Consider the following 55,449-nt stretch of genomic DNA (forward strand, 5'->3'; position numbering starts at 1 on the left):
TTGCAGAATCTAATATGTGGATGGTTGTTTCGCTTCGCTCACAAATTCTGCGAATTGCCACGAGAATTCGCATTCGCTCATTCTCTCGCAATGACGGAGCGGGTGTGTGAATCGTAAATAAATTCGTCATTGCGAGAAGTCGCGCGTTTAAGGGCGACTTCGTGGCAATCCAAAATAAACTCGTCATTGCGAGGCGTTTGAGCGAAACGAAGCAAAATGAAGTGCAACGAAGCGTCTGTGCGAAGCACCGACCCACACTTGTAAATCCACTAAATGTGGCTTTTGAAACTTATGCAAATCGCGGACTTTGGCAGAATCTAAATGTAAAATTTATCGATTCAACTTTGGGTTGTTTATTTTTATTTGTTTTTTAGATTTGCGTGATTTGGATGGTTGCTTCACTGCGTTCGCAAAACGAAGTTTCTTTTAGTAAATCCTGTGGATTGCCACGAGAATTCGCATTCGCTCATTCTCTCGCAATGACGAAGTGGAGGCAGATTCTGCGATTTTCGCGCATTTTGCAGAATCTAATTTATGGATTGCCACGAGAATTCGCATTCGCTCATTCTCTCGCAATGACGAAATGGCGCACTAGATTCTGCGAATCGCAGAATCTAAACGAAAAATTTTACATAAATCGCAGAATCTGCCCTAAATCCCGCACGCAAATCGCAGAATCTAAAACACAACGCGCGAATTTTCACACCTTAATATCCAAAATCCCATCATCGCCGTAAATATTTTTATGCTGTTTTTTTTGCGCGTGAGATTGCGCGTTTTGCGCGCTAGATTCTGCGCTATTTGCGTCACCACCGCCTTTTCCGTCTTTATTTATCGCTTTGCTTTCCTCTGTTTTTCGCACTTCTAAATTCTCTTGGATTTTTTGCGAAAATTCTTGGATATTTATTAGATTCTGCGCGTTTTGGGCGTTTTGCTGCGATGCTTGCAACTGCGCATTTGATAGGGTATTTTGATTTATGTGAGCGATATTTCCTATTTGCGAAATCGCCATTTTCGCCTCCGTTTTCAGCGTGAGCGTGGAAAAATTGCTATACACCACGCTTGCGCCATCTTTGATTTTCACAAATTTGCGTTTAGTATAATCGACCAAAAAATTCCCGCCTTGCAATTTCGCAAATCCTAGTAGAATCTCCCCCGCCTTGCGCAAAATCTCGTCTTTTAACTGCGTATTTTTACCGCTATGAATAATCAAATGCGAACTAGGAATGTTACGAATATGCATCCACACATCATCCGCCCTTGCGTCGCGCAAAAGGGCGATATTTTCCCTCTCATTTTTGCCGATGGAGATTTTATGCTGAGCGATGAAAAAACTTTCATATTTCTGCGGTTTTGCCCTGCTGTGCTTTGCTTGGCGTGGTTGCTTGTGCGTGATGATTTTTATATCGCTAAGATTTTTTGCGGATTTTATGATGGCGATTTTTGCCTCCAAAAAGGCGATATTTTCAGTTAGATTCTGCGATTGGAGGGCGATATTTTGCGCTTTTGCCTTTAACTTTTTTGATTTTGTGAAAAATTCATTTATTAGATTTTTATGTAAGTTTATGTCATTATCTACGAAAAATATAAGTTTTTTGCCTTCATAGTCTTTTAGCGAAATGCTATTATTGGTAATTTCTGCATTTGGATTTATCGCTAATAGTTCGCCGATTTTGGCGTAATCTTTTGCCCTTTTTTCTAACTCGTTTTTGGGTGGGAGATTGTCCTTTAAAAATATAAGTTTTTTGATTTTTTGAGCGAGATTCTGCGTTGCCGTTTTTTTGGCATTTTCTAAATTTTCATTATTTTTTTGCTGTTTTAAAAACTCTAAAATATCCCCATCAAATGCCCTCCGCACGACGCTTTCTTGCTGTGGGAGCGGTTGCAAAAAGACGCCATTTTGCACCACTCGCGCATTTTGTGTGATTTTTCGTAACGCCTCTAAAACGACTTCATTTTCATTTAAAATTATCGCGTTTGTGTATTTCCCCGTGAATTCCATCTGCAAGGTGCTTTCAAGCACTTTGTATTGCAGATTTTTAGCGCATTTTAGGCGCAAAATGCGATTATTCCCATCCACTTTGCACGCCAAAATCCGCGCTTTGATTAGATATTTTTTCAGCGCGAAATCAAATGGCGCATTGTAAATTTTTGCGCTAGATTCTGCGCGCTCATCGCAAAAAATGCAACTTTTCCCCTTGCTTAAATCCACATAAAAGTTCGCAGAATCTAGCGTAAGTTTTATCACATTATCGCCCACGCGCCCGCAATAATTTATCACCCTAAATCGCGCGAAAAACTCCGCCACCTGCTCCAAAATCGCGATATTCATTTCAAATGCGCTAATTTCTCTTTGGCGAAGTTTAGTGCCTTTTGCGTGATGTTTGCGCCACTTATCATCCGCGCGATTTCATTTATCCTGCCATTTTTATCAAGCAAAGTCGCGCTTGATAGGGCATTATCTTTTGAAATCAAATAGTGATTTGACGCAAAGCAGGGCATATGCGATTGATGAGAGATTGCAAAAATCTGATATTTTTTTGACAAAGTGCCTAAAATCTCCGCCACACCTTCGCTTTCACTCCCGCTTAAATTCGCATCGATTTCATCTAAAATCAAAATTCCACATTGCTTTGTAAAGTCGATATCAACGCACATAATCGCAAGTTTAAGGCGGTTAAACTCCCCGCTACTCAAAGTCGCAATCGCAGAATCATTCAAAAAAATCTCAACTTTATCCACTCCATCTTTGCAAATTTCTTTGTCTAAAATCGTAACTTTTGGCGCATTTAATTTTAACTTTTCGCAAAAAAATGTAAGTTTTTTGCAAAACTTTGGCAGTGTATTTTGGCGGATTTCGCTAATTTGCCTTGCCTTTTTTAGCGCAGAATCTGCCAAATTCGCCACTTCTTTTTGCAAGACATTTTTATTAAAAGAGAGATTATTATATCGCTCCAAGTCCGCTTTTTTCGCGCCAAGCGCATTTAGCGCAGAATCTATGCTTCCATATTTTCGCACCAATTGCGAGAGTGCCTCCAAGCGATTTAATACCCCCTCGATATCTTTTTCATCAATGCCCTCCAAACGCTCCGCCTCCGCATTTATCTCGCCCTCAATCTCGCGCAAAATCTCGCCATAAATTTCCTTATTTTTTTCCACCAAATCAAGCAGCGAAATAACCTTGCTAAATCCCTCAATCGCGGGTTTTGCGGCATTTATTTTCTCTAAAATCTTATCTTTTTTGGAGAGCGATTTTTTCAACTCCAAAAGTTCCTCATATTCGCCAATTTTGGGATTTACGCGCTCGATTTGAGAAATCTCATACGCCACAAATTCCTTCAACTCCGCAATGTGCGCTTCCTCCGCCTCTAACTTTGCTAATTCATCCCTTTTTTGATTTAACGCCACAAACTCCGCGCGAAAGGCACTTAAAAGGTTGTGATAGTCCTTTTGCTCTACCAAATTATCCAAAATCAAAAGCAGATTCTGCGATTCCAATTCATTTACCGAATGGGCGGTGATATAGCGCACAAAGGGGGCAAAAATCTCTTTTAATCGCTTTTTTGAAATGCTTTGTGAGTTTAAAAAATATTTCGTCTTATCTTTTTTGATAATCTTTAAAACAATCGCACAATCCGCCAAAAAATCCTCCGGCAGGGGGATGGATTTTGTGCTAGATTCTGCGAATGTCGCCTCAATCACACTCGCATTGCACTCTTTTAGTCCAAAAAGCGAGAGAATGCCCTCAATTAGGACACTTTTCCCGCTTCCGCTAATCCCGCTAAAAATATTAAAATTCGCACTTGGATTTAGGCAAACCTCGCTAAAAGAGAGCAAATCTTTGATATAAAGTCGCTCAATCATCCTAATCTCCCCATCCAAACTTCTCTCGCAAAATCGCAAAATAATCTCTATTTTTGCCATAAATCAAATGCGAGTTTTTCTGCAAAACTTTCACGCGAAAACTCGCACCACGCGGGAAATCAAAGACTTCCTGCCCATCGATTATGATTTTTGCACTGCCTTCAATGATGGAAAATTCTAGCGCAAACTCATCGCTTAAAACAAGCGGTTTTTGCGTGAGCGAATGCGCGCAAATGGGCGTCAGCAGGATATTTCGATTATAAGGATAGACGATTGAACCGCCCGCGCTGATATTATACGCACTTGAACCTGTGGGAGTGCCGATAATCAGCCCATCGCAGCGATATGTGTTGAAATATCGCCCATCAATGTGCGCTTTTATGCAAATCATCCCGCTTATATTTTGCTTGGTGATGAGAAATTCATTCACACAGCGGAGGATTTTTGTGCTTTGTGCGCTTTGTGGGTTTGGCGCAGAATCTGTGATTTGTTCCCCCTCCCTTGCGGAGGGGGCTAGGGGGTGGGTATTTTGTGTATTAGATTCTTTGTTTTTGTGCGAATCGCAGAATCTAGCGCGTTTATTTTCCGTCATTGCGAGATTCTGCGTAGCAAAATCGTGGCAATTCGCAGAATTTGCGAGCGAAGCGAAGCAACCATCCATATTATTATTTTTTTGGATTGCTTCGGCACTTCGTGCCTCGCAATGACGAAGTAAAACAGATTCTACGATTTTTTTGTCATTCTGAGCGAGTGTAACGAGCGAAGAATCTATTTTTAGATTCTGCGATTCTGCGTTTTTCGTGCGATTCGCAGAATCTGTCAATGACGCAGTGTGCGGAGTTTCCAAAATTTCCAAATTTTCCAAATTTTCCACATTTTCCAAAATCTCCCCGCCAAGCATTAAATGCGCCCTTAAATCACACTCGCCATTTTTTAGATTCTGCAAAAACGCGCTTAATTCATCGATTTTTATCGAAGTCAAAAATCCAAGTCGCCCCATATTCACGCCAAAAATGGGCTTATCAAACCAAAAGGACTTCCGCATTAGCGAAATGAGCGTCCCATCTCCGCCGATACTCGCCAAAATATCGCACTTCTCGCACATTTCATCAAAGTCAAAGGCAACCTCCGCGCTAATCATCTCCGCGCTATTTTTCTCCAAAATCACATCAATGCCAAACGCCCCCGCCACCGCCACAAACTCATCGTAGGCACTTTTCAAAGATGGCGTCTTTGGACGCAAAAGGACGCCGATTTTGCGTAGATTTTTAAAATCGCTCATTTATTTTTGCAAATAATACGCCTTCACTTGAAATCCGCGCTGATTTGACAACTGCATACTTGGACCTTCAAACGCCGCGACATTGCTAAATGCGTTCATAATGGTGATTATGCCCTCTCTCGCGCGAAAAGACGCTAGACCCTCTTGCTTTAACTCCGCGCTTGGACCTGCGTAGGGATTATTATCGACAATACCGCTTACCTCAATTGCGATGAGTTCGGCGTTGTTGTCAATTAGCCTCTGCACCGCGCTTATCACCTCGCCCTTGCAGCTTTTAGGCATAGTCCATCCGCCATTTCTAAAATTCACACACGCAAAAATATCCACATCATTTGGCTTTATGCTGTATTTCAAACTCGCAATGCTTGTCTTAATAGAATCAGCAGAAATCGCAGAATCCACCGCAAAATCCGCAGATTCTGCGCCAAATCCCACATTTGCAGAATCTATCGCAGAATCCGGCAAAATTTGCTCTTCATTCTTCGCCTCTATCGCCTCTTGCGCGACTTGTGGCAGTGCCTCAATCTCTGCGTTATCATAAACCTCTGTATCTTTGTAAAAGAAAAAGTAAGTCACCGCCGCCAAAATTATCACCGTTGCAATCACCGCAATTAGCGCGAGTGTCGCCTTTTTGTTGCCTTCTTCGTATTCCATCTTTCGCTCCTTTTTTAAAATATGAGATTTTAGCACAAAATCCGCAGATTCTGCGCTAATTTTCTAAATCGCCATTTTGAGCTCGCCTTAAATCGCCATTTTAGCTCGCAAGCTCAAAACTGCGCTTAATTATATCAAACGCCTCTTTTACCTCGATAAATCGCGCATTATACGCGCTAATTGTCGCGCTATCCTTGTTGAAAACTTTATCGGGATGGTAGCGTTTGATTTGCTCTAAATATTTTGCGCGGATTTCAAAAAAGCTCATCTTTTCCCCCACGCCAAGCACTTTGTAAGCATTTCGCAGAATCTGCTCGGACTTTGTCAAATACGAAGGCGACTTCCCGCCCTTAAAGCTCTCATAGTCAAACTCCAAGCGGACATTGTGGATGATTTTACTCTCAATAATCTCCATTATCGACTTCCAAAACGCGCTATTTTGCATATCCAAATAAATATGACACAAATCGCTACTCACCACCAAATGCGACAAAAACGCGCCAATATACCGCTTTGCCGTGTGATTTGGCTTATCCAAAATTAGCACGGCGCGATTTGCACTCAAAATGTGAAATGAGACTTTTACCCGCTCCACAAGGGCATTTGCGCTAATTATTTTAATGCGAATAGGCAAAAAGCTCACCGCCAAAATCGGCTCTAAATCCGCGCCGATTTCATCGCCACTGCCCTGCGTTGCGAGATGATACGCCCAATTTATAAAATAATCTTTTTTAAGTCGCACACCATCATCCAAAATCAAAATCGAACTTGACAAATGATAATGCTTTTGGAAGTGCTTTTTTGCGTAGTTTAGGACTTTTGGTAGGTTTGGATTGTATTCCTCGATACTTATTTGCACAAATTTATTTAACGCCTCAACTCTCAAAATCCGCTCCGTTTTTTACGGATTTTCAAGCAATTTTAGTTCCACCTTTGTTTTGCTTAAAATATCGTGCAAAAATCGCCTATCTTTGCGAATAAACGGCACAAAAACGCCAAAAATCAGTCCAAAACTCACGCAAAAAATAACATTGCGAATAAGCGCAGTGGCAAGTCCAATCTCCGCGCCATTTTCCTTTCGCAGGGCGATTTGCGCGTATTTGTAACCCAAACTCTGCCCGTTTCGCGCAAAAAACAGCGATAAAATCAAAATATATAACGCCACACAGGCAAAAATCGTCCATTGACTTTCCCAAAGTGCCTCTTTTGAGCCAAGAACGCCATAAGTCGCCACATACAAAATAGGCATATAAATCATAAAAATATCCGTGATAAATGCCTTTATACGCGCGATTAGAAGCGTTTTTTTAAAAAAATCTTTAATCATTTATTTTCCTAAAATTTGCAGAATCTAATGCGATTTTTCGCAGAATCTACGATTATATTGTCATTCTCGCGCGAAGTGCAAAGCACGAAGCGAAGAATCTCTTTTTAGATTCTGCGAAATTTGTGAGATTCTGCGACTCGCACGAAATTCGCAGAATCTTTTCATAAAATCTCGCATTTCGCAAAATCTCACTCCACTTCGTCATTGCGAGGCAGTTTGAGCGAAGCGAAAACAACGAAGCAATCTATTTTTTGATTCATAGATTGCCACGCTCGCTTCGCTCGCTCGCAATGACGAAATGGATTCCCTTGCGGAGGATTCTGCGTTTTTCCCCTTCCCTTGCAGAGGATTCTGCGTTTTTTCTCCCCCTCCCATTCATTCATTTGCGGAGGATTTTGTGTTTTTTCTCCCCCTCCCTTGCGGAGGGGGATTAAGGGGGTGGGTATTTTGTGAATTAGATTCTGCATTTTTGATTTTGCCATTACTCGCGCGAAGCGAAATTCGCAGAATCTCGCACGAAATTCGCAGAATCTTTTCATAAAATCTCGCATTTCGCAGAATCTCGTGTGATTTTTTCGCAGAATCTTTTCGTAAATTCCCCCACCAAACTCGCCTAATTCCCACGACTGCCCGGTTTCACCGCCACACTTCCATTTTTACACATCGGACAGCTCTCCGCATCAAACATCTCAAATTCAAAATTTTCAAGCGTAAAAAAAGGCAGATTCTGCGGTAGTTTGCACTCTTTTTTTGGCGCAAAATCGCTATCCACACTTTTGCAAAATCCACGATTTGCCACACTTGCAAACGCCACGACTTCCCCGCCAAGCGCGCTAATACAGCTTCCCGCCTCCATTGCACTCCCCCCTGTGGTGATTATATCCTCGCAAATCAGCACTCTCTCGCGGCGCTTCACGCTAAATCCGCGCCGCAGCGTCATTTCTCCATTCACTCGCTCAGTGAAAATAAAGCGCGTATTTAACGCCCTTGCGAGTTCATATCCCGCCAAAATCCCGCCGATTGCGGGCGAGCAAACGCACTCAATTTTTATATTGCTTTTTTTGATAGATTCTGCGAGTTTAGTTAGCAAAATCTCCGCAATTTGCGGATTTTCAAGCACTTTTGCCGACTGCAAATAAAACTTTGAATGCTTCCCACTTGATAGCAAAAAATGCCCCTCTAACAGCGCGTTTGCGCCCACATAATAATCTCTAATCGCCTTCATTTAATCCCCCTGTCATTTTTTGATAAATAATCTCTTTTGCGCTATCGATGCCAAGCGCGCAATCCACGCAAAATGGCGCACTTGCGTAGTAGTCGATTCGCCCAAAAGGCTTTGGTATGCGAAATCTATCCCACGAATCTAACTCCCAAAATCGCCTTGCGCGCACTTGTAGGACGATTAAGGGCGAGCCTGTTTTTTGCGCAATCGCAGGTGCGCCGTCAGCAATGCTATGATATGGACCGCGCGGACCATCGGGCATTATGGCGATATCCTTGCCCTCTTTTAGTCGCGCTATGCTTTGGATAATCGCCCGCCTACCGCCCTTTGTGCTTGACCCGCGAATATTTTGCATACCAAAAAGCGCGCAAATCCGCACGATGAGCTCTGCGTCAAAATGCTCGCTTGCCAAAATGAAAATGTTTGATTTTTGCCGAATCTTGCGATAGAGAAATGGCAACATCAAAAGTTCGCCGTGCCACGCGATAAAAATGGCGTTTTGCGCTGTGATTTTTTCATCGATAGCAAAGCGATTGCGCGAAGTAAGATAGATAAACCACATCGCAAACCACGCAAGGCGCGGGGCAAAAAGCAAAATGATTTTGCGTTTTTGCTCTTTGTTTAGATTTAGCAATTTTGGCAATTTGAAATTTGGCAATTTTGGCAATTTGAAATTTGGCAAATTTGGCTTTTTGATTTCGCGCCTCCGCTTTTAAAATTGCGTAATTGTAGCAAAATTTAGGCAAAGATTCTGCGAAATTTGTGAGATTTTGCGCTTAAAACTTTATTAGATTCTGCGAATCGCAAATCGCAGAATCTTTATTTTGTCATTCTCGCACAAAGCACAAAGCACAAAGCACAAAGCACAAAGCACAAAGCACAAAGCGAAGCAACTATATGACAATTTGAGGCACAGACTTTAAAATTCGCGACTGCTCTGTCAATCTCCCAAAAATCTTGCAAAAAGAATAATTTTTATTTTATTGCGCTGTAATTTAGATATAATTCGCGATTTTTATGGAGTGAGAAAATGCTAGATTCTGCGAATGATTTCATACAGATTTTTGGGGCGCGAGAAAATAACCTAAAAAATATCAATTTAGAGATTCCTAAAAATAAATTAGTCGTATTTACGGGGTTATCAGGCTCTGGCAAAAGCACACTTGCCTTTGATACGCTCTATGCAGAGGGGCAACGGCGATATTTGGAGAGCCTATCAAGCTACGCAAGGCAGTTTTTGGATAAAGTCGGCAAACCTGATGTCGATAAAATCGATGGGCTAACTCCCGCCATTGCAATCGACCAAAAGACGACTTCTAAAAATCCGCGCTCCACAGTGGGGACGATTACGGAGATTTATGATTATTTGCGATTGCTTTATGCAAGGATAGGGATTCAGCACTGCCATAAATGTGGCAAAAAGATTTCGCAGATGAGTAGTAGCGATATTATAAATCAAATTTTATCTTTGCCAAATGGTAGCAAAATCTCTATCCTTGCGCCCATTGTCAAAGAAAAAAAGGGGACATTTAGCGACACGCTTGAATCTTTGCGCCAAAAAGGATTCGTGCGGGTGATGATTGATGGCGTGATTGCGCGACTCGATGAAAATATCCTATCCACAAATGCCCTTGCAAAAACCAAAAAGCATACCATAAAAATCGTTCTTGATAGGGTTACGATAAGTGATGAAAACAAATCGCGCGTGGCAAGTGCGATTGAGCGCGGGTTAAAAGAGTCATTTGGCGAAATCGAAGTATTGGAGGGCGAAAAACTCACGCATTATAGTGAGCATTTTGCGTGCTTTGATTGTAAGATTAGCTTTGAAGTTTTAGAGCCACTCAGTTTTAGCTTTAACTCTCCAAAAGGCGCGTGTCCTAGCTGTAATGGGCTTGGAATGAATTACCGAATCGATAGAAAAAAAATCATAAATGACGCGCTTCCGTTAAACAAAGGCGGGATTAAAGTCATATTTGGATTTAACAAAAGCTACTACACGGAGCTATTTTATGCCTTTTGCAAAGCGGAAAAAATCGAGCCTAGCGAATCTTTTGAAAATCTCTCCGCGCAAAAACAAAATTTGATTCTCTATGGTAGCCCAAAGGAATTGCAATTTGATTGGGGCAAAAGCAAAATCAAAAGTTCGTGGGACGGAATCCTAAAAATCGCCTACAATATGTATAAAAATGACAGCGATTTAGGCGAATATATGAGCGAAAAAGTGTGCGATTTGTGCGGTGGGAAGCGACTAAAATTAGAAACTTTAAGCGTAAAAGTCGCAAATAAGGGCATTGGCGAAATCGTAGAAATGCCGATTGAGGAAGCCTACCGCCTTTTTAACGATGAGGCAAATTTCGCGTATTTAAGCGTGGAGCAGAGATTCATAGCGCAAAGCATTTTAAAAGAAATCCGCGAACGGCTTTATTTTCTCTATGATGTGGGGTTAGGATATTTGAGTTTGGGGCGTGATAGTCGCACTATTAGCGGGGGCGAAAATCAGCGCATACGAATCGCATCACAAATCGGCAGTGGGCTTACAGGTGTGCTGTATGTGCTTGATGAGCCTAGTATCGGGCTTCACGAGAGGGACACACTGCGCCTAATCAAAACGCTTCGCTCTTTGCAACAAAAAGGCAACACGCTTGTGGTAGTCGAGCACGATAGAGAGACGATTAAAAATGCGGATTTTATCGTGGATATTGGCGAGGGCGCGGGTAAAAATGGTGGAAAAGTCATATTTAGCGGAAATATGGACGAGCTAAAAAGCGCAAACACGCTAACCGCGCAATATATCTATGGCAAAAAGCAAATAGAGCATTTTTATGGGCGCAAACAAAGCAAATGGCTTGAAATCGACAATATCAATATAAATAATGTCAAAAATTTGAGCCTAAAAATACCGCTATTAAACTTTGTGTGTGTTACGGGTGTAAGTGGCAGTGGCAAAAGTAGCATTGTGCTTCAAACGCTTTTGCCTATCGCACAAGAGATTCTAAACCGCGCTACAAAAATCAACCGCGTTGATGGCGTGGAGATTCGCGGGTTAGAAGAGCTTGATAAAGTCATATATTTAGACCAAAGCCCGATTGGACGCACACCACGAAGCAATCCAGCGACATATACGGGCGTGATGGATGACATTCGCTTGCTTTTTTCGCAGACAAAAGAAGCAAAAGTGCGAGGCTATGGCGTGGGGCGATTTAGCTTTAATGTAAAAGGTGGGCGTTGCGAAAAATGTCAAGGCGAGGGCGAGATACGAATCGAAATGCACTTTTTGCCCGACATAAATGTCAAATGCGATGTGTGCGGTGGCAAAAAGTATAATGAACAAACGCTAGAAATTCTCTACAACGGCAAAAATATCGCCGATGTGCTAAATCTTAGCGTAAGCGAGGCATTAGAATTTTTCAAAAAAATCCCGCGCATTACGCAAAAACTAAAAACAATAAATGCCATAGGGCTAGGCTATATCACACTAGGGCAAAATGCGCTCTCTTTAAGCGGAGGCGAAGCACAACGCATAAAAATCGCCAAAGAGCTTTGCAAAAAGGATACGGGCAAAACGCTCTATGTGCTTGATGAACCCACTACGGGACTGCATTTTGAGGATATAAACAATCTCATTTTAGTGCTCCACCACCTAGTGGAATTAGGCAATTCGATGATTGTCATCGAGCATAATTTAGATGTGATAAAAAACGCGGATTATATCATCGACATAGGACCTGAGGGAGGCGATAAGGGTGGAAAAGTCGTAGATTGCGGAAGTGTGGCATCTATTGTAAGGAATGCAAAAAAGAGTGGCAGCTACACGGGAAAATATTTGGCAAAAGAAGTTTAGATTCTGCGAAATTGTGATTAGATTCTGCGAATCGCAGAATCTAATAAAAAAACGCAGAATCTAATAATAAAAAAACGCAGAATCTCGCAAAATTTTCGCAGAATCTCGGCGACAAATCCGCAGAATCTTGATAAAAAAGCAAAATTTTCGCAGAATCTAATAATAAAAAACGCAGAATCTCGCGTATTTAAGGCATAAAATGAAATTTTCTATCCCGCCACAGATTATAGCTTTGGCACATCATTTTAACGCGCAACATTTCAAACTCTACCTTGTGGGCGGGAGTGTGCGAGACTTTATGCTAGGGCAAATGCCAAGCGACTTTGACTTTTGCACGGACGCGCTCCCGCACGAGACAAGGGCGATTTTGCAAGATTTTGGCAAAACACGCGCGATTTTTAGCGTGGGCGAGAAGTTTGGCACGATTGGCGCGATGATTTGTGGCACAAAAATCGAAATTACGACTTTTCGCAGTGAGCGCGACTATGCGGACAATCGCCACCCGAAATTTGTGCGCTTTGAGAGTGAGATTTTTGCGGATTTAAAAAGGCGGGATTTTACCATAAATGCGATGGCATTTGAGATTTTAAGCGGTAAAATAACTGATATTTTTGGCGGAGTGGCGGATTTAAGGGCGCAAAAGATTTGTGCGGTGGGCAATGCAAATAAGCGATTTAGCGAAGATGCCTTGCGAATTTTGCGTGCATTTAGCTTTGTGGCGAAGTTTGGATTTGAGATTGATAGTGCTACGATGGGCGCGATTATAGCGCAAAAATCACTATTAAAAAATATCTCAAAAGAGCGAATAAGCGCAGAAATTAGCAAAATTTTAAAAGGCAGATTCGCGCTAAAAGCACTTCAAAAAATGCAAGAAATTTTACCACTAAAAATCCCTAAAAATTTTCATAAAATCCCGGCAAATCGCAGAATCTACGCCATTTTTTTAATCTTTGATGAGATTTTTGATGAAATGCAAATCACAAAAAGGCAAAAAACCATAAAAGAGATTTTCATCGCGCTAGATTCAGCGCAAAGGTTTCGCAAGGTCCGCGATTTAAGGCGATTTTTGGCGGAGTTGCGAATGCGATTTGAAGTGAGCGATTTGCAAATCGCACTTTCGATATTGCCACAAAATGGACGATTCAAAAAGGCATTTCGCCCAAAAATATTGCGACAAAGTCTAAAAATCAACGGATTTGATTTGCAAAATTTAGGATTTACGCAAATGCAAATCGGCGCGGTAAAATCGCAACTTTTGCGCGAGATTTACAGCGGAGACTTGCCAAATACAAGGGCGATTTTGCTCTGCCGCGCGAGAGATTTGCGATTCGCAAAATCTCGGTAACAAATTCGCAAAATCTCGGTAACAAAAGCAAATTTTTCGCAGAATCTACCACAATTTTACTCATAATCATTTTGTGCGTTTTTCTTTACAACCTTTCGTTTTATTGTCCTTTTTGCCTTTGGTGCATCGCCAAATGTGTAAATATAGCGCATTTGCATACTAAATGCTTGGCGCATCTCTACATTCATTACACTCATTATCGGTCGAAATGGGACATGCACTCCAAGCTCTACGCCGTGATTATGACTAAAATTCCCACGCAGACCGAAATTCGCGCCAATGTCAAACAATGTGCTTGCAAGTCCGCCACCCAAATTACTTGACACAATTATGCTTTTTGCTCCCGCGCCAAGTCCTGCGAATGCGCCTACTTCAATGCTACTGCCTTTATAAAAGTTCCACAGCACATCCGCATTTGCCCTGACACCCATTAGCATAACATTGATGTCCACAGAAGTGCCACCGATAAAATTGCCACCGATGTTACCATTGCCAATATGATTAAAATCAAGATTGCCATAAACTCGCACGCCAAAATTTTCGCCAAAAAAATGCTTGTATCCAGCTATTATACCCCAATCAAAGGTGTGTTGCATAGTGGATACATCGGCGTTTATGTCCGCGTTTTTCATATTTATGCTATTTTTTATGCCACCGCCACCGATGCCTCCGCCGATAAAAAATGCGTTAGATTCTGCGTGTGCGAAACTTGCAAGGCAAAATATGGTAAGAATTGCGAGTTTGAGTTTATTTAGGGGCGATAGGGGGGGGGGATTTTAGAATTTTTGAAATTTGCATTTTCTGTCCTTTATTTTGAAAAATTAAAAGTGCGAATTATTACAAAAATTTTAAATTTTTACAAGAAATTTTCGCACTAAAAATTATATTAAATTTTGCGTTTTTGGCGTGAATCGTAAAATTTAAAAAGAGATTCTTTGCTCGTGCGAGAATAACAAGCGATTCGCCAAATCTACCGCAGATTCACTCATAATCATTTTACACTTTTTACGAAGTGTTTTAGTAAAATTTATAATTTTATGCTACAATTTTGCTTTTTTAAATTCAACCATAGGACAATAAAAAGGACGATAAAATGCCACAAAACTACAAATCCCCCCCCCCCAAGAGAGTTTTACGCGATTTAGCATAAATCCCGCGCATTTTAAGATTTTCGCACTCACAAGCACGATTTTTCTATCCGCAAAGAGATTCAATAAAAAGCTACTTAAAGTCGCGCTTTTATTTGGCATAGCGTGGATATTTATCGGCTGTGCGCCGAAGTTTTCAGAGAATTCACCCGTGTATTATGATGATGAGATGAAACTTGTGAAAATGAAACAAGGTGCTTGTGCTCTCCCATTTGGCGCAAAGCTAGATTTATCCAAGTTAAGCAAAGATGAAAGAGTGAAATATTTGGGTAGATTCAACCTAAATAATACCCCAGATTTTTGCTACAAGGGCAAAGTTTCGCACATCACGATGTATTTGGAGGAGATTAACTACAATATTTCTTGCACTTGCGCAAGGCAAAGAAAATCAAAGCAACCAATTAGGGGGTTGCTATGAAAATATTGTATTTTGTTTTGCTATTTATTGCGACTTTGCTTTTCAGTGCGTGTGCGCCTACGCCAATCGTGTATTCGCCAAAGCAAATAGATTCATTTGCGATTGCGCCAAGCGATAAAAACAAACTCTTTTCTGCGCCAAAAGATGGCTATGCAAGGCTGATAATATATAGAGATGACTACAACACTTTTTATTTGAATGATGTATTTATTAGCTATGAAACAAATCAAAATATAGTTTCTAAATATGTGGATAATTTTTATAATGGCAATTATGAAATCATCGGTGAGATGGGCGATAGGGCATTGTGTAGATTGGATAATGATTCAAGTTGCGTTGTGAATATTAGGGCTGGGGATAGTGTGATGCTTTATAATCGATATGATGCAACGATTCACGCGCATAGATTTATATTTGCTATGAATATTATCACGATTTTATTGCGCCCAATGTATCCTGTTATGTTTCATCCACGAGTCGCTACGCAAGGCACAATCTTTGCGCCTAAAAATCAGCATATTTATTGCCTTGCCATCGAGCAAAGGACTAACTTTGTTTTTAAAAATAGAAATACTTGCCTTAAAGAATATAAAGAAGTTTATAGTCCAAAGCATAGGGATGAGCAAAAAGAGTGGTTTGATGATTTGGTAGAAAAGGGTGATGAGCGCGCCTATGAAGAATAAAGGAGGATAAAATGAAGCGATTAGTTTTAATGATTTTAGTGCCGTTTGTTTTGATGGCGTATGATTTGCCCTATGATTATATCGATGATTCAGCACCTAAAATTACCAAAAAGAATGTAAAACGCATAGCGAGGAAAAAAGCAGAAATACGAAAAATGCAAAAAGAATCTGATGGTTTTTTCATAGGAATCGGCGGAACGCTAGGCAAACCATTTGAAGGCAACAATAGAGAAATCACTATCGCAACTGCCTATGGACTAAATAGCGTTGCACGACTTTATGGTAACTACACCGCCACAAAAATCGATGGTGGCGTTGAATCGCTGCTTGGATATAAGTGGTTTTATGGCGAGACTTTTGGGATGAGGTATCATTTTGGTTATAATGCGCGATTTTTGGAGCTTGTAACTTCGCATAATTTTACGCTAGTAAATTGGGATATACTTTTAAATTTTGTAAAAATCAAAAACTTTAAATTTGGCATAATTTTGGGATTTGGCTATGGATTGGTATATGAGCGAATCAACAATGAATACTGCCAATACTTCAAAGACTGCAATATATTGAGCGAAACAATACAGGGCAATTTTGGAGCGCGCTTTGTGCTGTTTGATAACTATGCGATTGAGATTTTGGCACAGCCTAGATATTCTGGCAAGATATTTGCAAATATGCGAGATGAAAACAGCTACAACTACGGCTACTACAACAATTACGGCTACAACTACGGCAATAATCAATACCAAAAACTCGGCGAATTTTTAAGCAATAAAATAAGCGAATTTGCAATGATAGGCACTTTGCGATTTGTATATGCATTTTAGATTTGTGTGGATTTGGATGGTTGCAATTTTGATTCGCAAAATCCACCCAAACGCTTCGCAAAACCTAACAGCATTTTTCAATCCACGCGCTGTATTCTTTGCTCGAATCTGCGTCAAAGCACACAAATTCGGGCAATTCATAAGGGTGGTGTGCTTTAAAAACGCGCAGAATCTTTTTGCGATTTTTGCGAAGCGTTTTTATGATTAGCAAAAATTCACGCTCGAATCTAACTTCACCTTGCCACAAATAGCGACTTTTTATGCGCTGTATTTGCACGCACGCCGCGAGCTTTTCGCGCACTAGCATTTCGCTTAACAAATCAGCACTTTTCTCATCCCCGCACGAAGTCATTATCACGCAAATTTTTGCCATTTTTGCCTCCATCGCATTAAATTAAAAGTGCAGATTCTACCCAAAGGGACATTTTTTTATCGCACTTTTTTGCAAAAAACTTTTAAAATCGCGCGTTTTTTATTATTATGATTCACATTTCAAATTACAAGGAGAAACTATGAAAAATTCAGTAACGCTAATTGACAACTCCACAGGCAAGGAGTTTGAGTTTGATTTAATAGAATGTTCGCGCGGACCAAAGGCGATTGACTTTGCGAAGCTCTTTGAGCGCACGGGCATATTTTCTTACGACCCCGGCTATGCTTCAACTGCCGGCTGCAAAAGCACGATAAGCTACATCGATGGCGCAAATGGCGTGCTTCTCTATCGCGGGATACCTATCCAAGATTTGGTGGATAAATATAAATTTGTGGATATTTGCAATCTTTTGATAAGCGACAAACTCCCGCAAAATGAGCGTGAATCAAATGAGATGGATTTAGAGCTGCGCCCCTTGCGATATTTGCACGAAGGGCTAAGCGATATTTTTAAATCATTCCCAGATTCTGCGCACCCTATGGCAAATCTCAGCTCCGCTGTGGGCGCGCTATCGACATTTTACAAAGATTATATGGAGATTAGCGATGATGAAGGATATGCGATGATGGCAAAGCGAATGATTGCCAAAATCACCACGCTAGTCGCCTTCTCATACCGCCACGCAATCGGCTATCCGTATATCTACCCCGATGTTTCGCGCTCTTATGTTGAGAACTTTTTGTATATGCTTCGTGCATTTCCTTGTGGCAAAATCGGCGTAAATATCGATGGCGAAGTGCAAATTGATGCGCTAGAAGTGGAGGCGTTAGATAAGATTTTTAGCCTCCACGCTGACCACGGGCAAAATGCCTCCACCACAACCGTGCGTAATGTCGCCTCCACAGGGGTGCATCCTTATGCGGCGATAAGTGCTGGGATAAATGCGCTTTGGGGACCATCGCACGGCGGGGCAAATGAAAAGGTGTTAGGGCAGCTCGCTGAAATTGGCGATGTGAAAAATGTCCCCAAATTTATCGAGCGCGTGAAAGACAAAAATGACCCTTTTAGGCTGATGGGCTTTGGACATCGCGTCTATAAGAGCTACGACCCGCGCGCAAAGGCAATCAAAGGGCTAAAAGATGAGCTAAACAAAAAGGGCATAAAGATGAACGCACAATTTAGCGAAATCGCCGAAAAGCTAGAAGAAGTCGCATTGCAAGATGAATACTTTATCGAGCGCAAACTTTACCCAAATGTGGATTTTTACAGCGGAATCATTTTAACCGCGCTAAAAATCCCTGTGAGCTTATTTACGCCCATTTTTGTCATCGGGCGAATGCCGGGCTGGTGTGCGCAAGTCATCGAGCATATCAAATCAGGTGCGCGAATCACCCGCCCAAGACAGGTTTATTTGGGGAAATGAAAATTTATAAATCGCAGAATCTAGCACGAAAATCACGCAGATTCTGCGAATTTCATTAGATTCTGCAACATACAAAATTTCACGCGAAAATCGCAGAATCTGCCCACAAATCCGCCCCAATCTACCTCCATCCTCGCAATTTGTGATATTCTACGCAGCCCATTTTTGCCCCAAGCACGCAGGATTTTTGTAGTAGCTCCAAAGCATAGGCGCGATTTTGCGCTACTTTTTTGCCATCTAGTCGCCCTAAAAAGTGCGCCACACCAAGCACATAGCAGCTTTGCGCGTCATTTTTAAAGCACCTATTACCCAAAAGCTGATAATTATCCAAAATATATGGTTTGAATCGCGCGGATTTTAGCGCGCACGCCTGCATTTTGCCAAGTTTGCACGCCTTATTTAAATACCAATCCGTCTTAAAATTATCTAGCGTGGATTCACCCGCATAGTAGCGAAATAGCCAAAAGCACGATTCACCCACGCCGTAGGCGCATTCTTGCTTTTTTAGCACTAAATTATCCACGCCAAGCGGTGCATTTAGCTTATTTAGCGACAAGCACCCCAAGTTATCGCCCAAAGAGCACGCCTTGTAAAACAAATCCCGTGCGATTTTTTGCGCTCCAAAACTCGCCGCGCGGTAGCCTTCATTCGTATAGTGCGCCCCTAGTGCGCGTTGCTCGGCACTTTGATTGAGTGGCTCTAAAATAAATATGTTTTGCGAAATATCGCTAGATTCTGCGTGTAGAGCGTATAAAAACGCCATCAAGATTAGCACTGACTTCATTTGCACTCCCTTTCATCGGTATCATACTCAAATATCGGCAAATCCATCTTGCGTCTAATCGCATATAATCGCATCGCCGTCCCCAAAATTAGCGTTATTAGCGTAGCGATAAGCTCGCCCACACCGCAAATTATGAGCGCATAAAATAGCAAAACAGAGATGATTGCGACACTCGCGTAAATCTCTTTTTGAAACACAAGCGGGATTTGATTGCAAAAAATATCACGCAAAATCCCGCCAAAAATGCCCGTAGTGCAGCCCGCAACGATTGCGATGATTAGTCCGTGTCCCATATTTAGGGCGATTTTCGCCCCGATGATACTATAAACGACTAGCCCTACGGCATCTAACGCCAAAAATACTCTCTCCAAAGTCGCCGCCTTGCGCTTGATGCGAGTGGTGATGATGGCGATAGCGCACAAAAGCACGATGTATTGCGGTCCTTTCACCCACGAGAGCGGATAATTATTTAGCATAATATCGCGAATCGTCCCGCCACCGATTGCTGTTACGAGTGCCACCACGCACACGCCAAATAAATCCATCTTGTGCCGTCCCGCAGCGAGTGCGCCTGTAACCGCCTCTACGCTTATGCCAAAAATCCACAGCACCCCAAGTAAGGACAAATCAAAAATATATGAGCCAAAAAACCCCAAATCAAGCGTGTAGTCCAAAATTTTTACCTTTTGCCTGTGATATTAAAAAATGCGAAATTATAGCAGAAAAGATTGCTTTAAGGGCAGATTCTGCGATTTTGTTGCCTTTCGCAGAATCCACCCGCGAGATTCTGCGAATTTTCGTGCGAGTTTATGCGAGATTCTGCGAATTTATCATTTGAGTTTGCGCCAAAGCACCGACAAAGCACTTACAAAAATATCAAAAAATAAATCACTTTTTTATTGACTTGCGTTTTTTTTTTTTTTTTTTTTTTTTTATTATTCGCGGAAATTTTTAAAAATAAGGAGTTAAAAAAATGACACAAAAATCAAGGGAAATCTTTGCAGACGGCACAAGATTGCGAGAAAAGTTAGGTATTTACTTGCAAACGCCCCAAAAAGTAGAGATTTACGCGCAAAGTGCCGAAGCGATGTTTGAAAAAGGCGGTAGAAATGGATTGGCGTTTGTTGCTACTTGGAGCTGGTGGGGATTTTTCTTGCATATTTTCTTTTGCGCGTATAGGAAGCAATATGCGATGGCGGTGGTTATGCTTATCGCTGGTCTTTTTTTGCTTTTTATCCCATTTCTTGGCAATGCTATCATCGCGCTATCTGTGAAATATTTCATCATCAAAGATTTTGAAAAAAAGTTAGATTTGGATAATGACGAAGCGTTAAAGACGGGCACAAATATGGGTTTTGCCGTGATAATTTTTGTAGGCATTCTTTTGATTATCACTTTTGCAAGAATCGCATCAGGTGGGTAAAAAATGAAAAAGATAGCGTTGATATTGTGTTTTATTGTGAGTGTGAGTTTTGGCAAAGATGATGCTTTGATGGAAGCTATGATAATTGGTGCATTTAATGTGGTTGCACTAATGGTGATTGCATATCTTGTATCGTGGATACTAAAAATATTTAAAAAGCAATAAAAATTGGCAATTATATTTGCCTTGCTAAAAGAAGCAAAAGTCATATAATTGATTTATGTGTGAATTTACTTGCAAGATTTGTGCTAACTTTTTGTCATTGCGAGGTGAAAAAATGGCGAAACAAGCGCAAATTTTTTGTCATTGCGAGAAGTCGCATTTTTGTGGCGGACTTCGTGGCAATCCATCTCATATTCGCAGAATCTAAATGTGGATTGCCACGAAAATGCTACGCATTTTCTCGCAATGACGGCGTGGGGGCGATTTGCTTTAAGGTTTGGATTGCCACGATTTTGCGTTGCAAAATCTCGCAATGACGAAATAAATTCCCTTACGGATGAGATTCACACAAACTTCCCCTTCCCTTGCGGAGGGGGATTAAGGGGGCGGGTATTTTTCGCATTAGATTCTGCGAATTTGTTTGATTCGCAGAATCTGCACTTAATTTGTCATTGCGAGAAGTTGCACTTTTGGGGCGGACTTCGTGGCAATCTAAAATTTTTGTCATTCTGAGCGAAGCGAAGAATCTCAAAAAAAAAAAAAAAAAAAACAATCAAAACAGAGATTCTTCGATTGCTTCGCAATCTCAGAATGACAAGTTAGCACAGATTCTGCGAATTTTATGTGATTTTATGTGATTTGCAGAGATTCTGCGATTTTATAAATTTTCTGCTAAAATTCGCATTTTTATCTCTCACAAAAAAAGGACATATTTTGAAAATCTTTGGGACTGATGGGATTCGCGGGGAGGCTGGGAGCGACATTACGCCATTCACCGCGCTAAAAGCGGGGCTTGCTGCGGGGATTTATTTTAAAAACTGCCCCAAAAATGATTTGCCAAAACACACAAACACGATTTTAATCGGCAAGGACACGCGCCGCAGTGGCTATATGATTGAAAATGGCTTGGTTAGCGCATTTACCGCGCTTGGGTTTAATGTCATTCAAGTAGGACCGATGCCAACCCCTGCGATTGCCTTTCTCACGGAGGATATGCGCTGTGATGCGGGGATAATGATAAGCGCGTCCCACAATCCCTACTATGACAACGGCATAAAGTTCTTTGATTTGCGCGGATACAAGCTAGATGAGCGCAAAGAAGAGCAAATCGAGCGCATTTACAATGATGAAAAGACGCTCACTTCGCACTTCAAAACCCGCGCAAATATCGGCGCTTCAAAGCGAATTGATGATGTCATCGGGCGATATATCGTGCATATCAAAAATAGCTTCCCCAAAAATCTCAACCTAAATGGCGTGAAAATTATCGTGGATTGCGCAAATGGCGCGGGTTACAAAGTCGCTCCCATTATTTTTAGCGAATTAGGTGCGGAGGTGATTGCCATAAACAACGCCCCAAACGGCTACAATATCAACGAATCTTGTGGCGCAATGCACCCTGAAATTTTGGCGCAAAAGGTTGTAGAAGTGGGCGCAGATGTGGGATTCGCCCTTGATGGAGATGCTGATAGGCTCATAGTCGTGGATAATAAAGGGCAGATTGTCAGCGGAGACAAAGTGCTAGGCGCGTTATCACTATATCTCAAACGCCAAAAGTGCCTACGCAACAATGGAATCGTAACTACGATAATGAGCAATGTCGCGCTGGAGCGGTTTTGCGCGAAACACAATATCGATATGATTCGCGCAAATGTCGGCGATAAATTCGTGCTAGAAGCGATGATAGCGCAGGGTTACAGCTTTGGCGGGGAGCAAAGTGGGCATATTATTTTTAGCGATTATGCCAAAACGGGCGATGGGATTTTGAGCGCGTTGCAAGTCCTAGCCCTTATGTTAAAGGCGAATCGCGCAAGTAGCGAGGTGCTAAATCCTTTTAGCCTCTATCCGCAGGTGCTAAAAAATATCGATATTTCGCACAAAAAAACGCCACTAGATTCGCTTGAATCGCGCTATAAAAAGCTGATTGTGGATGAGATTCGCCACATTATCCGCTACTCTGGCACGGAGAATAAACTGCGGATTTTATTAGAAGGCAAGGACAAAAAGTTGCTTGAATCCACGATGTGCGAATTAGAAGCGTTTTTTAAAAAAGAGATTTCTTGCGGGTAACGCGAATCTAATTTAGGCAAATCTTAAAAATGGAGCGCAATTTGGGGGCGAATCTTATATGAATCTAGGGGCGAATCTTACGAATCTAAAAGCACGAATCTTGCGTAGATTCACCAAAAAACACTTCGCATTTTTTGCGATGATGGTTTTGGCAATCGCACTTGACCAAGCAATCAAATTTTTGATTTTGGATTTTTACGCAAACGCGCCAAGTCCCCACGCCAAAGTCTTTCAAAGCGAATTTATCGACATAATTTTGGTTTTCAACAAAGGCGTGGCATTCTCATTTTTAAGCGCGGTGGGGGCGAATCTCAAATGGCTAATCCTAGCAATGCTACTTTTTATGCTAATTTTGGTGCTAAAAAGCGATGAATTATTCGCCCAAAACTTCGTAGCATTTGGGCTAATCATCGGCGCTGGATTTAGCAATTTGGTGGATAGATTCGTGCGCGATGGCGTGGTGGATTATATTTTTTGGCATTACAAATTCAACTTTGCGGTTTTCAACCTAGCCGATTCACTCATAAATGTCGCCATCGCGTGGGTGATTTTGAAGTATATTTTTTGGCGAAAATAAGCGTTGTAGCGGAAAAAAATTAGATTCTGCGAAATTTTCTGTGAGATTCTGCGAAAAATGGGTAGATTCTGCGATTTTTTTGTGAGATTCTGCGAATCGCAGAATCTAGTGCGAAAAACGCAGAATCTAGTATGTTTTTTCGTCATTGCGAGGAAGTGCGTAGCACTGACGAAGCAATCCACACGCGAGATTCTGCGAAATTAAAGCGATTTTGTAAAAATCGCAGAATCTAATACAAAAATCAAACGAGATTCTACGAAAATCGCAGAATCTTGGATTGCCACGACCTGCTTCGCAAGTCTCGCAATGACGGGATAGGAACGCAAATCTTGCAAAATATCGCAATGACGGATTATTTTTGAGATTTTTCGCTTCGTTCAAAATGACAAAAATAGTGATGATTTAAGCGCAAATCTATTTTGCCCTACCCTACAAACGCCTTATTTGCAATGTCTTTGCGCATTTTCGCGCCTTTGAAATTCACTTGTTTTGTCAAATTATAGGCATTTTTTTGCGCCTCTTTTAGCGAATCGCCTATCCCCACGCACACCAAAACACGCCCACCACTTGCCTTTAATGCACCATTTTCATCGCTAACCCCCGCAAATGAAATGTGATTGTCCGCATTTGAAGTGCAATTTGTGCCATTTTGTAGCGTGATAGTTTGCGCTACACTTGCGCTATACGGGTAGTTTTCACTTGCCACAACCACGCCCACGCAAGATTTATCCAAAATCTCCACTTTGAAATCGCCTAGTTTGCGATGCAGCGCCGCCTCCAAAATATCAAGCAACGGCGTTTTTAGCAATGGCAAAATCACCTCGCATTCAGGGTCGCCAAAGCGGACATTAAATTCTAGCACAAAAGGCTCACCGCCACTTACCATAATCCCGCAAAATAGCACCCCGCAAAACTCCGCACCCTCCGCCCTCATCGCCTCCAAAGTAGGCGTAATAATTCGCGCTTTGATTTTTTCTAGTAGCACCGAATCGCATTGTGGCGTGGGGCTATACGCGCCCATACCGCCCGTATTTGGTCCTAAATCATCGTCTAATAGTCGCTTGTGGTCTTGTGCTGTGGGCATTAGAATGAAATTTTTGCCATCGCAAATCGCAAACACGCTTAATTCAAAGCCATCTAAAAATTCTTCGATGACAATTCGCCTCCCCGCCTCGCCAAATCGCTCTCCGCTTATCATCGACTCCACAATCTGCTTTGCTTCGGGCTTTGAATCGGTGATAATCACGCCTTTTCCTGCGCACAAGCCATCTGCCTTTATTACGATTTTGCTAAAATTGCTTGATTCAATAAAGCCAAAAAGCTCGTCCTTATCGCTACTTGCAAGAAATTTTGCTGTGGGGATATGATATTTTTTAAGCAGATTTTTCATAAAGATTTTTGAGCCCTCTAACCTCGCAGCTGCCTTGCTAGGCGCAAAAACGCGGATTTTTGCTTCGCGCAATTCATCGCTTAATCCCTCAATCAAAGGTTGCTCTGGTCCTACCACCACAAGATTCACGCCCTTATTCACGCAAAAATCAACGATTTCTTTGTTGCCTTTTGCGTGGATATTTTCGCCCAAATTTGCTGTCGCGCCGTTGCCATTTGCAAAGTAGATTTGCCCCACGCGTGCGTCATTTTTCAAGCTCAATGCTATGCTATACTCGCGCCCACCGCTACCTACGATTAGAATTTTTTGTTTTGCGATTAAGATTTTCACAATTTTGCCCCTGTGTGGATTACCCAAGCAAAGCGAAATTTTGAATTTTTTGCCCCAAAAAGGATACAAAGAGTAAGATTCTAAGCATTTGTGTAGGCGGCAAATCCTACGCACGCACCGCACCATCAAGCAGAAACACCGACACATACAAACGACTACGCGAATCTAAATATATTTCACATTAGACTTAAAATTTAAAGAATCCCGCATTTACTTGGGCGAGCGAATTATAGCAAAAAACTTTCACTTTGCCTTAAAAAATGCGCATTTTTTATAGGGCGGATTTTGCGAATCGCAAATATTTTCGCGCTAGATTCTGCGAATTTCATATCATTTCACGCAAAAGCAATCCAAAAATGCAAAAAATATCCAAATTTACAAAGATTTAAGAATTTTTTAATTTGATAAAACCTAAAATTCGCAATTCTATTTTTGAAAAAAGGCAAAATTTTGAAAATAAATCTTAATTTGCGAATCTTTAAATCGATAAATCCGCTTAAAACTCTCTTGGGGGGGGGATTTGCTCTTTATCTAACTGATTTTTTACGCTATTTATTTCAAACTCACAAATTAAATCTTAAAAATCCACTTTATTTTGTCATTGCGAGTCCTTGCACTAGCAAGGCGAAGCAATCCAAAAATCCCCATATTAACTCAAAGGTGCGAAAATGGTAACTTAAAATATTTTTCGCGCTTTTTAGATTCGCGCATATTAAAGCAATCAAAATTCGTGGCGGTTAGGCAATGTTAGAAATAAGATTCGCCCCAAAAACGGCGAACATAATTTTAAATTAAGAAAGGAAAATACAATGACAAAGTTAGTAAAAATAGTTGTGCTAGGTTTTATAGCACTTGGAATTAGCGCGTGTGGTGGCATAAGCTGTAAGGACGGAGCGGTAAAAGATGAGGTTATCAAAAAAGTCAAAACGATGTATCCAAACTCCAATCCCAAGCTTACAAATATCGAAATGATAGATTCAGATAGTGAGGACAAAAGCGTTCAATGCAAAGCCGACATAGTAGGCGTAGATGAGGACAGGCTGTCTGTAAAATATGACGCGCATAATAGAGGCGATAAGGTGAGCGTTGGCACAAGGATACATTCTATGATAGGCGAGATTAGAAGTGATATTGTTAGTTTGCAAAGAAACATAGTTACGCAAGTATATGCAAATGGAATCGACACCACAAAACAAAAAGCACTAAATGGCAAAGAATGGAACGAGTGGATTATGGAAAGCAGTCTGGGCTCATTCGTAAGCGAGGAAACAAAAAAAGCATTTAATGAAAAATGGATGATTTTAGGTAATGGTGTGTCGCTCAAAATGTGTAGCAAGGGCGAAACACCATTGGTATCCATCAATAATGGATATATGTATATTAGCCCTAGCAAAGTCGCAGGTGAAGGCAAAATGGAGGCATTTTGCAAAGGTTTAAGCGAAAGCTATCGCAATGGCAAAAGCAATGGCGATAAAAAAGTCCCATTAGCGACAATGGGGACATTGGACTTTTGACTTGCAAAAGATTCGCGCTTTACGCGTGAATCTAACATAAAGGATAAAAAATGAATAAATTAAAATTGCTTTTAAAAATATGTATTTGTGGCGTAGTTTTTAGTGGGTGCAGTTTCTTTGATGATTTATTTGTGCAACCATTTAGCGATGAAATCAAATATACAAAAAATAGTCCAAATGACGCTTGTATCCCCGATGATATGATGAAGCGATTAGCGAAAAAAAGTTATTATGAGGGATACTATCAAAACAAGATGTTTAGATATGATTGGCAAAAAGAATTTGTGAATGTTACTAATGACTATGGCAAAATCTTTAGTGATGATAGATATAAAGGCACGGGAATGTTTAAATGCTATGATTTGGTAACCCAATCTTATAATGAAGCTATCAAAAATGCCACAAAGTTGCCTACGAATATCAAAGAGGAACAAATTTTTGAAAAAGAATGGCTTGTGTGCGACAATATGCCAAAATGGCTAGAAACAAAGCTATTTGATTATATCAATCAAAATAAAGGCAATGATTTGGCTTATATTGACGCTTCAAATTTTAGAGTGTCGTGGGGTAGGCAACTTACAGGCGATGATAAATATGTGTGGGGCGAACTTCTCACAAATGATAGAGGCAGAATGGCAAATTGTGTCGCCAAAAAAGCCGCTATCAAAGCCATAGAAAATGATTTGATAGATTTGGGCGATGGTAAAAAGGGCAAATGTGCGGATTTAAGCTATGATGACGCGCCAAAGTGTTTGGCTTACTTTAAAGCTGTGTATGACAAAACTTACAATGCCAAAAAGAAAGAATTAGACGCAGAGGAAGACGCGTTAGAAATCAAAAGAGTGCGATTAAAACACGAAAAGCAAAATCGGCAATAAGATTTTTGTGAATCTTGCGAATCTTTTGTTAGATTCGCGCTTATTGTGGGTGAATCTAGCGTGATTTTAGATTCGCAGAATCTTTGAGTTGAATTTTGCAGATTCTGCGATTCGCAGAATCTTACACAATTTCGCAGAATCTAGCGCAAAAATCAGCTTCGCAGAATCTAAAACCTCACGATTTTTGCGCCAAAGCCACCCATTTGCGGTGGGGCGTCTTCAAAACTTTGCACTTTTGGGTGTGCGCTTAAAAAGTCCCGCACCACCGCGCTTAAAACGCCACTGCCGATGCCGTGTTTGATTAGCACTAGCTCAAATCCAGCCATTAGGCAATCTGAGATATACGCTTCAAGCAAGTCTAGTGCCTCTTCGGCGCGTTTGCCGTGCAAGTCAAGGCATACAGGGCAACTTTTGGCGACTTTGCTAACGCTCACGCTTCGCGCTTTTTGGGGGATTTGCGGGGCTAGTTTTAGGGCAGATAGTTTTGTGCGAACTCTAACGCCGTTTTCTAACTCAATTTGCGCGTTTTCGCCCTTTATGCTTAAAATTATGCCGATATTTTTGCCCTGCGTTACGCGATTACCGACTTTAAAATCAATGTGCCTTTTTGGCGTATCTTTTGGTATTGCCCTAAAAGCCTTGTGTTGCGCGTTTAAAAAGCGATGAATCTCTTTGCTATCTTGCTTTTTTAAAACCGCCTTTAACTCATCTAATGCCTTATTATAGATTGATTCTAACTCCGCTTTTTTCGCGCCAAGCGCGTTATTTTGCGCCTCAATTAGCAAATCTAACTCATCTTTTTTGCGCTCAATTTTTTGCAAGTTCGCCTCCATTTGCGCTTCTTTTGCGATTAGATTCGCCTTTAATGTGCTGGTTTGCTCCAAAAGCGCGTTTAGATTTTCTAAATTTTGGTTATATATTTTTTGCGCCTTTTCGATAATAAAGCGCGGAATCCCGTATTTTAGCGCACTCTCAAACGCATAGCTTTTGCCAATCGTCCCTTTTAGAAATGTATAAGTGGGGGCGCGATTTGCCTCATCATAAAGCGCGGCAAGTAGCTCTACACGCGGATTGTCCGCCATTTTACTTGCCAAAATTTTGTGGTGGGTGGTGATGATTATTTTGATATTTTTGTCGCTCAAATGCTCCAAAAGCGCGAAATAAAGCGCACTTGCTTCATTTGCGTCCGTGCCTAGCTCAATTTCATCAATGCCAAGCATTATATTTGAATCCGCGCCTTGCGCCCGAATCTGCGCCAAAATCGCACTAAACTCCATCATTCGCCCAGCAAATGTTGAAATATCGTTTTTACTATCCTGCGGGTCATTCAAAATCGCTTCGATTCGCGCAAAATGCGGGATTTTGGACTTATGCGGACTTATTTTAAAAGGGATTAGCAAGTTTGAAAGCAAAGACGCGCTTAAAATGCTTTTTAGTAACATTGTCTTTCCTCCCGCATTTACGCCCGTTACAAGCATTATCTGCCTATCAAACTCCACATTGCAAGGTATTGGATTTTTGATATTTGGGTGGCAAAAATCGCTTAAAACAATCGCGCCTCCGTATTTTTGGCGATTTAAAGTTGGCAAAATAAACTCAAAATTGCGCGTTTTGGCAAAAAATACCCGCGATTGAAGTGCGTCAAATCTATCAAATTCAGCGTTTATAAATTTCAAAAAAAATATATTTTCTTGCATTTTGCTAGATATTTCACGCTCAATCTCAAAAAGGGCGATTTCGCGCTCATTGCGGAGTTTGTCAAGTTTGTCATAAATATATTGCAAAGCATTTGGCAAAATGTAAAAAAATCCCGCCTGTGTGCGCTGCATTATGCGCCCTTGCATTACTTTGCTAAATCCACTGCGAACCAAAAGGCACTCTCTCCCATCAATAAAATGCACACTTTTATCCACCAAATAAGGCGTAATTTTTGCGTTACCAAGCAATCTATCAAGCTGTTTTTTTAGCTCTTTGTTTGCGTTTTTTATCGATTGATTTATAAAATCAAATTTCTCGTATTTTCCGCTTCGCAAATTGCCATCATTTTCAAAGCAATCCACAATTTGCAAAATATCAAATGGGATATTGATTTGCCCTAACATTCGCGGGATTTGGGTAAGCGAATCCAAATTTAGATTTTTAAGATATAGAAAATATTTGATAATTTTGGCAAACTCAAAAAGCGAATCTAACTTCAAAATCGCGCCTTTTTTTAAAATTGCTAGTTCGTTATCCAAAGCGCGAATCTCGCCTACAACGCTTTGTGGCGGGGCAAAAACAATGCTACTTAATTCATCGATTTTTAATTTTGCTTCTTTTAAGTCGCCTTTGATTTTTAGGGATTTGATTAGATTCTGCGATTCGTATGAAAGATTTTGCGGATTCTGCGTTAGATTCTGCGATTTGTGTGAAAGATTTTGTAGATTCTGCGAATTTAGCGCAGAATCTAAATTATTTTTCCTTGCAAAAAATCCCAAAAAATCCTTTATAAAGTCCCACAAATCGAGCTTTTTTATGATAGCGTCATTCAAATTATTCGCATTCCTCAATGGCGATGATTTTGTTATGGTGCTTTGTCCCCGCCTTGCCTGTGAAGCTCAAAGTGCCGTTTGTAAAGGTAAAATTGTCGCGATTCACGCTAATTTCGCCACATTCAATATCCTCGCCACGATTGAATGAAGCGATGATTTCGGCGTCTGCGCGATTTTTTTTATCAAACATTTGCGTGTAAATAAAGGCGATTATCACGCACACAGCGCACAAAATGCCTAAAATTATGCCCTTTTTCTTATCCATTTTTCCGCGCACATTAAAATACAAAAATAGCCCGATGATGACGGATATTAGCGCGATTAGGGCGATTTTCAAATCGCACCTCTCATTTGATAGGTAATATCACCCGCGCCAAAGCCCACAATTAGCCCTGAATCAAGCGCATTTAGGATTTTGCCATCTTTGACAATCTCTAATGTTGCGCCACTGCGATGAATACAATCCGCCATAATGGGCGCATATCGCCCAAAGTGTCCGTTAAAATCAATGGGGATTGGACTCTCATTTGTCCCCCACACGGGCAAAATCACCAAATTATCCACACCCGCAAAAGATTCTGCGAATCCATCGATATTGTGAATCGTGCGCGAATACTTGTGCGGCTGCCAAATCGCAGTGATATTGCGGATATTTTTCAATCTAGCGTAGTGCTTTATTGAATCAAGCGTGGATTTGATTTCTGTCGGGTGGTGGGCGTAATCATCGATAATCACGCACTTTTCGCCCTTGCAAACGATATCAAATCGCTTTTGTATGCCTTTGTAATTTAGTAGATTCTGCGAAATATTCGCAGAATCCATCTCATCTAACGCGCTTAAAATCGCCAAACTCGCATTACTTGCGGTATGAAATCCAAATCCCCACACGCGAAAATTGCCCACAAATTTGCCATTGCGATTCAAAGAAAACTCCGTAAATGGCTCATCATCCTCCAAAAAATATTTGATATTTGCAATGTCTTTGTGCGGATAAAGGCGCGTTGCGGGGAGATTCAAAGATGCTAAAAATTCATCTTCGGCGTTAAAAACGCGCTTTTTTGCGCTTGTCAAAAAGTCCGCATAAGCTCTATGAAACAGCTCTAAATCGTAATTGTAGTGCTCCATATGCTCTGGCTCGGCGTTTGTAACAATCGCGCAGTAGGGATTGCTATTTAAAAAACTGCCATCGCTCTCATCTGCTTCAAATACGACACTTTCGCTTTGCACTGCGCGGACATTTGAGCCAAACTCTTTGCTTATCGCCCCGATGATTGCGCCATAATCCTTAAAAATCGCGCTTAACATTGCCGTAGTGCTACTTTTGCCGTGCGCTCCACACACCGAAAACACGCGTTTTTTTGCCAAAATGATTTTTAATGCGTCCTTGCGTGAGAGAATGGGGATATTTTTTGCCCGTGCTTCTGCTAATTCGACATTGTCATCATCGATAATCGCGCTATGCACGAGTAAATTTGGATTTTTGATATTGTTTTTGTCGTGCGGGATTGCGACTTGGACGCCTAAACTACGCAGATATTTTGTAGAGCAACTCTCACTTATATCGCTACCGCTGACTTCAACGCCTTGTGCCTGTAAATATCTAGCCAAACCTGAAATGCCAATGCCCCCGATTCCTACGAAATGAATGCTATTTAAATCCATAATTTTATCCTCTGCATTGCGTTTTTGATGATTTCGCTTTCATAAACAAGGGCGATTCGCACGAAATTTTCACCCGCTCCCTTGCGCCCCAAATAGCGACCCGGTAGCACCAAAATGCCCTCATTTGCGTAAAGCTCTTTTGTGAATGCTATATCGTCATTTACGCGCAACCACACATAAAAAGTGTATGGATTTATGTTTGTGCCTAAAATTTCTCTTGCGATTTTGAGATTCGCGCTGTATTTTTGGCGAAAAAACTCCGCACTTTTATCGTCCTCCCACGCCACTGCTGCGGCTTTTTGCAGTGGCAAAGGAATCGCACAACCGATATAAGTGCGATAACGCGCATAATCTTTTAAAATTTTTGCGTCCCCTGCGATAAATCCGCTTCGTAGTCCTGGCGCAGATGAACGCTTGGAGATAGAATTTATCGCCAAAATATTTTTAAAAGATTCGTTGCCTACGGCGAGACTTGCCTCTAAAATCGAAGTAGGCGCATTAGATTCGTAAATCTCGCTATAACATTCATCATTTAGCAAAATAAAGTCGTATTTTAGGGCATTTCGCACCCAAATCTCTAACTCATCTTGCGATAAAGTCGCGCCTGTGGGATTGTTTGGCGAATTTAAAATGACTAATTTTGCTTTTTTTAAATCCGATTCGGCGATTTGCGGTTTAAAATCGCTATCCAAATCCATATAGATTATCTCCGCATTTGAGGCGATTGCCGCGCCTTCATAGATTTGATAAAAGGGATTTGGAAACGCCATAACCCTATTTTGCGGGAAAAGGCTACCAAACACAAAATTTGGAAAGTTAAAAAGCACCTCCCTTGTGCCAAATGTGGGGATTATTTGCGCCAAATCAAGCGCAATATCAAATCGCCGTTTGACAAAGTCAATCTGCGCGTTTTTGAGATAGGATTCGCCCCCACTTGCAGGATATTTGCAAAGCAAATGCGCAAAATCTTTGAGCGCGTTTTGGATAAAGTCTGGCGTTTCAAACTGCGGTTCGCCGATGGTTAGTTTGATAATTTCACGCGAATCTTTTGGCGCGATATTTGCCAAAAGCGCGTTTAATTTTTCAAATGGATATGGTTCAAATTGCATTATTTTCTCTTAAAATCGCGCTTTTTGTTGCGTGAGTTAGGTTTTTTACGCTCATTTTTGCGTTCATTTTTTGGGGTTTCACGCCATTTTTTAGGGGCATTTGCCTTGTTTGAATCCATCAAATATGACAGCATTTTAAGGGCAAGTTGAGTGCTATCGATTTTAGCGCAAAGCTGCGGATACAAATCTAGCGCGCCGTGTGAAACGCTATATCGCAGAATCTTATCGGTAAGATTTTGATTTTTATGCGATTTTGGTGTAGATTCTGCGATAGAATCTATTGAAAATTCACTGCCAGCTTGCTCGCCTTCAAGCGTAAAAAGCTCCAAATTTGTCTTTATTTGCTCTTTGATTCGCTTCAAATCTTTAAATTCAAGGGGCGTTACAAGCGTAATTGCCACGCCCTTTCTGCCTGCTCTGCCCGTGCGCCCGATACGATGGACATACGAATTGGGATTTAGCGGTAAGTGATAGTTGAAAACAAAGCCCACATCACTTATATCAAGCCCACGACTTGCCACATCGGTTGCCACCAAAATCTCCACGCGATTTTCTTTAAACGCACTCATCGCAGTGCGCCTATCGCGTTGCTCCATATCGCCGTGAAGAGCGGTTGCCTTGTAACCTTTGGATTTCAGCAACTCCGCCAAAATGTCCGCCTCGCGCTTGGTGCGTGTGAAAACGATGGATTTTTTACTTGCCACAAAGTCAAGCAGACGCATAATCGCGTCATCGCGCTCATTTTCGTTTATAATGTAGTATTTTTGTTCAATGTCGGTGTTTGTAATATCGACTTTGGCGATTTTTACGCTCTTTGGGTTGTTTAAAATCTTTTTGGCGAGATTTTTGATGGGCGTTGGCATTGTCGCAGAAAATAGCAAAGTCTGACGAACGCGTGGGATAAAGCGAAAAATCTCTTCGATACTCTCCAAAAAGCCCATATCAAGCATTTCATCGCTTTCATCAAGGACTATGAATCGCGGATTAAAATTCTTAATCCTATCGTTTCGCAAGTGGTCTAAAAGCCGTCCGGGCGTGGCTACCATAACCTTTGGCTTTTTGTCTAGCAAGTCAATCTGCCGTTTTATGCTCTGTCCGCCGTAAATGCAAATCGTTTTTGTCCGCAAAAATCGCCCTAGCTTAAAAACCTCATCGCTGATTTGCATCGCAAGTTCGCGCGTGGGTGTGATGATAAGAGCCTCAATGTCGCTATTTTGCTCCAACATATTTAGGATAGGAATCGCAAATGCCGCCGTTTTGCCCGTGCCTGTCTGTGCTTGGGCGATTAAATCGTGCCCTTCTAGCACTAGCGGAATCGCGCTTTGCTGAATGGGGCTAGGGTCTTTGAATCCAGCCTCTGTGATACCTTGCAGGACTTTTTTCTTTAAATTGAAATGTGTAAAATTATTCATAAATGCTCTTTTGCTTGTGATAAGTTTTGATAAAAGTGCGGATTATAGCAAAAAATTTTTAAAAATATAGTTGCGATGATTTTGGGTGTGAATCGATGATTTTTAAGAATGCGCGAATCTAATATTTTTAAGATTGATTAAAGCAAAGTTTTATACAATTCGCACCAAAAATTTATGATGTAGGTAAAAAATGAATAATATTTTTTTAAATCCATTTTTAATTAAAGTCCTTTGCGATTCAGCGCATACGCACACGCACGGGGGGGGATTTAGATAAAAATCATTGCTTTTGCTTTGATATTGATGATACTTTAATTCACACTAATCTAGCGAATTTTTTGTCATATAACAAAGCCATTTGCGAAGTCAAAAATGCGCTTCTTTGTCCCGCGCTTTTGCAAAGTCGCTGTGATAAAAATTTGCTAGCAAATTTCAATCTAACTACCCGCGAATCTAATCTCATAAAATCGCTAAAAGAGAAATATTTCTACGATTTTTTACCCACTACGAAAATAAATCACTTGCTTTATAGTCTAATGCGCCTTTTGCAAGGCAAATATAGCACTATTTTAATCACAAATGCCAAGCGCAAACGCATAGATTTGCTTATCAAATACCACAATTTACGCAATTTGCCTATGATTTTTTACAATAGCGGTGGCAATAAATATCAAAACTGCATAGAGCATTTTTGCCTAAATGCTAGGGGGTTAAGCGTTTTTGAGGATAACGACAAAGATATAAAGTGCGCTAGGGACGCAGGAATCGTTAATATTATCAAAATTTAAGGAGGCGACAATGGGATTTTTTGAGTTTGAGATTCGTAGCAATGAATTTTTAAAGCGCAATACAAGCGGATTTTATACGATGGATTTTAAAGCCAAAGCGCAGAGCAGAGAGTTGCACTTTTTGCATATATTGAAAAACAATAAGGCAAACTACGCAGAATCGCAATTAGATGAGTGTAAAAATAAAGCTAGGGAGCATATCGCTAATTTTTTGGTGGCTTATGACAAAATATATGGCAATGCAGAAAATATAATAGTTTGCCGCGTGCCACGCTCAAAGACATTTTTTGCTGAATCGCAGTTATATTTTCAAAAAGCTATCCGTGAAGCAATCAGCCTTGCAAATGGCGGCATAAATAGAAAATTTATCAATGGCGTGTATTATATCAATCGAATCAAAGATGTAGCAACAACACATTTGGTAAATTCACAACCAGCGCAGATTTTTCTCCCAAACTTATGCAAAGGCGACACGCCATATCCCGGCATTACCAAAGATTCGTGTGATATTAGCGATAAAGTCGCAAATCAAACGATATTGTTAATCGATGATATTTATACGCTATATGCAAATGTCGTGGAGGATTGTATCCAAGCACTCTATGACAAAGGCGCGAAACGCGTAATCTTTTATGCCGTAGGACGCACGGAAAAGGGTAGAAATACACCAGCAGTTTGGAGAGAAGTATGAAAATTAGTAAAAATGCCAAAAATGTCGCCACGCTATTAAAAATAAAGGGCATTGGCAATGCTTGGATTGCGCAAAATTTTCGGGCAGATTCAAGCGAAGCAGAGATTATAGAGCGTTTAGCGCAAAAAAATCAAAACGCAGAATCGCTATTTTATGAATGCAAAATCGCAGTAGAAAATGAATTTGATTCGCTAGAAAACTACGCAGATGGCATTATCGCCTTTTGTGATAGCGGATTCCCCGCATATAGCGCAAATATCAAAGATAGCGATAAGCCTATTTTGCTAACATACAAGGGCGATTTGGGATTGCTAACTAAAAATTTGTTGCGAATCGCAGTCATTGGCTTTCTTAATCCGTGCGACAAAATCAAAGCATTAGAGGAAAAAATCGTTGATTCAATGCTACAAAAAGACGCTGTAATCGTAAGCGGACTTGCCAAAGGTTGCGATGAAATCGCCCATAGATTCACACTCCAAAAAAATGGCGCGACAATCGCCATTTTGCCAAGCACATTGCGCAATATTTTGCCTAGCGCAAATGCCGAGTTAGCACAAGAAATCGTAGCAAATGGCGGACTACTCATTGGCGAATATATCACAGAGTGCGACAATCCACGCTTTGGCTTACCGCAAAGATACATTGAGCGCGATAGATTGCAGGCTCTTTTTAGCGATGCGGTGTGCTTGGTGGCAAGCTTTGGCGAGAATGATAGCAAAGCGGATAAAAGCAAAGATTCAGGCGCACGACACGCGCTAGGCAAAGCAAAAGAGTGGGGCATACCGCGAATCGCCCCGCGTGGTATCGAAAATGATGAGAGATTTAATCTAAATAGAGAAATTTTAAACGACAAAGAATCCCCCGCAATCGAAATAAATGCAGAAAATGTAGGAAGCGTGGTAGAAAAGATTATTAAATTAAAGCAATCAAAGCAAGATTCGCTATTTGAGATTAAATAATTTGGGAGCAAAAATGACAACAACAGATTTGAATAAAGAGCTATTGTCCTATTTGGGCAGCAAGGATTCATATAAAATTATACGGTGCATAGAAAATGGTGCAATTATAGAGGCAAAGCAAAATAACAATCATAACAATATCCCCGAAATTGACATTGATGATGAAATCCCATTTTAGAGATTCAAGGGATTGAAAATGACTAAACAACAAAAGCAAATTATAGCATTTATCGCAGAATGTGCGGTGTGGATAGCGATGATAGTAATGGCATTTCTGCACTCTGTGATATCGGGGCTAATTTCTGTGATAGTGGTGGTGCTGATATTTATCACGGCACATAATCCACATTTAGGCGCGTGCAAAACGCCACAAAGGCAAAAAGGCGAATATGATGAATTTTGGCAAACGATAATAGAAAAGCAACAAGAGCAAAACGATGATTATTGGCAAAGGCTAGTTGAAAAATATTCAAACATAGATGACGAATATAAAAACGAACGCTAGATGCTAAATTTTAGGGGCGTTTTGCTTTTTGCTCGCATTTAAGCTAAAATTTGCAAATTTTTAGCAAAGGGCGCACAAAATGACGCAAAATCTAGCACACAGCTTCGCAAAAATCCTAAATTTTGGCAGTTTTGAATCATTTGCGCTTGATGAGTTTCACAATGGCATTGCGATAAAACTCGCTGACATCGTGCTTGGCAAGTATTTTATCTACTTGCGGACGCCACAAAACGCGCTTTATCCTTGCGTCATTTATAACGCGCTAATAAGCCACCGAGCGCACATAGCAAGGCAAAAGCCCATCATTCACTTCACAAAATGCGCGGATTTAGACGCGCTAATGCAAGGCAATGGCGCAAAGGCGCGGATTATGACAAGCAACGCTTTTAGCTACGCGGTGGGGAGCAGTGAGCGCGTGAGTGCGAAAATTTTTTATGACGCAAAACTGCCATTTTGCGCGAAATGCGTGGAAAATTACAAGCGATTTTTTGAGGCATTTGATGAGCGCGAAATTTGGCAAAAAATGTTTCAAAACGAGCTATTCTCCGCTATCGAATCGCAATCTTTGCGCGTAGTAGGTTATAGCACCAAACAAGCGGACAATCATTTTTATTTAGCAAGGGGGTAAAATGGCGATTTTGTTGGAGATGCCGCGCGATTTGGGGATTTTGGAAGTAATTTTCGCGGATTTGCAAGTCGCAAAAAATGTGAGCGATTATTTTTTGGATTCGGCGACTTTGAATCGCATTTTATCCCTAAATTGTGGCGATTTGCGTGTTGAAAATAGCGTGGATTTGGGCTATGGGATTCGCGCTATCGAGCAAAGCTATGTGTTAAAAAATAGCGGGATTTTTGAAGCGCACAGGGCGTTTGTAGATTTTCAGTTTGTAGCAAAGGGCAGTGAGATTATGAAAGTGGGCTTTTTTAGCGCGTTTGAGCCTATAAATGAATACAATTTCACAAAAGATTGCCAAAATTTTGTGCCACTTAAATCGCCTTCATCAATTGCGCTTTATGAAAATTCGCTTTTGATTTTGACGCCAAAGGACATTCACGCTGGGGGATTTGAGCTAGATTCGGCAGTGGTTTTTAAGTCCGTGCTAAAAGTGCCGACAAATTTATTAAAGATTGCGCTATGAGAAAAAAACTTATATTTTTAGTGATTTTTATCACAGGCGTTTTTGCGGATAATTTGCAGAATCTAGCGCACGATTCGCAGAATCAATCGCAAAATCTCTGTAAAAACGGCGATATTACGGGCTTTTGGCTCTCTCCACGCGACAAAGTTAGTGGGCGATATAGCATTGTGGAGATTTTTAAGAAAGATGGCAAATATTTCGCATATCAGGTTGCTTTTATGGATTCGCAAGCCTCAAAAAAAGACACGCTAAATCAAAATTTTGCTTTGCGTGATAGAGAGGTTTTGGGTAGCGTTCATATTTATAATTTGGAGCGCGAAGGGCAAAATTCTTATATAAATGGCAGATATTATGATTTCAACAAAGGCAAGAGTTTTCACTTAAAGGCGCGATTAGAATGCGATAAGCTCATTTTGCTTGTGAGTGCGGATAATGTGGGCTTTTTGGGGACGAAAAAAATTTATAGGGCGATTTTGCCACAAGAAGCGCATTTTTTTGTAAAGTCTAAACCAAAGATTGATTTTAGTGGAGTTGTGAATTGAGAGAGATTTTTTTAATCGGTTCAAAAGCCGAAGAGGGCGTAAAGTCGCTGGTTGTGAGCGAAATAAGGATTTTACCATTTGAAGTGAATTTGCATAATATTGACGCGCTGATTTTTACTTCGCGCTATGCGATAAAATCAATGGCGCAAAACGCCGAGCGCGTGGGCGATTGTAGCTGGAAAAAAATCCCTAGCTTTGTGATAGGCGAGGGCAGTGCGGGATTTTTGGAGAGTTTGGGCGGGACAATCGAATATATCGGGCAAGATTCGCACGGCGATGGCTTTGCAAAAGAGATTATCCCATTGCTTAAAAACCGCCACCCGCTGTATGTTCACGCCAAAAAAATCGTCTCTGGCATAAATGAAAAGCTAATCCACCACAAAATCAAATTAAGCGAAGTGGTGGCGTATGAAAATAAGACGCTAAAACTTGATTCGCGCCTTGTCCCGCCACCTAGTTCGATTTTGATTTTTACCGCGCCTAGTCATTACAAGGCGTTTTTGGCAAATTTCAAGTGGGATGGGAGCTATTTGGCAGTGGCGATTGGAATGACGACTTTTGGGGTGTTTGATACGGGGATTGACGCCTTTGTCGCGCCAAAGCAAAGCATTCAATCCTGCATTGACTTTGCCAAAGAATTGCGCGTGCGATTGCCGTAAGTTTCGTGGCATTTTGGGGCTAAAATCGTGCAATTTTTAAGCGTTAGCGAACTAAATTCGCAGTTAAAAAGCGTCATCAAAGAGCATTTTCCGCAGATTTTTGTGGAGGGCGAAATCTGCAATTTGACAAAACATCAAAGCGGACATTGCTATTTTAGCCTAAAAGACGCGGATTCAACGATTCGCTGTGTGCTTTTTAAGGGCACTCGTGCTTGGCTAAAAATTGAGCTAGAAAACGCGCAAAAAGTCCAAATCACAGGCGAAATCTCGCTTTATGAAAAAAGAGGCGAATATCAAATAATATGCACAAATATCGCGCAATGCGGGGCAGATGCAAACGCACTAGAAAAGTTAAAGCAAAAGTTAAAGGCGGAGGGCTTGTTTGAGGCAAAGCACAAAAAGCCACTGCCACGCTTTCCGCACAAAATCGCGCTCATCACTTCAAAATCGGGTGCGGCGTTGCACGACATTTTGTTTGTGGCAAATAAGCGGTGGAATTTAATTGAGCTGTCAATCTTTGATACGCTCGTGCAGGGCGATGAAGCGAAGTTTCAAATCGCAGAATCTATCGCGTTGGCGGACAATGGCAAGTTTGACATTATCGTTTTGGCGCGTGGTGGCGGGAGTTTGGAGGATTTATGGGCGTTTAATGAAGAGATTGTCGCAAGGGCGATTTTTAGCGCGAAAACGCCCATAGTTTCGGCGATTGGGCACGAAGTTGATTTTTTGCTCAGTGATTTGGTGGCGGACATTCGCGCACCTACGCCATCTGCGGCTTTTGAGATGATTTTACCCGATAAAACGCAGTGGCTTTTGAAATTGGCAGAGTTGCAAAATGAGCTTGATTCGGCGTATTTGGCTCGAATTGTGGCGTTTAAAAATGCGCTTGAAATTTTGAAATCAAAAATGTTGGCGTTTCGATTCGACTATAAAAAAGAGTGTGCGAATTTGGCGGATTTGCGGGCGAATCTAACAAAAATGGCGCAAAATTTATTAGCGCAAAAATGTGAGAGTGCGAATCAAAAAAATGCGCTAGATTTGGCATATTTGCGCCTACTTGAATCGCATCGCACGAATCTAGCGCAACTAAGGGCGATTTTAGATTCGCGCAATCCAAAAAGATTGGTTGAAAAAGGATTCGTGCAGATTACCAAAGATGGCGCAGTGGCAAATCTAAATGATTTGCATAAAGATGATAAAATAACTTTAAGCGATGGCGAAATAAGCAAAAACGCGGTGATTGGAGGATGAAAATGCTTAAAAAAATCTACAAAAAAATTATGTATCCATTTTTAAGGGTGCTTTATAAACCAATTTTGGATGAAGTGCGAGAAAATAGCGTCGATAAGGCGACTTTGTGGGGCATTGAGATGCTTTTGCGAAAGGAATTTATGGCAAAATATAAGATTTTATCGCCACAAAAAAGCATTGAGTTTTTGTGTGAAAAAAGAGGCAGTTTTATAAGACTTGGCGATGGAGATTTGCCTATTTTGTGCGATAAGGGCGGTGGAATGCATAAATTTAGCACGACGCTAAAAGAGCGACTAATGTTTGCGCTAGATTCTGCGAATCGCCTAAATATTCCCATTGGAATAAATGTAAATTTGGTGAAAAATGTTGATTTAAAAGATAGCGGATTTTTCTATGCGTGTGAGTATTTAAATGCCTATGGTGCGATAAAATATCTGCCAAATGATAGGATTTATTTTGATGGTGTTGCGCTAAGATATTCGCCGATGGATTTTTATGTATTAGATTCAAAAATCCAAAATGGGGGGGGGCAGAAGCAAAATCGCAGAATCTAAACTCTGCAAAAATTAACAAAATCGCAGAATCTATAAATCCAAACGCAGATTCTGCGAATAACGCAAAATTCGCAGAATCCATAAATCCAAACGCAGATTCTGCGAATCTTTTGGATTTAGCGAAAAATCCGCATTTTTATTTTGATGATAGTTTTGGGCGGAGAGTTTTTGAGGATTATTTAGAGATTTTGATAAATCCTATAAAGTCCCTTTGGCGCGGGAAAAAAGTCGTTGTTGTTGAGGGATTTAATAGTTATTTTGGCGTTTATAATGATTTGCTAGATTCTGCAAGTGAGGTTATTCGCCTAAATTCCTATCCGCCATTTGATGCGTTTAGCAAAATTGATGAGATTTTGGGGGATGTGATGCGTGTGGCAAGGAAATATGAAAAGGATGAAATTTGCTTTATTGTGGCACTTGGGGCGAGTGCGAAAATTCTATGCGTTGAGTTAGCGATGCGCGGATATATCGCCTATGATATGGGAAATATGTCAATTAGTTATGATTGCATTATCCATAAAAAAGATAGAAAGTTGATTGATACGCTAAATTTGCAAAAAGAATATATTTTAATGCTATAATTTTGAATTTTTAAATAAGGATTTTGATGCTTTTTAATAGTTATATGTTTGTGGTGCTTGTGATTTTTACGATGATTTTTTATTACGCGCCATTTTGGAAAATGCTAAATAGGGGGGGGGGCAGAATAAGTTAAAAATCGCAGAATCTAGCGCAGATTCTGCAAAATATGCAAAAAACGCAGAATCTATAAATCCAAACGCAGATTCTGCAAATAACGCAAAATTCGCAGAATCTACCCAAATATTAGATTCTGCGAAGTGCAACTATCAGATTTTTGTAATCATCATCGCTAGTTTTGTATTTTATGCTTACAATGTCCCGCTTTTATTGCTTTTGCTTATTTCATCCGCGCTAATTAACGCAATCACTTCATATCAAATTTCCCACACTTCGCAAGGTAAAGCAAAGCGATTTTACGCAATCTTTGGCGTGTGCGTAAATTTAGCGATTTTATGTGCGTTTAAATATTCGCCACTATTTGGAGCAATGCTACCAGCTGGAGATTTCGCCACACTTTTGCTTTCCATCCCACTTCCAATTGGCATTTCATTTTTTACATTTCAAGGCATTTCTTTGGTGGTGGATGTTTATAAAAATAATAAAATCGCAGAATCTACCCCAAAAAATCACGCCAAAAATGTCGTATTTTTCATTGCATTTTTCCCTGCACTCATCGCTGGTCCTATTTTAAAAGCACATAATTTTTTCCCGCAAATTCGCGCAAAATATCTAAAAAATATCCCATTTTTACGAGCATTCAAAGTGCTGATTTTGGGATATTTTTTAAAAAATGTCATCGCGGATAATCTAAAAGACCAAACTTTTTGGATGGCGTATCCTTACTTTTTGTCTTATGATTCTGCGAGTTTGGTGGTTTTGCTTATTGGTTATAGTGTGCAGATTTTTGCGGATTTTGCTGGGTATAGTTTGATTGCAATCGGAGTTGCGTTACTTTTTGGATATGAGTTGCCTAAAAATTTTAATTTCCCCTATATTTCTGCGTCATTTAGCGAGTTTTGGAGTAGGTGGCATATTAGTCTTTCATCGTGGTTGAAGGAATATCTCTACATTCCGCTTGGTGGGAATAAAAAGGGGAATTTGCGAACTTATCTAAATCTATTTATTGTGATGGCACTTGGCGGATTTTGGCACGGGGCGGCGGTAAGTTATATTATTTGGGGTTGCTATCACGGGATTTTGCTGATTTTGGAGCGGATTTGCAGTCAAATTTTCACATTGCCAAAGTGGAGATTTGTGCGAATGGGACGGATATTATTTGTGTTTTTGGCGGTTAGTTTTGGGTGGTTGCTATTTTGTCTAAATGATTTTACGCACGCCATCGCATTTATCCAAAAACTCTTTAATAACGAAGGCGAGTTTATGCGAGTGGTGGCACTTTGCGTGGGGATTTATTCATCTTGCATTTTGATTTATTATTTAAATTACTTGCTTTGCAAAAAAAGCGGTAAAAATATGCTTGACAATAATCTCATTTGGGCAATTATGCTATTTTTAATTTTCACAAACAGCGGGAGTAGCGATGCGTTTATCTATTTTCAGTTCTAATTTTTTAAAAATTCTTGCCATATTTTTTGCTATATTTTTGGCGTATAATATTTTTTTGTGGAGTTGCAAACCGCAAATTACCGCCACGCAAAATCAATGGCAACAAAATATCGTTTTTGCGCAAGATTTTATCTATGAGACAAAAATCACTAAAATCGCAGAATCTAGCGCGTATAACGCAATTATTGTCGGTTCATCGATGAGTGCGAGAATAGATTCTGCGAAGTTAGCAAAAAGTCATATTTACAATCTCGCTTTTGGCGGTGGAAGTGCGTTGAGCGGATTAGAAATCATAAAGCAAACAAACAAACTGCCAAAGGCGATTTTCGTAGAATCTAATATTGCATTTTTGCGTCCAAAGGATGCAAATATGTTGAAGCAACTTTTTGGCGTAGATTCTGCGATGAAAAAATACATCCCCGCTTTGCAGGTAAAATATCAACCAATAAATGTTTTTTTGAGTTTTGTAAAAGGGAGGGCGGGGAAATCAAAGGATGAAAAGTTAGCAAAACAACGCAATGAAAAGTTGTATAAAGATAGTTTGGAGCGGATGATTGAGGGATATAATGCAAATATAGATTCTGCGAAATATGAAGCGGATTTAGCGGAGTTAAGGGTGCTTTTGGCGTATTTTGAAAAGCAGGGGGTAGAGATTATATTTTTTGAAATGCCAATCGATGAAAAATTACTTAACACAAAGCAGGTTTTGGCGGTGCATAAAGTTTTGAAAGACTTTGCATATCCCACGCTGCCACCGCCAAATCATAGCATTTATCAAACGACCGATGGCATTCATTTGCTTGAAAAAAGTGCCGATGAATTTAGCGATGAATTCATCAAAAAAACTCGCGATTTTCTTTGAATTTCGCAGAATCTACGCCATCCACGCTTTAAGTGCGTTTATATCCTCATAGCTTGTCATATCAAGCATTATAGGCGTTATGCTGGTATATCCTGCCATTACTGCGCTAAAATCCGAGTTATTTTCCGCCCGTTCATTCCACGCTAATGGGTGCAAACCAAGCCAATAATATTCTTCACCGCGCGGACTTTTGCGCTTGTGTGCGTCATTGCCGTAGATTCGGTAGCCTAATTGCGTGATTTTTGTGCCTTTGTAATCCTTTGCTTTGACATTTGGGATATTTACATTTAGCAATTTGCGCCCTTGCAAGGGGAATTGTGCGCTTAAAATTTTCTCTACCAAATCGCGTGAGACTTCTTTGGCAAGGGCAAAATCGCTTTTCACTACGCCCCTTTTGTCATCTACCACTTGCGAAATAGCGATTGAGGGAATCTCCCTTATTGCGCCCTCCATCGCCCCTGCCACCGTGCCTGAGTAGGTTACATCTTCGCCCATATTTGAGCCTATGTTTATGCCAGAGATGATTAAATCGGGCGTAATTTTTAGCGTGTTAAGTGCCAAATACACGCAGTCTGAGGGTGTGCCGTCATCAAGTTTGTAGAAATCTTTGGCGATTTTGATTAGTCGCAAGGGGCGTGTGAGCGTTAGTCCGTGTCCGCAGGCGGATTTTTCACTTGCGGGGGCTACGACAATGATTCGCGCTAAATCGCTCAATGCTTCTACAAGTGCTTTCAGTGCGATAGATTCAAAGCCATCATCATTTGTGATTAAAATATTTTTCATTTTTGTCCTTTTAATAGATATTTATTTAGCAAAAAATATAAGTTTTTTGCGATTTTTTTATCGATTTTTTCAAGCGTTTCTAGTAGCGTCATTTTAAGCGAATCTAACGCGTCCTCCGCGCCTTTTAGCCCTAGTAGATTCACATAGCTATTTTTGTTTTCATCGATATTTGCGCTTTTGCCCTCATTTGATGAAATCTTATCTAAAATATCATCGCGAATCTGAAAAAATAGCCCCAATTTTAGCCCAAAATCATAGAGTTTTTTGCGCTCAATTTTTGGCAGTTTGGCGATAATTGCGCCCATTTCAAGCGATGAAGCGATTAAATGTGCGGTTTTGTTTGTGTGGATAAAATCAACCTTTTTGCGCTGTAATTTCTGCCCCTCAAAGTGGCAATCCAACGCCTGTCCTACCACCATTTTTAGCCCACCAAAGGATAGCGATTTGGCAAGTTTGGCGCGAGTTTTGCCACTAAAATGCGCCGTAGCAATCAAATAAAACGCATAAGTATTTAGCCCATCGCCACACAAAATCGCGTCTGCCTCGCTATATTTGGTATGCAAAGTGGGGTGATTGCGGCGAAGTGAAGCATTATCCATAGCGGGTAAATCATCGTGGATTAGGGAGTAAGTGTGGAGTGATTCGATTGCTAGGGCGATTTGAAAGCAATTCGTCAAAAAAGTATCATTTTTTTGAATATTTTTCGCGCTAAATTCACGGCATTTTTTTGGTGCATTTTTTTGATTTGCCAAAACCACGCAAAAAAGCAACGCAGGGCGGAATCGCTTCCCGCCATTTCGCATCATTTCCCAAAATGCGACTTCAAAGTTTGGGTGAAAACTGCGCATAATTTTTGCGCTGTGATTTTGCAAATATCGCTCAAACTCCGCCATTACCGCGTCAAATCGCTTCATAAATCCATCTCCATCAAATCTACATCAATAAAAAATTCAAAATCATCTCGAATCACAAGAAATGACAGCATTTGAGTATGCGAAAGTGTCGCATTTAGCGCAGAATCTAGCGCATTTTTATCGCTAATCTCAATTTGATTTAGTCGCAAAATCTTATCGCCCTTTTTGAAACTCGCAAAATCTCTCTCAACGCGCAAATTTTCATTAACGATAATGCCTAAAATATCTAACGCCACGCTATTTTCATCAAATGCACGATGTCGCTCAAACGCACGCACGGGGATTTGCAAAATCTTATTATTTCGCTTTATCGTGATTTGGGCGATTTTGCCGTGCTCTAAATTTGAAGAAATATCAAAAAAATCATATTGATTTTTGATTTTTACGCCATTTATCGCCAAGACTTCATCGCCTAAATGCAAAGATTTTGCGGATTTCACGCTAGATTCTGCGGATTCGCGTTTAGATTCAGCGGATTTTTGCATAAGCGGATTTATCGCAATTATTTTATTTTTTGTATCAATGCTAAATCCAATATCGCTGTATTTTGCCACACTATGCGGTAAAGTTCGCGCTAAAATTCGCGTTAAAAATCGCTTCAAATACGCAGAATCTATAAAGCGATTATCACCAATGCCAATGCCATAGATTTGATAGCAAATATCGCTAATCACGGCATTTGGCGGGATATCTTGCGAAAATTTACCAAAATCTTTTAGCGATTTTTGAAGGTGCAAAATCTGCCCTTGCGACATCGCATTTTCGCTTATGGTGGCGAGATTTTTGAGATTCGCAGAATCTGGCACAACCAAATCATACTTTTGCGCCAAAACCTTGCCATCAAATAAAATTAGTCGCATAAATGCGTCATATTTCGCAGAATCTGCGCTTGATTCACCGCTAAATGCGAGATATTTGCCTTCGCCAATGTGGATTGCGCGGATTTTTGCGCCACTTTGAAGTGTGAAAATTTGCGAAGTATTTAGATAAAACTCCGCGCATTTGCTGAAATTATACGCACTTAATGGCGCAATCAAAACCGCGATAAATACGCAGAATCTAAGACTTAAACGGCGAAAAATCACCCAAAATCTCCATCGCGCTATTTTTTTTGGCATTTTCGGCATTTTTCAACGCTTCATTGATTGCGCCGATTAGCAAAATCTGCAACGCCTCCAAATCCTCTAATAGCGACTTATCGATATTCAAATCCACCACTTCGCTATTGCCATTCACGCTCACACTCACAAGCCCACCGCCACTTTTTGCCGTGTAGATGGTGTTTGCGTTCTTTTCTTCAATATTTTTGATATTGCTTTGAAGTTGCTCTAACATATTGCTAAAATCATTTGGATTAAACATTTTTTGCCCCTTTATAATGTCGTGCTTTGTGAGAGAATCTCATTTTTTTTGCCAAGTTGCAAAATCTTTGGCGCGTAGTTTTTTAGCTCGGATTCATCATAAAGCGCGTAAGCCATAATGATGACTTTATCCCCCACCTGCGCAAGTCTAGCCGCTGCGCCATTTAGGCAGACTATCCCGCTGTGCGCTTGTCCTTTGATGATATAGGTGCTAAATCGTGCGCCGTTGTTGATATTTGCGATTTCGACTTTTTGTCCCACGCGGAGATTCGCACACTCCAAAAGTGCCGAATCGATTGTGATTGAGCCGACATAGTTTAGATTTGCGTCCGTAATCGTGGCGCGGTGCAGTTTCGCGCATAACATTTCAATTTGCATTTCGCCTCCGTTTCAAAAAAAATGCGGAATTTTAACATTAAATTGATTATACTTGCTTAAAATTTCTTTAAAAGGCGGATTTATGGAGCGAGTAATGTTGTCAGCTGGTAACGGCGGAGCGGAAAATGCGGAGCTAATCAAAGTATTTTTGCGACATTTTGAAAATAAATTTGGCACAGAAGATGCGGGGATTTTTGGGGATTTTAAAGGCGCAGATTCTACAAAAAAATACGCCACAAGCATTGATTCATTTACCATAACGCCCATTTTTTTCGCAGGGGGCGACATAGGCAAACTTAGCATTTGCGGAAGTGCCAATGATGTCGCAATGATGGGCGCAAAACCCAAATTTTTGAGTGCTAGTTTTATCATCGAAGAGGGCTTTTTGGTTGCGGATTTGGAAAAAATCGCGCAGTCTATGGGTGAAGAAATGCGCAAAAACGGCATTGCGCTAATCTCAGCGGATACAAAAGTCATCGAACGGCGCGAATCTAACGCAGATTCGGGGATTTTTATCACTACTTCAATCATCGGCGAAATAATGTATGAAGGCATAAGTGCGAAAAATTTGCAGGATGGCGATTGCGTGATAATCAGCGGAAATATCGGCACACACGGCGCGTGTATCTATTGTGAGCGCGAGGGGATTGATTTGGAGCATAATTTGCAAAGCGACTGCGCCGTGCTGTGGGGGCTTGTGGAGTTGCTAATCAAAAACGGCGTAGAGATTCACGCGATGAGGGACGCTACGCGTGGCGGAATCGCTTCTTTGCTAAATGAATGGGCGGTTTCTAGCAAGTGTGCGATTGAAATAGATGAATGCGCGATACCGATTAGCAACGAAGTGCGTGGTGTGTGTGAGATTTTAGGAATCGATGCGTTTAGTCTCGCAAATGAGGGCGTTTGTGCGTTTGCATTGCCAAAAGATTGTGCGCCTCGTGCTTTGGAGTTATTAAAAAGCCACGAGTTAGGCAGAAATGCAAGTATTATTGGCGTTGTCATTAAAAATGGCGCAGATTTAGGAAAAGTGGCGATAAAAAGCGATTTGGGAGTGAAGCGATATTTGGAATATCCGCAGGGGGAAATATTGCCACGAATTTGCTAAATTGCGCGTTTTGGTAATTTGTGTCTTTGGTATGTGATTTTTCGTTAGTTGCACTTAGACTGCGCTAAATTCGCAGAATCTGCGAGCAAAGCGAAAAATCTAAAAAAATCGTCATTGCGAGATTTTGCTTCACAAAATCGTGGCAATCTATATTAGATTCTGCGAATTTGCTGTGAGGCAGAATCTTGCTGGATATGGAGAGTTTTACGAAATACTTTGAATTGCCCCTTTTAATTTCCAGAATGTAGAATTTTGGTGTGGTGGAATTTGCACATATTATAAAATTTTGTGATTGTGTAAATATTAGAAGTGATATTTTTGTGCAAAATAGGGCAGAGTAGGGCGAATCTAAAAAATTTTAAAATTTTGCAAAAATTTTTATTTTTTTAAGTTTCGTTTAAGGAATATAGTTGTATTATTCCGCTTCCTTTTTTCGATAGAAATTTTTGAAATAGTTTGGAATTATTTTTGTATTAGCATAAGCAAATCAAATTCCATTTTAAATCGTAAATTTTCTTTTAGAATTTAGGTGTTCTGTAATTTAGAGATTTAATGTTTTTAGATTCTTAAACATTACAATTTTTAGTATAGTGATCTTTGACAACTAAGCAAGGACTAACGAATATCACAATGAATTGTGTTTAAGTTAGTTTGATTGAATACAACTTGTCTTACACGCATTTTGTCGCGCCTAGCGCGTGGCGAAATGTGGATATTTTGGTTTTAATTGAGCTAGTTGGATACGAATTTTTCATTTTTTTTGGCGTTTTGGATTCGTTGCGAATCTCAAAAGCCATTTTTTATGGAGAGTTTGATCCTGGCTCAGAGTGAACGCTGGCGGCGTGCCTAATACATGCAAGTCGAACGATGAAGCTTTCTAGCTTGCTAGGAAGTGGATTAGTGGCGCACGGGTGAGTAACGCATAGGTAATATACCCCATAGTCTAGGATAGCCACTGGAAACGGTGATTAATACTAGATACTCCCTACGGGGGAAAGTTTTTCGCTATGGGATTAGCCTATGTCCTATCAGCTTGTTGGTGAGGTAATGGCTCACCAAGGCTATGACGGGTATCCGGCCTGAGAGGGTGAACGGACACACTGGAACTGAGACACGGTCCAGACTCCTACGGGAGGCAGCAGTAGGGAATATTGCTCAATGGGGGAAACCCTGAAGCAGCAACGCCGCGTGGAGGATGAAGGTTTTAGGATTGTAAACTCCTTTTGTTAGAGAAGATTATGACGGTATCTAACGAATAAGCACCGGCTAACTCCGTGCCAGCAGCCGCGGTAATACGGAGGGTGCAAGCGTTACTCGGAATCACTGGGCGTAAAGAGTGCGCAGGCGGGATAGTAAGTCAGATGTGAAATGCTATGGCTTAACCATAGAACTGCATTTGAAACTGCTATTCTAGAGTGTGGGAGAGGTAGGTGGAATTCTTGGTGTAGGGGTAAAATCCGTAGAGATCAAGAGGAATACTCATTGCGAAGGCGACCTACTGGAACATTACTGACGCTCATGCACGAAAGCGTGGGGAGCAAACAGGATTAGATACCCTGGTAGTCCACGCCCTAAACGATGAATGCTAGTTGTTGCCCTGCTTGACAGGGCAGTAATGCAGCTAACGCATTAAGCATTCCGCCTGGGGAGTACGGTCGCAAGATTAAAACTCAAAGGAATAGACGGGGACCCGCACAAGCGGTGGAGCATGTGGTTTAATTCGAAGCTACGCGAAGAACCTTACCTAGGCTTGACATTGATAGAATCTGCTAGAGATAGCGGAGTGCTGGCTTGCCAGAGCTTGAAAACAGGTGCTGCACGGCTGTCGTCAGCTCGTGTCGTGAGATGTTGGGTTAAGTCCCGCAACGAGCGCAACCCTCGTCCTTAGTTGCTAGCAGTTCGGCTGAGCACTCTAGGGAGACTGCCTTCGTAAGGAGGAGGAAGGTGAGGACGACGTCAAGTCATCATGGCCCTTACGCCTAGGGCTACACACGTGCTACAATGGGGCGCACAAAGAGATGCAAAATCGCGAGATAGAGCAAATCCCTAAAACGCCTCTCAGTTCGGATTGTAGTCTGCAACTCGACTGCATGAAGCTGGAATCGCTAGTAATCGCAAATCAGCAATGTTGCGGTGAATACGTTCCCGGGTCTTGTACTCACCGCCCGTCACACCATGGGAGTTGTATTCGCCCTAAGCCGGAATGCTAAACTGGCTACCGTCCACGGCGGATGCAGCGACTGGGGTGAAGTCGTAACAAGGTAACCGTAGGTGAACCTGCGGTTGGATCACCTCCTTTCAGAGAATTTTTAGAAATATGTTTTTAGTCGTTGTGAGATTTTGTTAGCTTTGCTTAGTTTTCAGAGATTACTGCTAGTTGTTTTGATAGGGGCTTATAGCTCAGGTGGTTAGAGCGCACCCCTGATAAGGGTGAGGTCGGAGGTTCAAGTCCTCCTAAGCCCACCACAAGGGGAATTAGCTCAGCTGGGAGAGCGCCTGCTTTGCACGCAGGAGGTCAGCGGTTCGATCCCGCTATTCTCCACCATTAGAATCTAGCGTGAATCTTTGTAGTTTTTAAAGTCTAAATATGTGATTTTTGTGAATCGATTCGCAACGAATCATATATTTAGACTTTTTAAGTCTAGCGTTGTTTTAAAATTCTTTGTTAATAGCCAATAGTAAAAGATTACAATTTGCTTGTTTAATCATTATAGATTAAGCAAGGTAGTGAATGTAAATTAGAATATCTCATTTATAAGCTTGTTAAGAGCAAATGGTGGATGCCTTGGGTAGTAGAGGCGATGAAGGACGCACTAGACTGCGATAAGCTGTGGGGAGCTGTCAAGAGGCTTTGATCCGCAGATTTCCGAATGGGGAAACCCAATGCGTAGTGATGCGCATTACCTTAAATGGAGCGAACCTAGCGAAGTGAAACATCTCAGTAGCTAGAGGAAAAGAAATCAATAGAGATTCTCCTAGTAGCGGCGAGCGAACGGGGAAGAGGGCAAACCGAGTGCTTGCATTCGGGGTTGAGGACTGCAATATCCACTTGAATATCAAAGCAGAAGGACTTGGAAAAGTCTGCTATAAAGGGTGATAGCCCCGTAAGCGTAAAATATTCATAGGTAGCAGTATCCAGAGTAGGGCGAGACACGAGAAATCTTGCCTGAAGCCGGGGAGACCACTCTCCAACCCTAAATACTACTACTACACCGATAGCGCACAAGTACCGTGAGGGAAAGGTGAAAAGAACCGCAGTGAGCGGAGTGAAATAGAACCTGAAACCATTTGCTTACAATCATTCAGAGCACCATAGTGAGTCCCTTTGAGGAATTGGGGGGGGGAAAAAATGTATATCCCCTCCCTTAACCTAATTTCTCCAATATTTAAATTCAAGGAGAAACTTATGGGTAAAGATGAAAACGATAAGAAGCCAAGCAATATAAGTAAAGGTGCATCTCTAGCTGGTAAAGGTATTTTAGCTACGCTTAAAGCGACATTTGTCGCATCGCGTTCTATTATAGGTATTGTGCTAATATGCACTATTTACTTAATACCGACAGGGATTGCTGTATTGAAGGGCAGAGAAAATAGTGTTGCAATTTTTGCACTAAACTTTTTCTTGGGCTGGTCAATAATTTTTTGGGTTGTTGCTCTTGTGTGGGCATTAAAATCCGACAAAGATAAAATTATTGTCGTTCAGCAACAATCCAAGTAGGCTTATTGTTGTAAAATTTTATTGCTACGATTCAAATATATAGTATAGATTCGTAGCGAATCTTTATCGATTCTTCAGAGGGGCTCACTGGTGTGATGGACTGCCTTTTGCATAATGATCCTGCGAGTTGTGGTGTCTGGCAAGGTTAAGCACACGCGAAGCCATAGCGAAAGCGAGTCTTAATAGGGCGTTAAGTCAGATGCTGCAGACCCGAAGCCAAGTGATCTATCCATGACCAAGTTGAAGTAAGTGTAACAGCTTATGGAGGACTGAACTCGTGCCCATTGAAACGGGTTGGGATGAGTTGTGGATAGGGGTGAAAGGCCAAACAAACTTGGTGATAGCTGGTTCTCTTCGAAATATATTTAGGTATAGCCTCAAGTGATAGCAATAGGGGGTAGAGCACTGATTGGGCTAGGGCTGCCTACCGCGGTACCAACCCCTGTCAAACTACGAATACCTATTGCCTTATCTTGGGAGTCAGGCGGTGGGTGATAAAATCAATCGTCAAAAGGGGAACAACCCAGACTACCAACTAAGGTCCCAAAGTTCTATTCTAAGTGGAAAATGATGTGAAGTTACTTAGACAACCAGGAGGTTGGCTTAGAAGCAGCCATCCTTTAAAGAAAGCGTAACAGCTCACTGGTCTAGTGATTTTGCGCAGAAAATATAACGGGGCTAAGATAGACACCGAAGTTGTAGATTCTATGCTGGTGCATAGAGTGGTAGAAGAGCGTTCGTATCAGCGTTGAAGCCATATCGGCAAGAAGTGGTGGAGCGATGCGAAGTGAGCATGCAGGAATGAGTAGCGATAAAAGTGGTGAGAATCCACTTCGCCGAAAGTCTAAGGTTTCCTACGCGATGCTCGTCATCGTAGGGTTAGTCGGGTCCTAAGACAAGTCAGAAATGGGTAGTCGATGGAAAATTGGTTAATATTCCAATACCAATAGTAGTGTGCGATGGAAGGACGCATAGGGTTAGGTGAGCTAGCTGATGGAAGTGCTAGTCTAAGGGTGTAGCTTGGAGGATAGGCAAATCCGCCTCTGTATGTCAAACCTAAAAGGCTCTCCAAAGTCTTCGGATAGCGGGGAGAATCACTGATACCGTCGTGCCAAGAAAAGTTTCTAAGTTTAGCTACTATTGCCCGTACCGCAAACCGACACAGGTAGATGAGATGAGTATTCTAAGGCGCGTGAAAGAACTCTCTTTAAGGAACTCTGCAAACTAGCACCGTAAGTTCGCGATAAGGTGTGCCTAGCAATAGGTCTCAGCAAAGAGTCCCTCCCGACTGTTTACCAAAAACACAGCACTTTGCAAACTCGTAAGAGGAAGTATAAGGTGTGACGCCTGCCCGGTGCTCGAAGGTTAAGAGGATTTGTCAGGGGCAACCCAAAGCATTGAATTGAAGCCCGAGTAAACGGCGGCCGTAACTATAACGGTCCTAAGGTAGCGAAATTCCTTGTCGGTTAAATACCGACCTGCATGAATGGCGTAACGAGATGGGAGCTGTCTCAAAGAGAGATTCAGTGAAATTGTAGTGGAGGTGAAAATTCCTCCTACCCGCGGCAAGACGGGAAGACCCCGTGGACCTTTACTACAGCTTGGCACTGCACATGGGAGCATTATGCGCAGGATAGGTGGGAAGCTTTGAAGTCTCTACTCTGGTGGAGATGGAGCTGTCCTTGAGATACCACCCTTAATGTTTCTGTGGGCTAACTGGCTAGAGTTATCCTCTAGCAGGACAATGTCTGGTGGGTAGTTTGACTGGGGCGGTCGCCTCCTAAAAAGTAACGGAGGCTTGCAAAGGTTGGCTCATTGCGGTTGGAAATCGCAAGCAGAGTGTAATGGCATAAGCCAGCCTGACTGCGAGACAAACAAGTCGAGCAGAGACGAAAGTCGGTCATAGTGATCCGGTGATTCTGTGTGGAAGGGTCATCGCTCAAAGGATAAAAGGTACCCCGGGGATAACAGGCTGATCTCCCCCAAGAGCTCACATCGACGGGGAGGTTTGGCACCTCGATGTCGGCTCATCGCATCCTGGGGCTGGAGCAGGTCCCAAGGGTATGGCTGTTCGCCATTTAAAGCGGTACGCGAGCTGGGTTCAGAACGTCGTGAGACAGTTCGGTCCCTATCTGCCGTGGGCGTAGGAGAGTTGAGGAGAGCTGTCCCTAGTACGAGAGGACCGGGATGGACACGCCACTGGTGTAGCAGTTGTTCTGCCAAGAGCATCGCTGCGTAGCTACGCGTGGATGTGATAACCGCTGAAAGCATCTAAGCGGGAAGCCAACTCCAAGATGAACTCTCCCTGAAGGTCGCAGCAAGACTAGCTGCTTGATAGGGTAGGTGTGTAAGCATAGTAATGTGTTTAGCTGACTACTACTAATAGACCGCTTGGCTTATTTGATATTCTAATTTAGCACTACCTTGTTTAGTCTATAACTATTGGCTATTGAAAGAGAAAGTATAGTGTATCCAAATATTTGTGTTACATTATCCTTTCTCTTTTCCTTGTGTTTATGAAAAAGAAGGACACACCTAGTTTTCCATCCCGAACCTAGCAGTTAAGCTTCTTTTTGCCGATGATACTGCGTTTTTCAAGCGTGGGAATGTAGGTTGATGCAGGGATTAGAGAAAATTCTCTAACTTATTTCTTACAATTTAATCACTTCAAATTTTATACATTTTATTTTTTTTAATCATATAAAATCCATAAGATTCGCAGAATCTAATGGAGATTCCGCGATTTTATACAAATTAGATTCTGCAAATCGTTGAAATCTTTGCTAGATTCTGCGAATCATTACAATCTTACGCTAGATTCTGCGAATTGATATGATTTTGCTTGG

The 55,449-nt window shown here is 41.2% G+C and carries 66 protein-coding genes, 2 tRNA genes and 3 rRNA genes; 39 read left to right on the top strand and 32 right to left on the bottom strand.

Annotation, left to right across the window (positions count from 1 at the left end):
• A partial coding sequence (locus ACWIUD_RS08010) for a hypothetical protein (RefSeq protein WP_454148344.1) occupies positions 1-187 on the bottom strand: 187 nt, incomplete at its 3' end.
• Between ACWIUD_RS08010 and ACWIUD_RS08015 the strand changes: the two genes are divergently transcribed.
• Both ACWIUD_RS08015 and ACWIUD_RS08020 read left to right on the top strand, forming a co-directional pair.
• Complete coding sequence (locus tag ACWIUD_RS08015; RefSeq protein WP_454148346.1) at positions 162-374, top strand: hypothetical protein; 213 nt, start codon at positions 162-164, stop codon at positions 372-374. The two genes, ACWIUD_RS08010 and ACWIUD_RS08015, sit on opposite strands and share 26 nt — an antisense overlap.
• Before the next feature lie 15 nt (positions 375-389).
• Entirely contained in the window at positions 390-737 is a 348-nt protein-coding gene (locus ACWIUD_RS08020; RefSeq protein WP_454148347.1) for a hypothetical protein, read from the top strand.
• Here the strand turns inward: ACWIUD_RS08020 and ACWIUD_RS08025 are convergent.
• From ACWIUD_RS08025 to ACWIUD_RS08075, 11 genes are all read right to left on the bottom strand, one after another.
• Positions 701-2,332, bottom strand: coding sequence for an NFACT family protein (locus tag ACWIUD_RS08025; protein WP_454148348.1), 1,632 nt, complete (start codon positions 2,330-2,332; stop codon positions 701-703). The two genes, ACWIUD_RS08020 and ACWIUD_RS08025, sit on opposite strands and share 37 nt — an antisense overlap.
• The gene (locus tag ACWIUD_RS08030) at positions 2,329-3,924 is read right to left on the bottom strand and encodes an AAA family ATPase (RefSeq protein ID WP_454148350.1); all 1,596 of its coding nucleotides are present in this window, start codon (positions 3,922-3,924) and stop codon (positions 2,329-2,331) included. Before ACWIUD_RS08030 ends, ACWIUD_RS08025 begins: the two co-directional genes overlap by 4 nt.
• The gene (locus tag ACWIUD_RS08035; RefSeq protein WP_454148352.1) at positions 3,866-5,146 is read right to left on the bottom strand and encodes an NAD(+)/NADH kinase; all 1,281 of its coding nucleotides are present in this window, start codon (positions 5,144-5,146) and stop codon (positions 3,866-3,868) included. Before ACWIUD_RS08035 ends, ACWIUD_RS08030 begins: the two co-directional genes overlap by 59 nt.
• Complete coding sequence (locus tag ACWIUD_RS08040; protein ID WP_454148354.1) at positions 5,147-5,800, bottom strand: hypothetical protein; 654 nt, start codon at positions 5,798-5,800, stop codon at positions 5,147-5,149.
• A gap of 100 nt (positions 5,801-5,900) precedes the next feature.
• A complete protein-coding gene (locus tag ACWIUD_RS08045) occupies positions 5,901-6,686 on the bottom strand; it encodes a J domain-containing protein (RefSeq protein WP_454148356.1) in 786 nt (261 codons plus the stop codon).
• A gap of 15 nt (positions 6,687-6,701) precedes the next feature.
• Positions 6,702-7,127 carry an RDD family protein gene (locus ACWIUD_RS08050; RefSeq protein WP_454148357.1) on the bottom strand — a complete coding sequence of 142 codons (426 nt, stop codon included), beginning with the start codon at positions 7,125-7,127 and terminating at the stop codon, positions 6,702-6,704.
• Positions 7,128-7,179: 52 nt separating this feature from the next.
• The gene (locus ACWIUD_RS08055; protein ID WP_454148359.1) at positions 7,180-7,332 is read right to left on the bottom strand and encodes a hypothetical protein; all 153 of its coding nucleotides are present in this window, start codon (positions 7,330-7,332) and stop codon (positions 7,180-7,182) included.
• The gene (locus ACWIUD_RS08060) at positions 7,329-7,502 is read right to left on the bottom strand and encodes a hypothetical protein (protein WP_454148361.1); all 174 of its coding nucleotides are present in this window, start codon (positions 7,500-7,502) and stop codon (positions 7,329-7,331) included. The genes ACWIUD_RS08055 and ACWIUD_RS08060 overlap by 4 nt, the downstream gene beginning before the upstream one ends.
• Positions 7,503-7,751 (bottom strand): hypothetical protein, encoded by a 249-nt coding sequence (locus ACWIUD_RS08065; protein ID WP_454148362.1) that lies wholly within the window; start codon positions 7,749-7,751, stop codon positions 7,503-7,505.
• Positions 7,741-8,352, bottom strand: coding sequence for an orotate phosphoribosyltransferase (gene pyrE / locus ACWIUD_RS08070; protein WP_454148363.1), 612 nt, complete (start codon positions 8,350-8,352; stop codon positions 7,741-7,743). Before pyrE ends, ACWIUD_RS08065 begins: the two co-directional genes overlap by 11 nt.
• Positions 8,339-9,031 (bottom strand): lysophospholipid acyltransferase family protein, encoded by a 693-nt coding sequence (locus tag ACWIUD_RS08075; RefSeq protein ID WP_454148365.1) that lies wholly within the window; start codon positions 9,029-9,031, stop codon positions 8,339-8,341. Before ACWIUD_RS08075 ends, pyrE begins: the two co-directional genes overlap by 14 nt.
• A 348-nt stretch (positions 9,032-9,379) precedes the next feature.
• Here ACWIUD_RS08075 and uvrA point away from each other — a divergent pair, with 348 nt between their 5' ends.
• Both uvrA and ACWIUD_RS08085 read left to right on the top strand, forming a co-directional pair.
• On the top strand, positions 9,380-12,190 hold the full coding sequence (gene uvrA, locus ACWIUD_RS08080; RefSeq protein ID WP_454148366.1) for an excinuclease ABC subunit UvrA: 2,811 nt from the start codon (positions 9,380-9,382) through the stop codon (positions 12,188-12,190).
• Between the two features lie 199 nt (positions 12,191-12,389).
• A complete protein-coding gene (locus tag ACWIUD_RS08085; protein WP_454148368.1) occupies positions 12,390-13,535 on the top strand; it encodes a CCA tRNA nucleotidyltransferase in 1,146 nt (381 codons plus the stop codon).
• 56 nt (positions 13,536-13,591) lie between these two features.
• Here ACWIUD_RS08085 and ACWIUD_RS08090 read toward each other — a convergent pair whose 3' ends face one another.
• Positions 13,592-14,167: an outer membrane beta-barrel protein gene (locus ACWIUD_RS08090; protein WP_454148370.1), complete on the bottom strand. Its 576-nt coding sequence runs from the start codon at positions 14,165-14,167 to the stop codon at positions 13,592-13,594.
• Here ACWIUD_RS08090 and ACWIUD_RS08095 point away from each other — a divergent pair.
• Complete coding sequence (locus tag ACWIUD_RS08095) at positions 14,151-14,315, top strand: hypothetical protein (RefSeq protein WP_454148372.1); 165 nt, start codon at positions 14,151-14,153, stop codon at positions 14,313-14,315. The genes ACWIUD_RS08090 and ACWIUD_RS08095 overlap by 17 nt on opposite strands.
• 260 nt (positions 14,316-14,575) lie before the next feature.
• Here ACWIUD_RS08095 and ACWIUD_RS08100 read toward each other — a convergent pair whose 3' ends face one another.
• Positions 14,576-14,785, bottom strand: a complete 210-nt coding sequence (locus ACWIUD_RS08100) for a hypothetical protein (protein WP_454148374.1) — start codon at positions 14,783-14,785, stop codon at positions 14,576-14,578.
• Between the two features lie 67 nt (positions 14,786-14,852).
• On the opposite strand from ACWIUD_RS08100, the gene ACWIUD_RS08105 reads away from it, so the two are divergent.
• The 3 genes from ACWIUD_RS08105 to ACWIUD_RS08115 are packed head-to-tail and all read left to right on the top strand — an operon-like array spanning position 14,853 to position 16,608.
• The gene (locus ACWIUD_RS08105) at positions 14,853-15,101 is read left to right on the top strand and encodes a hypothetical protein (RefSeq protein ID WP_454148376.1); all 249 of its coding nucleotides are present in this window, start codon (positions 14,853-14,855) and stop codon (positions 15,099-15,101) included.
• Positions 15,098-15,784: a hypothetical protein gene (locus tag ACWIUD_RS08110; RefSeq protein ID WP_454148378.1), complete on the top strand. Its 687-nt coding sequence runs from the start codon at positions 15,098-15,100 to the stop codon at positions 15,782-15,784. The genes ACWIUD_RS08105 and ACWIUD_RS08110 overlap by 4 nt, the downstream gene beginning before the upstream one ends.
• An 11-nt stretch (positions 15,785-15,795) precedes the next feature.
• Positions 15,796-16,608: a hypothetical protein gene (locus ACWIUD_RS08115; RefSeq protein WP_454148379.1), complete on the top strand. Its 813-nt coding sequence runs from the start codon at positions 15,796-15,798 to the stop codon at positions 16,606-16,608.
• Between the two features lie 64 nt (positions 16,609-16,672).
• Here the strand turns inward: ACWIUD_RS08115 and cutA are convergent, their stop codons facing one another.
• Entirely contained in the window at positions 16,673-16,981 is a 309-nt protein-coding gene (gene cutA / locus ACWIUD_RS08120) for a divalent-cation tolerance protein CutA (RefSeq protein WP_454148381.1), read from the bottom strand.
• 139 nt (positions 16,982-17,120) lie between these two features.
• Between cutA and ACWIUD_RS08125 the strand changes: the two genes are divergently transcribed.
• On the top strand, positions 17,121-18,404 hold the full coding sequence (locus ACWIUD_RS08125; RefSeq protein ID WP_454148383.1) for a citrate synthase: 1,284 nt from the start codon (positions 17,121-17,123) through the stop codon (positions 18,402-18,404).
• Here ACWIUD_RS08125 and ACWIUD_RS08130 read toward each other — a convergent pair.
• The 3 genes from ACWIUD_RS08130 to ACWIUD_RS08140 are packed head-to-tail and all read right to left on the bottom strand — an operon-like array spanning position 18,357 to position 19,823.
• Positions 18,357-18,524, bottom strand: coding sequence for a hypothetical protein (locus ACWIUD_RS08130; RefSeq protein WP_454148385.1), 168 nt, complete (start codon positions 18,522-18,524; stop codon positions 18,357-18,359). The genes ACWIUD_RS08125 and ACWIUD_RS08130 overlap by 48 nt on opposite strands.
• A gap of 1 nt (position 18,525) precedes the next feature.
• The gene (locus tag ACWIUD_RS08135; protein WP_454148387.1) at positions 18,526-19,188 is read right to left on the bottom strand and encodes a hypothetical protein; all 663 of its coding nucleotides are present in this window, start codon (positions 19,186-19,188) and stop codon (positions 18,526-18,528) included.
• Entirely contained in the window at positions 19,185-19,823 is a 639-nt protein-coding gene (locus ACWIUD_RS08140; RefSeq protein ID WP_454148508.1) for a trimeric intracellular cation channel family protein, read from the bottom strand. The genes ACWIUD_RS08135 and ACWIUD_RS08140 overlap by 4 nt, the downstream gene beginning before the upstream one ends.
• 70 nt (positions 19,824-19,893) lie before the next feature.
• On the opposite strand from ACWIUD_RS08140, the gene ACWIUD_RS08145 reads away from it, so the two are divergent.
• The 7 genes from ACWIUD_RS08145 to ACWIUD_RS08175 all read left to right on the top strand — a co-directional run bounded on the left by ACWIUD_RS08145 (position 19,894) and on the right by ACWIUD_RS08175 (position 23,624).
• Positions 19,894-20,091, top strand: coding sequence for a hypothetical protein (locus ACWIUD_RS08145; protein ID WP_454148389.1), 198 nt, complete (start codon positions 19,894-19,896; stop codon positions 20,089-20,091).
• A gap of 70 nt (positions 20,092-20,161) precedes the next feature.
• Positions 20,162-20,611, top strand: coding sequence for a hypothetical protein (locus ACWIUD_RS08150; protein ID WP_454148391.1), 450 nt, complete (start codon positions 20,162-20,164; stop codon positions 20,609-20,611).
• Between the two features lie 3 nt (positions 20,612-20,614).
• Positions 20,615-20,776, top strand: a complete 162-nt coding sequence (locus tag ACWIUD_RS08155) for a hypothetical protein (protein WP_454148393.1) — start codon at positions 20,615-20,617, stop codon at positions 20,774-20,776.
• Between the two features lie 135 nt (positions 20,777-20,911).
• Entirely contained in the window at positions 20,912-21,286 is a 375-nt protein-coding gene (locus ACWIUD_RS08160; RefSeq protein ID WP_454148395.1) for a hypothetical protein, read from the top strand.
• A gap of 201 nt (positions 21,287-21,487) precedes the next feature.
• Positions 21,488-22,843: a phosphoglucosamine mutase gene (glmM, locus tag ACWIUD_RS08165; protein WP_454148397.1), complete on the top strand. Its 1,356-nt coding sequence runs from the start codon at positions 21,488-21,490 to the stop codon at positions 22,841-22,843.
• Positions 22,844-22,901: 58 nt separating this feature from the next.
• A complete protein-coding gene (gene lspA, locus ACWIUD_RS08170) occupies positions 22,902-23,420 on the top strand; it encodes a signal peptidase II (RefSeq protein WP_454148399.1) in 519 nt (172 codons plus the stop codon).
• 57 nt (positions 23,421-23,477) lie between these two features.
• A complete protein-coding gene (locus tag ACWIUD_RS08175; protein ID WP_454148401.1) occupies positions 23,478-23,624 on the top strand; it encodes a hypothetical protein in 147 nt (48 codons plus the stop codon).
• Here ACWIUD_RS08175 and ACWIUD_RS08180 read toward each other — a convergent pair.
• A complete protein-coding gene (locus ACWIUD_RS08180; RefSeq protein WP_454148403.1) occupies positions 23,621-23,755 on the bottom strand; it encodes a hypothetical protein in 135 nt (44 codons plus the stop codon). The two genes, ACWIUD_RS08175 and ACWIUD_RS08180, sit on opposite strands and share 4 nt — an antisense overlap.
• An 89-nt stretch (positions 23,756-23,844) precedes the next feature.
• On the bottom strand, positions 23,845-25,140 hold the full coding sequence (gene purD / locus ACWIUD_RS08185) for a phosphoribosylamine--glycine ligase (RefSeq protein ID WP_454148405.1): 1,296 nt from the start codon (positions 25,138-25,140) through the stop codon (positions 23,845-23,847).
• A 260-nt stretch (positions 25,141-25,400) separates the two neighbouring features.
• Between purD and ACWIUD_RS08190 the strand changes: the two genes are divergently transcribed.
• The gene (locus tag ACWIUD_RS08190; protein ID WP_454148407.1) at positions 25,401-25,529 is read left to right on the top strand and encodes a hypothetical protein; all 129 of its coding nucleotides are present in this window, start codon (positions 25,401-25,403) and stop codon (positions 25,527-25,529) included.
• Positions 25,530-25,730: 201 nt separating this feature from the next.
• Here ACWIUD_RS08190 and ACWIUD_RS08195 read toward each other — a convergent pair whose 3' ends face one another.
• The gene (locus tag ACWIUD_RS08195) at positions 25,731-25,865 is read right to left on the bottom strand and encodes a hypothetical protein (protein WP_454148409.1); all 135 of its coding nucleotides are present in this window, start codon (positions 25,863-25,865) and stop codon (positions 25,731-25,733) included.
• An 84-nt stretch (positions 25,866-25,949) separates the two neighbouring features.
• On the opposite strand from ACWIUD_RS08195, the gene ACWIUD_RS08200 reads away from it, so the two are divergent.
• Both ACWIUD_RS08200 and ACWIUD_RS08205 read left to right on the top strand, forming a co-directional pair.
• Positions 25,950-26,654 (top strand): hypothetical protein, encoded by a 705-nt coding sequence (locus ACWIUD_RS08200; RefSeq protein WP_454148411.1) that lies wholly within the window; start codon positions 25,950-25,952, stop codon positions 26,652-26,654.
• A 50-nt stretch (positions 26,655-26,704) separates the two neighbouring features.
• Positions 26,705-27,532: a hypothetical protein gene (locus tag ACWIUD_RS08205; RefSeq protein WP_454148413.1), complete on the top strand. Its 828-nt coding sequence runs from the start codon at positions 26,705-26,707 to the stop codon at positions 27,530-27,532.
• A 167-nt stretch (positions 27,533-27,699) separates the two neighbouring features.
• On the opposite strand, the gene ACWIUD_RS08210 is transcribed toward ACWIUD_RS08205, so the two are convergent.
• The 5 genes from ACWIUD_RS08210 to ACWIUD_RS08230 are packed head-to-tail and all read right to left on the bottom strand — an operon-like array spanning position 27,700 to position 34,246.
• The gene (locus tag ACWIUD_RS08210; protein WP_454148415.1) at positions 27,700-30,063 is read right to left on the bottom strand and encodes an endonuclease MutS2; all 2,364 of its coding nucleotides are present in this window, start codon (positions 30,061-30,063) and stop codon (positions 27,700-27,702) included.
• Between the two features lies 1 nt (position 30,064).
• Complete coding sequence (locus tag ACWIUD_RS08215) at positions 30,065-30,400, bottom strand: hypothetical protein (protein ID WP_454135649.1); 336 nt, start codon at positions 30,398-30,400, stop codon at positions 30,065-30,067.
• On the bottom strand, positions 30,397-31,725 hold the full coding sequence (gene murC, locus ACWIUD_RS08220; protein ID WP_454148417.1) for a UDP-N-acetylmuramate--L-alanine ligase: 1,329 nt from the start codon (positions 31,723-31,725) through the stop codon (positions 30,397-30,399). Before murC ends, ACWIUD_RS08215 begins: the two co-directional genes overlap by 4 nt.
• Positions 31,716-32,834, bottom strand: a complete 1,119-nt coding sequence (locus ACWIUD_RS08225; RefSeq protein WP_454148419.1) for a succinyldiaminopimelate transaminase — start codon at positions 32,832-32,834, stop codon at positions 31,716-31,718. Before ACWIUD_RS08225 ends, murC begins: the two co-directional genes overlap by 10 nt.
• Positions 32,834-34,246 (bottom strand): DEAD/DEAH box helicase, encoded by a 1,413-nt coding sequence (locus ACWIUD_RS08230; protein WP_454148421.1) that lies wholly within the window; start codon positions 34,244-34,246, stop codon positions 32,834-32,836. Before ACWIUD_RS08230 ends, ACWIUD_RS08225 begins: the two co-directional genes overlap by 1 nt.
• A gap of 299 nt (positions 34,247-34,545) precedes the next feature.
• Here ACWIUD_RS08230 and ACWIUD_RS08235 point away from each other — a divergent pair, with 299 nt between their 5' ends.
• From ACWIUD_RS08235 to ACWIUD_RS08290, 12 genes are all read left to right on the top strand, one after another.
• Entirely contained in the window at positions 34,546-35,034 is a 489-nt protein-coding gene (locus tag ACWIUD_RS08235; protein WP_454148509.1) for an HAD hydrolase-like protein, read from the top strand.
• 10 nt (positions 35,035-35,044) lie between these two features.
• Positions 35,045-35,725 (top strand): hypothetical protein, encoded by a 681-nt coding sequence (locus tag ACWIUD_RS08240; RefSeq protein WP_454148423.1) that lies wholly within the window; start codon positions 35,045-35,047, stop codon positions 35,723-35,725.
• Positions 35,722-36,684 carry a DNA-processing protein DprA gene (locus ACWIUD_RS08245; protein WP_454148425.1) on the top strand — a complete coding sequence of 321 codons (963 nt, stop codon included), beginning with the start codon at positions 35,722-35,724 and terminating at the stop codon, positions 36,682-36,684. The genes ACWIUD_RS08240 and ACWIUD_RS08245 overlap by 4 nt, the downstream gene beginning before the upstream one ends.
• Positions 36,685-36,697: 13 nt before the next feature.
• Positions 36,698-36,862 carry a hypothetical protein gene (locus tag ACWIUD_RS08250; RefSeq protein WP_454148427.1) on the top strand — a complete coding sequence of 55 codons (165 nt, stop codon included), beginning with the start codon at positions 36,698-36,700 and terminating at the stop codon, positions 36,860-36,862.
• A gap of 18 nt (positions 36,863-36,880) precedes the next feature.
• Positions 36,881-37,189, top strand: coding sequence for a hypothetical protein (locus ACWIUD_RS08255; RefSeq protein ID WP_454148429.1), 309 nt, complete (start codon positions 36,881-36,883; stop codon positions 37,187-37,189).
• A gap of 79 nt (positions 37,190-37,268) precedes the next feature.
• Positions 37,269-37,817 (top strand): hypothetical protein, encoded by a 549-nt coding sequence (locus tag ACWIUD_RS08260; RefSeq protein WP_454148431.1) that lies wholly within the window; start codon positions 37,269-37,271, stop codon positions 37,815-37,817.
• A gap of 1 nt (position 37,818) precedes the next feature.
• Positions 37,819-38,328, top strand: a complete 510-nt coding sequence (locus ACWIUD_RS08265; protein ID WP_454148433.1) for a YhcH/YjgK/YiaL family protein — start codon at positions 37,819-37,821, stop codon at positions 38,326-38,328.
• Positions 38,325-38,870 (top strand): DUF2147 domain-containing protein, encoded by a 546-nt coding sequence (locus ACWIUD_RS08270; RefSeq protein WP_454148435.1) that lies wholly within the window; start codon positions 38,325-38,327, stop codon positions 38,868-38,870. Before ACWIUD_RS08265 ends, ACWIUD_RS08270 begins: the two co-directional genes overlap by 4 nt.
• Positions 38,867-39,529, top strand: coding sequence for a uroporphyrinogen-III synthase (locus ACWIUD_RS08275; RefSeq protein WP_454148437.1), 663 nt, complete (start codon positions 38,867-38,869; stop codon positions 39,527-39,529). The genes ACWIUD_RS08270 and ACWIUD_RS08275 overlap by 4 nt, the downstream gene beginning before the upstream one ends.
• A gap of 27 nt (positions 39,530-39,556) precedes the next feature.
• Entirely contained in the window at positions 39,557-40,780 is a 1,224-nt protein-coding gene (gene xseA / locus ACWIUD_RS08280) for an exodeoxyribonuclease VII large subunit (protein ID WP_454148439.1), read from the top strand.
• 2 nt (positions 40,781-40,782) lie between these two features.
• Positions 40,783-41,334, top strand: coding sequence for a hypothetical protein (locus ACWIUD_RS08285; RefSeq protein WP_454148441.1), 552 nt, complete (start codon positions 40,783-40,785; stop codon positions 41,332-41,334).
• 110 nt (positions 41,335-41,444) lie between these two features.
• Positions 41,445-41,915: a GT-D fold domain-containing glycosyltransferase gene (locus tag ACWIUD_RS08290; protein WP_454148443.1), complete on the top strand. Its 471-nt coding sequence runs from the start codon at positions 41,445-41,447 to the stop codon at positions 41,913-41,915.
• Positions 41,916-41,981: 66 nt separating this feature from the next.
• On the opposite strand, the gene ACWIUD_RS08295 is transcribed toward ACWIUD_RS08290, so the two are convergent.
• Positions 41,982-42,179 (bottom strand): hypothetical protein, encoded by a 198-nt coding sequence (locus tag ACWIUD_RS08295; RefSeq protein ID WP_454148445.1) that lies wholly within the window; start codon positions 42,177-42,179, stop codon positions 41,982-41,984.
• Between the two features lie 64 nt (positions 42,180-42,243).
• On the opposite strand from ACWIUD_RS08295, the gene ACWIUD_RS08300 reads away from it, so the two are divergent.
• On the top strand, positions 42,244-43,482 hold the full coding sequence (locus tag ACWIUD_RS08300) for an MBOAT family O-acyltransferase (protein ID WP_454148447.1): 1,239 nt from the start codon (positions 42,244-42,246) through the stop codon (positions 43,480-43,482).
• Positions 43,457-44,344 carry a hypothetical protein gene (locus ACWIUD_RS08305; protein ID WP_454148449.1) on the top strand — a complete coding sequence of 296 codons (888 nt, stop codon included), beginning with the start codon at positions 43,457-43,459 and terminating at the stop codon, positions 44,342-44,344. Before ACWIUD_RS08300 ends, ACWIUD_RS08305 begins: the two co-directional genes overlap by 26 nt.
• Positions 44,345-44,356: 12 nt before the next feature.
• On the opposite strand, the gene surE is transcribed toward ACWIUD_RS08305, so the two are convergent.
• Genes surE through panD form a run of 5 tightly spaced genes read right to left on the bottom strand, consistent with a single transcriptional unit; the run spans position 44,357 to position 47,780 of the window.
• Positions 44,357-45,127, bottom strand: coding sequence for a 5'/3'-nucleotidase SurE (gene surE, locus ACWIUD_RS08310; protein ID WP_454148451.1), 771 nt, complete (start codon positions 45,125-45,127; stop codon positions 44,357-44,359).
• The gene (locus ACWIUD_RS08315) at positions 45,124-46,041 is read right to left on the bottom strand and encodes a polyprenyl synthetase family protein (RefSeq protein WP_454148453.1); all 918 of its coding nucleotides are present in this window, start codon (positions 46,039-46,041) and stop codon (positions 45,124-45,126) included. The genes surE and ACWIUD_RS08315 overlap by 4 nt, the downstream gene beginning before the upstream one ends.
• Positions 46,038-47,159 (bottom strand): DUF7488 domain-containing protein, encoded by a 1,122-nt coding sequence (locus tag ACWIUD_RS08320; protein ID WP_454148455.1) that lies wholly within the window; start codon positions 47,157-47,159, stop codon positions 46,038-46,040. The genes ACWIUD_RS08315 and ACWIUD_RS08320 overlap by 4 nt, the downstream gene beginning before the upstream one ends.
• Entirely contained in the window at positions 47,101-47,403 is a 303-nt protein-coding gene (locus ACWIUD_RS08325) for a YbaB/EbfC family nucleoid-associated protein (protein WP_454148457.1), read from the bottom strand. Before ACWIUD_RS08325 ends, ACWIUD_RS08320 begins: the two co-directional genes overlap by 59 nt.
• 11 nt (positions 47,404-47,414) lie before the next feature.
• Positions 47,415-47,780, bottom strand: coding sequence for an aspartate 1-decarboxylase (gene panD / locus ACWIUD_RS08330; protein WP_454135681.1), 366 nt, complete (start codon positions 47,778-47,780; stop codon positions 47,415-47,417).
• An 82-nt stretch (positions 47,781-47,862) separates the two neighbouring features.
• On the opposite strand from panD, the gene hypE reads away from it, so the two are divergent.
• The 6 genes from hypE (at position 47,863) to rrf (ending at position 55,228) form a co-directional block, all read left to right on the top strand.
• Positions 47,863-48,885 carry a hydrogenase expression/formation protein HypE gene (gene hypE, locus ACWIUD_RS08335; protein WP_454148459.1) on the top strand — a complete coding sequence of 341 codons (1,023 nt, stop codon included), beginning with the start codon at positions 47,863-47,865 and terminating at the stop codon, positions 48,883-48,885.
• Between the two features lie 799 nt (positions 48,886-49,684).
• Positions 49,685-51,184, top strand: a 16S ribosomal RNA gene (locus tag ACWIUD_RS08340).
• 90 nt (positions 51,185-51,274) lie between these two features.
• Positions 51,275-51,351, top strand: a tRNA-Ile gene (locus ACWIUD_RS08345).
• A 3-nt stretch (positions 51,352-51,354) separates the two neighbouring features.
• Positions 51,355-51,430, top strand: a tRNA-Ala gene (locus ACWIUD_RS08350).
• A gap of 207 nt (positions 51,431-51,637) precedes the next feature.
• Positions 51,638-55,007 (top strand): 23S ribosomal RNA (locus ACWIUD_RS08355).
• A 102-nt stretch (positions 55,008-55,109) separates the two neighbouring features.
• Positions 55,110-55,228, top strand: a 5S ribosomal RNA gene (gene rrf, locus ACWIUD_RS08360).
• Together the 16S, 23S and 5S rRNA genes with 2 tRNA genes alongside form the textbook arrangement of a ribosomal RNA operon.
• Positions 55,229-55,449 lie beyond the last annotated feature (221 nt).

The sequence above is a fragment of the Helicobacter sp. 23-1044 genome, from assembly GCF_053654695.1.

What these genes read in the sequence shown, in the direction of transcription:
- ACWIUD_RS08020 (WP_454148347.1), top strand. Translation starts at nt 390, where the DNA reads ATGGTTGCTTCACTGCGTTCGCAAAACGAAGTTTCTTTTAGTAAATCC.
- ACWIUD_RS08025 (WP_454148348.1), bottom strand. Translation starts at nt 2,332, where the DNA reads ATGAATATCGCGATTTTGGAGCAGGTGGCGGAGTTTTTCGCGCGATTT.
- ACWIUD_RS08030 (WP_454148350.1), bottom strand. Translation starts at nt 3,924, where the DNA reads ATGGCAAAAATAGAGATTATTTTGCGATTTTGCGAGAGAAGTTTGGAT.
- ACWIUD_RS08035 (WP_454148352.1), bottom strand. Translation starts at nt 5,146, where the DNA reads ATGAGCGATTTTAAAAATCTACGCAAAATCGGCGTCCTTTTGCGTCCA.
- ACWIUD_RS08040 (WP_454148354.1), bottom strand. Translation starts at nt 5,800, where the DNA reads ATGGAATACGAAGAAGGCAACAAAAAGGCGACACTCGCGCTAATTGCG.
- ACWIUD_RS08050 (WP_454148357.1), bottom strand. Translation starts at nt 7,127, where the DNA reads ATGATTAAAGATTTTTTTAAAAAAACGCTTCTAATCGCGCGTATAAAG.
- ACWIUD_RS08055 (WP_454148359.1), bottom strand. Translation starts at nt 7,332, where the DNA reads ATGACGAAGTGGAGTGAGATTTTGCGAAATGCGAGATTTTATGAAAAG.
- ACWIUD_RS08060 (WP_454148361.1), bottom strand. Translation starts at nt 7,502, where the DNA reads ATGGGAGGGGGAGAAAAAACGCAGAATCCTCTGCAAGGGAAGGGGAAA.
- pyrE (WP_454148363.1), bottom strand. Translation starts at nt 8,352, where the DNA reads ATGAAGGCGATTAGAGATTATTATGTGGGCGCAAACGCGCTGTTAGAG.
- uvrA (WP_454148366.1), top strand. Translation starts at nt 9,380, where the DNA reads ATGCTAGATTCTGCGAATGATTTCATACAGATTTTTGGGGCGCGAGAA.
- ACWIUD_RS08085 (WP_454148368.1), top strand. Translation starts at nt 12,390, where the DNA reads ATGAAATTTTCTATCCCGCCACAGATTATAGCTTTGGCACATCATTTT.
- ACWIUD_RS08095 (WP_454148372.1), top strand. Translation starts at nt 14,151, where the DNA reads ATGTCCGCGTTTTTCATATTTATGCTATTTTTTATGCCACCGCCACCG.
- ACWIUD_RS08090 (WP_454148370.1), bottom strand. Translation starts at nt 14,167, where the DNA reads ATGAAAAACGCGGACATAAACGCCGATGTATCCACTATGCAACACACC.
- ACWIUD_RS08100 (WP_454148374.1), bottom strand. Translation starts at nt 14,785, where the DNA reads ATGCCAAATAAAAGCGCGACTTTAAGTAGCTTTTTATTGAATCTCTTT.
- ACWIUD_RS08105 (WP_454148376.1), top strand. Translation starts at nt 14,853, where the DNA reads ATGAAACTTGTGAAAATGAAACAAGGTGCTTGTGCTCTCCCATTTGGC.
- ACWIUD_RS08110 (WP_454148378.1), top strand. Translation starts at nt 15,098, where the DNA reads ATGAAAATATTGTATTTTGTTTTGCTATTTATTGCGACTTTGCTTTTC.
- ACWIUD_RS08115 (WP_454148379.1), top strand. Translation starts at nt 15,796, where the DNA reads ATGAAGCGATTAGTTTTAATGATTTTAGTGCCGTTTGTTTTGATGGCG.
- cutA (WP_454148381.1), bottom strand. Translation starts at nt 16,981, where the DNA reads ATGGCAAAAATTTGCGTGATAATGACTTCGTGCGGGGATGAGAAAAGT.
- ACWIUD_RS08125 (WP_454148383.1), top strand. Translation starts at nt 17,121, where the DNA reads ATGAAAAATTCAGTAACGCTAATTGACAACTCCACAGGCAAGGAGTTT.
- ACWIUD_RS08135 (WP_454148387.1), bottom strand. Translation starts at nt 19,188, where the DNA reads ATGAAGTCAGTGCTAATCTTGATGGCGTTTTTATACGCTCTACACGCA.
- ACWIUD_RS08145 (WP_454148389.1), top strand. Translation starts at nt 19,894, where the DNA reads ATGCGAAATTATAGCAGAAAAGATTGCTTTAAGGGCAGATTCTGCGAT.
- ACWIUD_RS08150 (WP_454148391.1), top strand. Translation starts at nt 20,162, where the DNA reads ATGACACAAAAATCAAGGGAAATCTTTGCAGACGGCACAAGATTGCGA.
- ACWIUD_RS08155 (WP_454148393.1), top strand. Translation starts at nt 20,615, where the DNA reads ATGAAAAAGATAGCGTTGATATTGTGTTTTATTGTGAGTGTGAGTTTT.
- lspA (WP_454148399.1), top strand. Translation starts at nt 22,902, where the DNA reads ATGAATCTAGGGGCGAATCTTACGAATCTAAAAGCACGAATCTTGCGT.
- ACWIUD_RS08175 (WP_454148401.1), top strand. Translation starts at nt 23,478, where the DNA reads ATGGGTAGATTCTGCGATTTTTTTGTGAGATTCTGCGAATCGCAGAAT.
- ACWIUD_RS08190 (WP_454148407.1), top strand. Translation starts at nt 25,401, where the DNA reads ATGCGCATTTTTTATAGGGCGGATTTTGCGAATCGCAAATATTTTCGC.
- ACWIUD_RS08200 (WP_454148411.1), top strand. Translation starts at nt 25,950, where the DNA reads ATGACAAAGTTAGTAAAAATAGTTGTGCTAGGTTTTATAGCACTTGGA.
- ACWIUD_RS08205 (WP_454148413.1), top strand. Translation starts at nt 26,705, where the DNA reads ATGAATAAATTAAAATTGCTTTTAAAAATATGTATTTGTGGCGTAGTT.
- murC (WP_454148417.1), bottom strand. Translation starts at nt 31,725, where the DNA reads ATGGATTTAAATAGCATTCATTTCGTAGGAATCGGGGGCATTGGCATT.
- ACWIUD_RS08225 (WP_454148419.1), bottom strand. Translation starts at nt 32,834, where the DNA reads ATGCAATTTGAACCATATCCATTTGAAAAATTAAACGCGCTTTTGGCA.
- ACWIUD_RS08230 (WP_454148421.1), bottom strand. Translation starts at nt 34,246, where the DNA reads ATGAATAATTTTACACATTTCAATTTAAAGAAAAAAGTCCTGCAAGGT.
- ACWIUD_RS08240 (WP_454148423.1), top strand. Translation starts at nt 35,045, where the DNA reads ATGGGATTTTTTGAGTTTGAGATTCGTAGCAATGAATTTTTAAAGCGC.
- ACWIUD_RS08245 (WP_454148425.1), top strand. Translation starts at nt 35,722, where the DNA reads ATGAAAATTAGTAAAAATGCCAAAAATGTCGCCACGCTATTAAAAATA.
- ACWIUD_RS08250 (WP_454148427.1), top strand. Translation starts at nt 36,698, where the DNA reads ATGACAACAACAGATTTGAATAAAGAGCTATTGTCCTATTTGGGCAGC.
- ACWIUD_RS08255 (WP_454148429.1), top strand. Translation starts at nt 36,881, where the DNA reads ATGACTAAACAACAAAAGCAAATTATAGCATTTATCGCAGAATGTGCG.
- ACWIUD_RS08260 (WP_454148431.1), top strand. Translation starts at nt 37,269, where the DNA reads ATGACGCAAAATCTAGCACACAGCTTCGCAAAAATCCTAAATTTTGGC.
- ACWIUD_RS08265 (WP_454148433.1), top strand. Translation starts at nt 37,819, where the DNA reads ATGGCGATTTTGTTGGAGATGCCGCGCGATTTGGGGATTTTGGAAGTA.
- ACWIUD_RS08270 (WP_454148435.1), top strand. Translation starts at nt 38,325, where the DNA reads ATGAGAAAAAAACTTATATTTTTAGTGATTTTTATCACAGGCGTTTTT.
- ACWIUD_RS08285 (WP_454148441.1), top strand. Translation starts at nt 40,783, where the DNA reads ATGCTTAAAAAAATCTACAAAAAAATTATGTATCCATTTTTAAGGGTG.
- ACWIUD_RS08305 (WP_454148449.1), top strand. Translation starts at nt 43,457, where the DNA reads ATGCGTTTATCTATTTTCAGTTCTAATTTTTTAAAAATTCTTGCCATA.
- surE (WP_454148451.1), bottom strand. Translation starts at nt 45,127, where the DNA reads ATGAAAAATATTTTAATCACAAATGATGATGGCTTTGAATCTATCGCA.
- ACWIUD_RS08315 (WP_454148453.1), bottom strand. Translation starts at nt 46,041, where the DNA reads ATGAAGCGATTTGACGCGGTAATGGCGGAGTTTGAGCGATATTTGCAA.
- ACWIUD_RS08320 (WP_454148455.1), bottom strand. Translation starts at nt 47,159, where the DNA reads ATGCCAAAAAAAATAGCGCGATGGAGATTTTGGGTGATTTTTCGCCGT.
- ACWIUD_RS08325 (WP_454148457.1), bottom strand. Translation starts at nt 47,403, where the DNA reads ATGTTTAATCCAAATGATTTTAGCAATATGTTAGAGCAACTTCAAAGC.
- panD (WP_454135681.1), bottom strand. Translation starts at nt 47,780, where the DNA reads ATGCAAATTGAAATGTTATGCGCGAAACTGCACCGCGCCACGATTACG.
- hypE (WP_454148459.1), top strand. Translation starts at nt 47,863, where the DNA reads ATGGAGCGAGTAATGTTGTCAGCTGGTAACGGCGGAGCGGAAAATGCG.